Source organism: Bradyrhizobium sp. SZCCHNR1015 (assembly GCF_032489875.1).
In the GTDB taxonomy this organism is placed as follows: domain Bacteria; phylum Pseudomonadota; class Alphaproteobacteria; order Rhizobiales; family Xanthobacteraceae; genus Bradyrhizobium.
The window spans coordinates 737610-793000 of sequence record NZ_JAUEYW010000001.1 but is presented as its reverse complement, the minus strand read 5'-3'; the positions used below and the strand labels follow the sequence as shown (position 1 = coordinate 793000).

Sequence of the window (55391 nt, the reverse complement as noted above, 5' to 3'; positions counted from 1 at the left end):
GCGGCTCGCCATCGGCCACCGCGAACAGCGCCGCATCGTCCCGTTCGGCGGCGCGTGTCGTCACCGACAGCACCTCGGCCTCCGAGTGCAGCAGGCTGCCGTCTGCGCCGAGCAGGCGGAAGTACTGGAAGAAGAAGCTGAGCCCATGCTGCGACGCGCGGCCCGTCACCACCGTGCCGGTCTTGCGCCGGCGCATCAGCATGCCGCCCGCGGTGAGATCGGCCAGCGCGCGGCGGATGGTGCCGACGGCGACGCCATATTGATTGGCGAGCGCGACCTCGCCGGGCAGCACCGTGCCGGGCGGCATGTCGCCGATCAGGATCGCCTCGGCGATCTGGCGCTTGACATGCTCGTAGAGCGGCACCGGAAGGGCACCCGGACCCGCGCCGACCCCGTCTGCCGCTTTGCTGGCCACAGCTGCCTTTTTCATGGAATTGACAAATGCCGCGTCGTGAATTCTATTTCTATATAGAATATAGGATTGAGCAGACCGCAAATGATTTCTGAGGGCATTCCAGCGGACCGGGGCGCGCGCAGTCTGGCCGGCGCCTTTGCCGCGATCGACGCCATGGCCGAGACGGCGGTCGAGGACCTGCGGACGATGGTGGCGGTCGACACCAGCTTTCCGCCGGGGGCCGGCTACGATGCCTTTGCCGACGTGATGGAACAGCTTGCTTCGCCGCTGGCGCTGAATTGCGAGCGCGTGATCGTTCCGGAGGAGCTGTGGCGCGCACCGGGTTCGCACGGATCGCGCACCAATCTGGTCGCACGGCGTCGCTCCGGCAAACCGGTGCTCGGGCTCTATTTCCACGTCGATACGGTGCCGCCTGCGCCAGGCTGGGCCACCGATCCGCTGCAACTGGGCCGTGACGGTGATCGTCTGATCGGACTCGGCGCAGCCGACATGAAGGGATCGATCGCGGCGGCGCTGCTCGCGCTCCGCGGCGCGCAGCAGACCGGATTGCCGCTGGCCTATGATCCGATGTTGTTGCTGTGCACCGACGAGGAGGCAGGGCTTTATCCCGGCGTGCGTTACCTTGCCGAGCAGGGCCGTCTCGAAGGTCACATCCTCAACTTCAACGGCAGCGCCATGCCGCGGATCTGGGCCGGCTGCTTCGGCCTGTTCACGCTCACGGTGCGGGTTCACGGCAAGCCGGCGCATGCCGGCGAGCAGCGCCGCGCCGGCGCCAACGCGATCGAGGCGGCGCTGCCGATCCTCAATGCGCTCGCGGCCCTCAAACCGGTCATCGCGCAGCGGACGTCGGCATTGCCGCCACCGCCGCAGGCAGCCGGACCCCTCGCGGGGAGCCTGGACATCTCAGCCATTCATGGTGGCCAGTGCGGCGGACAGATCCCTTCGCTGGTCGAGATTCTCGTATGCCGCCGCTATGCGCCCGAGGAGGACTTCGCCACCGTACGCCGCGAGATCGAGGCGGCAATCCAGCGGGCCGCCGATGTCCTCGACGTCGAGATCATCCTCACCGGCCATCTGATGCCGACATCCGATCCCGGCGGGCCGCATTGGCCGCGCTGGCAGCACGCGCTGTCGGCCGGCTTCGGCTACGCGGCGGAAGACTTCGCGCGCTGGGGGGCGTCCGGTTGCTCCGATTTCGGCTGGGTGCAGCAGGCCACGGGCGTGCAGGAGGTGCTGCTCACGGGCCTGGGAAAGCCCGATAGCCGCATTCATGCGCCGGGCGAATCCACGACGCTCGCCGACATCGTCGCATTGGCAAAGTCGGTGCTCGCCTATCTTGCAGCCGAGTTCCGTCCCGAGCTCTCTCCCGAAGCCATCACGCCTGAAAAGGACTTCGCCTGATGCCGTCCGTGACCCGTCGCCATTTTCTTGCCGGCTCCGCGCTCGTGCTTGGTGCTCTGCCGCAAGTCTCTCTCTCCGCCGAGGCGCCGAAGCGCGGGGGCGTGTTGCGGATCTCGGTCGATCAGGGCGCGGCGGTCATTCATCCGCTGCTCGCGCGTGTCAATCCGGAATACCTCATCACCGAGCTGCTCTATTCCAACCTGACCCGGTTGAAGCCGGACATGTCGGTCGAGCCGGACCTCGCCTTGTCCTGGCAGGCCGGCGCGGGGCTCACCGAGTGGACGTTCAAGCTGCGGCCCAATCTCAGCTTCCACGACGGCTCGCCGCTGACGGCGGAGGATGTCGTTTCGACCTTCAAGGCAATCCTCGATCCGAAGACCGCGTCACCCGCGCGCACCAATGTCGGCCCGATCAAGGACGTCGTCGCCGTCGATCCGTCGACCGTTCGGTTCACACTGTCGGTTGCCTTCGCCGATTTTCCGGTCGCGCTCGCCTACAACAATGCGCGCATCGTGCCTGCGAAGGTCGTTGCCGCTGATCTCGCCAGCCTTGCCACCAAGGCGAATGGTTCGGGGCCGTTCAAGCTCGTGTCCTACGAGCCGGACCGTAAGATCGTCGTCGAGCGCAACCCGGCCTATTACGATCCCGCGCGACCCTCACTCGATCGCGTCGAGATCCTCGTCTATCCCGACCGTACGGCTGAGGCGTCGGCTCTGATTTCGGGCGACATCGATCTCATGTTGTCGACCACGCCCGGCGAATATGACCGGCTCGGCAAGGCCAGTGGCGTCAAGGCGGTGCGGATTCCCTCGGGGCAGTTTCTGAACGTCAACATGGGCTGCGACCAGAAGCCCTTCAACGACGTTCGCGTGCGCCAGGCGCTGGCGCTGACCATCGATCGCGAGGCCATGGCCGGCTTCGTGGCCGGCGGCTATGGCACGCCCGGCAACGATACGCCGCTGAGCCCCGCCTACCGCTTCTATCAGGACAGCAAACTGAAGAAGCCCGATATCGCCAAGGCCAAGCAACTGCTCGCCGATGCCGGCTATCCCTCCGGGATCGACCTGACGATGGTGGCGTCCGACAAGCCGGACACGCGCACGCAGCTCGGTGTTGCGATCCGTGAGATGGCGGCGCCCGCGGGCTTCCGTATCAACGTTCAGACGATGCCGCACGCAACTTATCTCGACCAGGTCTGGAAGAAGGGCAATTTCTACGTCGGCTTCTACAACATGCAGTCGACCGCCGACGCGATCTTCAAGCTGCTCTACACTTCGGATGCGGCCTGGAATGAGACGCGCTGGAACAATGCGCGCTTCGACGAGATCGTCAACGCGGCGCGCAGCGAGACCGACGATGCCAATCGCGCCGCGCTCTATGCGCGGGCCCAGACGATGATGAGCGAGGAGGTGCCGTCGGTGATTCCGGTCTTCTTCGACATCCTGGCGGCGCAGCGCGCCTATGTGGAAGGATACCAGCTGCATCCGCGCGGGTCGGTGTTCCGGCTCGATCTCGTCTCGCTCGGCGCAGGCGCGCCCAAGCGCAGCTGAGGCGGGATCCGAGCGGTGTCATTCGCCTGGCTGCTGCGGCGGCTGCTCCTGATGGCCTACACGGTCATCATCGTCAGCGTGCTGGTGTTCGCCATCACGCAGGCGCTGCCGGCTGATGCCGCGCAGACGCTGCTTGGCGAGAACGCCTCGCCGGAGGCGCTGGCCGCCGTTCGCGGCCGGCTCGGGCTCGACGACCCGGTCTGGCTGCAATTCGCGCATTGGGTCGCGCACGCGGCCATCGGCAATTTCGGCGTCTCCATGCGCACCGGCCTGCCGGTCGCGCCGGAGATGCTGACGGCGCTGTCTCGCTCGCTGCTGCTGGCAGCCGGCGCACTCGTCGTCACCCTTCTGATCGCGGTCCCGCTCGGAATCTTCGCGGCGCTCCGCAGGGGGCGGCCGGCGGATACGGCCACCAGCGTGGTCGCCTATCTCGGGGTCTCCCTGCCGGAGTTCGTCACCGCAACCGTGCTCGCGCTGCTGCTGACCGACATCCTGCCATGGCTGCCGGCGACCGGCTACGTGTCGCCGCTGGAGGATACCGGGCTGGCGCTCCGCCACCTGATCCTTCCGGTCCTGACGGTGTCGGTCATTCTCGTCGCGCATGTGATGCGCATGATGCGGTCGGAGACGCTGGACGTGCTGCAGTCCGACTACGTCCGCGCGGCGCGGCTGAAGGGCCTGCCCGAGCGGACGGTGCTGGTGCGGCACGTGATGCGCAACGCGCTGCTGCCGGTCATCACCATCGTCGCGCTCGACGTCGGCTATCTCTTGGGCGGCATCATCGTCATCGAGGAGATCTTCGCCATTCCCGGCATCGGCCGCGCATTGATGATCGCCATCACCACACGCGATCTGCCGTCGACCCAGGCCGGCGCGATGATCATGGCGGTCACCTATGCCATCACCAACACGCTGGCGGACGTCGTCTACGCGCTGCTCGACAGGCGGATCAGCTATGACTGAACTGCTCGGCCGCATGATCCGGAAGCCGCAGGGCGCGATCAGCGTGACGCTGCTCGTTGGGCTCGCCGTCGTCTGCATTCTCGGCCCGTGGCTCGCGCCCTATGGGGCGGAGAAGATGGATTTTCTCGGCCGCTTCCGCGCACCGGGATGGCAGAACTGGCTGGGGGCCGACCAGTTCGGCCGCGACGTGCTGAGCCGCCTGTTGTCCGGAGCGCGCGCCACCGTTCCGATGGCGCTGGCGGCGACGCTCGCCGGCAGTGCGATGGGCGCCGTGATCGGCGTCGCATCGGCCTATCTCGGCGGCAAGGCCGACGAATTCATCATGCGCACCAACGATGCGGTGATGGCCATTCCGGGTCTTCTGATGGCGCTGCTGCTGGTCAGCACGCTGGGCAATGGGGCTATCAACGCGGTGATCGCGATTGCCTTTGCGTTTGCGCCGGGCATGGCGCGGGTCACGCGCTCCGTAGCGCTTGCGGTACGCAATCAGGACTACGTCAAGGCTGCCATCGCGCGCGGCGAGGCGGCCTCGCAGATCATTTTCCGCGAGATGCTTCCGAACGTGATGGGCCCGATCATCATCGAGGCCACCATCCGCGTGTCATTCGCGGTGATGCTGTTCGCGACGCTCAGCTTCCTTGGCCTGGGTGCGCAGCCGCCGGCGTCGGAATGGGGGCTCATGGTCGCCGATGCGCGCCAATACATGCACCGGGCGCCATGGCTCCTGATCGCGCCCTCGGCCGCGATCGCGCTGTCGGCGATCGCCTTCAATCTCGTCGGCGATGCCCTGCGCGACGCGCTGAATCCGCGGGACGATCGATGAAGCCGGCGCTCGCCATCACCAATTACGGGCTGGACTATGTCACCTCGGCGGGCGCCGTCGAGGTGCTGCGCGACGTGTCACTCGAGATCGCGCCCGGCGAGGTGCTCGGCCTCGTCGGCGAATCCGGCTCCGGCAAGAGCTCGCTGGCCTGGGCGTTGATGCGGCATCTGCCGGCCAATGCCCTGGAAGTCTCGGGTTCGCTGCGTCTGGGCGACCTCGACCTGCGGTCCCTCAGCCCGAAGCGACTGACCGCGGTCCGTGGCCGCCGCATCGGCATGGTGTTCCAAGACCCGTCGACAGCGCTCAATCCGACCTTGACCATCGGCCGTCAGATCACCGAGGCGCTGATGCGTCATCGCGATTTGAATGCGCGGGCCGCCAGGGATCTCGCGATCGATCTGCTCGGCCATGTCGAGCTCCGCAATCCCGCGGCGTTGCTGCGGCGCTATCCGCACGAGATCTCGGGCGGAGAGAAGCAGCGTGTGATCATCGCGACGGCCTTCGGCTGCCGGCCCGATGTCATCCTGTTCGATGAGCCCACGACGGCGCTCGACGTCATCACCGGCGCCCGCATCATCGAGCTGTTTGCGCGGTTGCGGGCGGAGACCGGTGTCGCTGCGCTCTACATCTCGCACGATCTCGCGATGATGACCCGCGTCGCCGATCGCGTCGCAGTCATCCAACACGGCCGCATCGTCGAGCAGGCGCCCGCGTCCGATATCTTCCGCACGCCGCGGCACGACTACACCAAGGCGCTCATCGCCGCGGTGCCGCGTCCGGAACGGCGGCTCGTGAACGATCAGCCGGGCGCGGCCCTGGTGCTCGACGCACGCGGCATTGAGGTTCACTACGGCCGAGGCGGGCTGTTCCGTGCGGCGCCGCCGCCGGCGACCAAGGCCGTCGACGTCCACGTCCGCGCCGGCGAAATCGTCGGCCTCGTCGGTGAATCCGGTTCGGGAAAGTCGTCAGTCGCTCGCGCCCTCACCGGGCTCGCCCGCTTCGACGGCACGATCAGCTTCGACGGCCGGACGCTGCGCGGGGCTGGCGACATGGACCGGGCCTATCGTCGCGATGTTCAGATCGTGTTCCAGCACCCGGATTCCTCGCTCAATCCGCGCCATCGGATCGGTGAGATCCTGTCGCGTCCCCTGAAACTCTATGGCGGCGACGTCGCCGCCGTGCCGCGGCTCCTGGAGCAGGTGCGACTGCCGGCCTCCTATGCGATGCGCTGGCCGCACCAGCTCTCCGGTGGCGAGAAGCAGCGCGTCGCGATCGCGCGCGCGTTTGCGGCACGGCCGCGGCTCGTGATCTGCGACGAGATCACGGCGCCGCTCGACGTCTCCGTCCAGGCCCGGATCATCGAGCTGCTGCTGGCGTTGCGCGCCGAGACCGGCGCGGCCTATCTGTTCATTACCCACGACCTCAATCTGATCCGGCAGATCGCGCACCGCATCGTCGTGATGCGTCATGGCCAGCTCGTCGACAGCCGCGACGTTGATGCTTTCGGCGCCGAAGACGTTCACCCTTACACTCGCGAGCTGATGGCGGCCTCGCCAGCGCCGGTTGGCTGACCGCAAGGATTGACCCGATGGACCGCAACGACCTGCTCGCCCGCATCGATATTCCCGCCTCGCTCGCGCTGCTGTCGCGCATGGTACAGCACAAGAGCTATTCGAAGACCGAGGGCGAGAAGCAGCTCGCGGCCTTCATGGCCGAACAGATGAGCGCGATCGGCCTGGATGCCGGCCTCGCTCCGTTCGGGGCCGAGGGCCGGGTCAACGCGGTCGGCCGCTGGCACGGCACCGGCGGCGGCAAGAGCCTGCTCTTCAACGGCCATGTCGATACAAATCCGGTGACCGAGGGCTGGACCGTCGATCCCTGGGCGGGGAAGGTCGACGACGACTTCATCTACGGCATCGGCGTGTCAAATATGAAGGCCGGCGATGCCGCCTATTTCTGCGCAGTCAAGACGCTGATCGAGGCCGGCGTGAAGCTGCGGGGCGATGTCATCCTGACCTATGTGGTCGGCGAGCTGCAGGGTGGAGTCGGCACCTATTCGCTGCTGGAGCAGGGGCTGCGCGCCGACTATTTCATCAATTCGGAGCCGACCGACCTCAAGGCGATGACGATGCATGCCGCGGCCTTCATGTTCATCATCGAGCTCGTCGGCAACACGCGGCATCTGTCGAAGCGCGAGGAGGCGGTGGACGCGATCACCGCCGCCTGCGATCTCATTCCGCGTCTCAACGCGATGCGGTTCTCCGGCGCGCGTTCGCCGGCACATGAGGCCATCAACCGCGTCCATGTCGGCGTCGTGCACGGCGCGCTCGGTCGTGAGTTGCACGAATGGCGCACGCCGCAGGTCGCGGATTTCGTCCGCATCAAGGGCTCCGGCCGTTACGCTCCAGGGCAGACCGAGCAGGGCGCGCTCGCGGACATGCGGCGCGAGCTCGATGCGCTGGAGGGGCGTTTTCCCGGCCTGAAGGCCCATCTGATGTCGGAGGACCGCGCCGGCGTGCCGACCATGCCGCCGTTCGAGGTCGCGCCGGACAGCCCGATCGTCCGTGCCGTCAACAATGCCTATCGCGTCGTGCGTGGCGCCTCCCAGCCGACCGGCCCGGTGGCGCCGAGCTGCTTCTACGGCACCGATGCCGGCCATCTCTATACGTATGGCGGCATGGAGGGCATCGTCTGCGGGCCGGGCGGCCGCTACAACACGATGCCGGACGAGCGCGTCGACATTCCCGACTATCTCGACATGATCCGCATCTACATGCTGGCCATTCTCGATATCTGCGACTGAACCTGCGCTCAGGCGGCGGCTGCCTGTTGCTGGAATTGCTCGAACGCCGCAATCGCATCGGCGGCATACATCAACGACGGTCCGCCGCCCATGTAGATCGCCATGCCGAGCGTCTCCTCGACCTCCTGCCGGCTTGCACCGAGACGGACGAGCGCCTCCGCGTGGAAGCCGATGCAGCCGTCGCACCGGACGGCGACCCCGATCGCCAGCGCGATCAGCTCTTTGGTCTTCTTGTCGAGCGCGCCATCAGCGGCGGCGGCCCTCGCCAATGCAGAGAAGCCCTGCATCACGTCCGGAATGTCCTTGCGCAGCGTCTTCAGGTTACCCGAGATGTCCTTGCAGATCTCGCTGTACAGTTTGGTCATGATAGCTCCTACGACATCTTCGTGGTGGGTTTGCCGGGCTCGCGCAGCGCGATGTAGATCGCGGGGATCACGAGCACGGTGAGCAGGGTGGAGGAGGCCAGACCGAACAGCAGCGAGATCGCCAGACCCTGGAAGATCGGATCGAGCAGGATCGTCGCAGCACCGATCATCGCCGCCAGCGCCGTCAGCAGGATCGGCTTGAAGCGCACGGCGCCGGCCTCCAACACGACGTCGCGCAGGGTCTTGCCCTCGCCGCCGCTGTGGCGGATGAAGTCGACCAGCAGGATCGAGTTGCGGACGATGATGCCGGCCAGCGCAATGAAGCCGATCATCGACGTCGCGGTGAACGGCGCGCCCAGCAACCAGTGGCCGAGCAGGATGCCGATCAGTGTCAGCGGGATCGGCGTCAGGATCACCAGCGGGAGCCGGAAGCTCTTGAACTGCGCCACGACCAGAACGTAGATGCCGAGGATGGCCGCGCCGAATGCGGCGCCCATGTCGCGGAAGGTCACGTAGGTGATCTCCCATTCGCCATCCCACAGCAGCGTCGGACGGGACTCGTCCGCCGGCTGGCCGTGGAAGCCGATCACCGGCTTCGGCAGCTTGCCCCAGTCATGGGCGTCGATCCGGTCGGCGACCGCGAGCATTCCGTAGAGCGGCGCCTCGAAGCGGCCGGCGAGTTCTGCCATCACCATGTCGGCAAAGCGGCCGTCGCGGCGGAAGATCATCGGCGACCCCTCTTCCATGGTGGCCTTCACCACCTGGCCGAGTTCGACGACAGTCTTGCTGCCGGGCAACGTGTTGGCGGGCACCGGCGTCGATGCCAGGGCCTGACTCCAGCTCTTGTCGTGCTTCGGCAGACGCACGGCGATCTCGATCGGATTGCGGTCTTCGCCGCGATGCGAGTAGCCGACCGAGACGCCGCCGAACAGCGTCTGGATCGTGTCGTAGACGTCTCGCTGCTCGACACCGAAGAACTCGAGACTGTCCTGGTCGATCGACAGCCGCAGCCGCGGCCGGCGCTGGCCGATGGAATCGTCGATATCGACGATGAAGGGAACGTCGGCGAAGACCTTCTTGAGTTCGGTGGTGACGGCGCGCCGGGTCGCCGCGTCCGGACCGTAGATCTCGGCGAGCAGGGTCGCGAGCACCGGCGGCCCGGGCGGCACTTCGACCACCTTGATGCTGGTGCCGGCAGGCACAGGGATGCTCTTCAGCCGCTGCCGCAACTCGAGCGCGATGTCGTGGCTCGCGCGCTTGCGGTCGCCGCGCGCGGCGAGATTGACCTGTAGCTCGCCGAGTTCGGGCCGCTCCCGCAGATAGTAGTGCCTCACGAGACCGTTGAAGTTGAACGGCGCTGCCGTGCCGGCATAGCTCTGCACATTCGTTATCTCGGGCAGCCCATGCGCGATATCGGCGGCCGCGAACAGCGTGCGCTCGGTATCCTCCAGGCTCGCGCCTTCGGGCAGATCGACCATCACCGCGATCTCCGACTTGTTGTCGAACGGCAGCAGCTTGACGGTGACGGACTTGGTCGCGAACAGGGTCATCGACAGCAGGGTGGCGATGCCGACGCCGAGCAGGAAGATCCAGGCGGAGCGCTTGCTGGCGACGATCGGGCGCGCGACGCTGCGATAGATGCGTCCGAGACGGCCTTCGCCATGCGCGTCATGAGAGTCCGCAGAGGCGCTGGTCGACCTCGGCGCCAGCCGCAGCATCAGCCACGGCGCCACCACCATGGCGACGAAGAACGAGAACAGCATCGCCGCCGAGGCGTTGGCCGGGATCGGCGCCATGTAGGGACCCATCAGTCCCGACACGAACAGCATCGGCAGCAGGGCGGCGACCACGGTCAGGGTCGCGACAACGGTCGGATTGCCGACTTCGGCGACGGCCTCGATGGTGGCCTGCAGCCGCGGCCGGCCGTCATGCATGCCCCAATGGCGGGCGATGTTCTCGACCACGACGATGGCGTCGTCGACCAGGATGCCGATCGAGAAGATCAGCGCAAACAGGCTGACCCGGTTGATCGTGTAGCCCATCAGATTGGCGGCGAACATCGTCAGCAGGATCGTGGTCGGAATCACCACGAAAGTGACGAGGGCCTCGCGCCAGCCGATGGCGACCGCAATCAGCACGACGATCGAGATCGTGGCGAGGCCAAGATGGAACAGCAGCTCGTTGGCCTTCTCATTGGCGGTCTCGCCGTAGTCGCGCGTCACCGTGACGGCGACGTCGCTCGGAATGAGACTGGCCTTCAGCCCTTCGAGGCGCTGCGCGATGTCGTGCGACACCACCACGGCATTGGCGCCGGCGCGCTTGGCGAGCGCAAGACTTACCGCCGGCACCCGGTGCCAGTCGCCCTTGTCGTTGCGGGCGTCGTCCCAGACGCGGTGCTCGGCGAGATTGGGGCCGATGACCACGGTGGCGACGTCGCGCACATAGACGGGACGACCATCGCGCGTCGAGATCAGCAGCAGGCCGATATCCGGGATGCCCGTGAGCGTCTGGCCCGCGGCGACATTGCGCACGATGCCGCCGTCGCGAACGTCTCCGGCCAGGAACGAGCGGTTCGCGTCCTTCACCTTGGCGACGAGCTGCTGCAGGGTCACGCCGAACAGCGACAGCTTTTCCGGATCGGGCTCGACCCGGATCTGCTGGGCGCCGCCGCCGGAGATATAGGTCAGGCCGATATTGTCGACCTTGGTCAGCTCCGCCCGCAGCTTGTCGGCGAGCTCGTAGAGGTCCTTGTCGGACCAGCGCCCGGCGGCCTCCGGCTTCGGCGACAGCGTCAGCACGGTGACGGCGACGTCGTTGATGCCGCGGCCGACGATCAGCGGCTCGGGAATGCCGACGGGGATGCGGTCGAGGTTGGCGCGCAGCTTCTCGTGGACGCGCAGGATCGCGTCCTCGAACTTGGTCCCCACCAGGAACCGCGCGGTGACCATGACACGGTCGTCCTCGGTCTGGCTGTAGACGTGTTCGACGCCGTCGATCGCCTTGACGATGGTCTCCAGCGGCTTGGTCACGAGCTCGACGCCGTCGGGCGCACGCAGGCCGTCGGCGTTGACACGGATGTCGACCATCGGCACGCTGATCTGCGGCTCTTCCTCGCGCGGAATCACGACGACGGCGATGAGGCCGACCACGAGCGCCGCGAGCAGAAACAGCGGCGTCAGCGGCGAGGCGATGGTCGCCTGGGTAAGCTTGCCTGAGAGTCCGAGTTTCACGGCTGCACCAACTGGTCGCCGGCGCGCAGGCCGGACAGGATTTCAAGTCCATCGGGGAGATCGGCGCTCGGCAGAGCGCGTCCGCGCTGCACCGGAACGCTCACCTTCTGCGTCCCTTGCTGCAACTGGACATAGTCGATGCCGAACCGGGTCGTGACGTAGCGGGACGGAATCACGAAGGCGTCGCGCTGGCCGCCGGAGATCCAGACCCGCAGCCGGTCGCCGACGAAATACTGGCCGAGACCCGAGACGATCGCGTCCGCCACGACCCGGCCTTCCTCGATCTGCGGATAGACGAGGTCGATCACGCCCCATTTGTCGGAGCTGTCGCCGAACTCGGCGCCGTCGACCCGGACCTTGTCGCCGGCCTTGAGAAAGAGAGCGTGGCGCTCGGGCACGCGCAGTCGCAGCTTGAAGTTCTGCTGCGCCACCGTGACCACTGGATCGCCGGGCAGCACCACCGATCCGACGGCAACCAGCTTCTTCAAAACGCGGCCGTCATCGGGCGCCAGCACCTGGCCTTCGCTCATCTGCTGATTGACCACCGCGCGCTCGGCGGTCTTGGCCCGCAGCGAATTCTCGGCGACGTTCAGCGCGGTGCGCGTCTCGTCGAGCTTGACCCGGGGCAGGGTGCCGCGCTCGACGAGCCCCTCGGTGCGGGTGAAGTCGATCTGCGCCTGATTGGCCTGGGCCTGCAGCGCTTCGATCTGGGCGTCGAGCGATTTGATCTGCAGGGCCAGTTTGTCGTCGCCGATCAAGGCGATGGGCTGGCCGCGCTTGACCGGGTCGCCTTCGCGCACCGAAAGCTGCACGATGGTGCCGCCGATGCGGCCGCGGGCAGGGACCACGCTGATGCTCTCCACCGTCGCGAACACCGCCTTCTCGTCGGCGACCTGCCGCGGCGCCACCGTCAGCGTCTCCGCAAGGGCCGGCGCTGCCTGCCACGCCATCGCGGCGATCAAGCTCAGGACCGATAATCTGCGCATCAGCCTATTCCTGTCTGGTTTGATTCGAATTGTGAGATTGGGCGAGCCGTCCGCGGTCGGCTGCAGACATCTCACCTGGATGGGGGTTCCCGTTTGATATTGGTCAAGATGCCGGTCCGGCATCCTCATAGTCTCGGTCGCGGTCTCGGCCCGCAGTACACCTGATAGAGCGTCTTGAGGACCTCGCGGGCCGGATCGCTTGTGATCGAATAGTAGATCGTCTGCCCCTCGCGCCTGGCGGTGACCAGGCCGTCCTTGCGCAGGAGCGCCAGGTGCTGCGACACGGTCGAATCGCGCAGGCCGAGAAACTCGGCCAGTTCTCCAACCGACCGCTCGTCGTCGACCAGCTGGCAGATGATCAGGAGGCGATGGCGGTTCGACAGCGCCTTCAGGAGGTCGCTGGCCTGGTCCGCCGCCGCTTCCATGATGTCAGCATCAATTTTCATAGTTGCGTATATACAGATATTCGAATATATAGTCAAGGCCGGCGGCGGCGCCGCGGTGACATGAAGCAAGAATGAATCAAGTGCGGATGGAGGATCCCAATGGCGGAAATCGTGGTGATCGGGGCGGGGCTGAGCGGCTCGCTGATGGCTTATGAAATGTTGCCGCAACTGAGGAGGGAGGATCGCGTGACCGTTGTCTCGCAGGGGTCTTCCTATCATTTCGTGCCATCCAACCCATGGGTGGCCGTGGGCTGGCGCAAGCGCGACGAGATCGAGATCGATCTGGTTGACGTCATGCAGCGCAAGGGCATCCGTCTGCTGACGCAGGGCGCCAAGCGCGTGCATCCGGCCGAGAACCAGGTCGAGCTGACGGATGGCGGCATGGTGGCATACGATTATCTCGTCGTCGCCACCGGTCCCGAACTCGCCTTCGACGAAATCCCGGGGCTTGGACCCGATGGGCATACACAATCCGTGTGCCACGTCGACCACGCCGCTCATGCCAAGGCGGCCTTTGACAGGCTCGCCGAGAAACCCGGGCCGGTGATCGTCGGTGCGGTACAGGGCGCCTCCTGCTTCGGCCCCGCTTACGAATTCCTCTTCATCCTGGAAACCGAGCTGCGCCGGCGCAAGATGCGCGACCAGGTGCCGATGACCTTCGTGACCTCCGAGCCCTATATCGGCCATCTCGGCCTCGACGGCGTCGGCGACACCAAGGGCCTGCTGGAAAGCGAGATGCGCGAAAAGCACATCAAGTGGATCACCAGCGCGCGCGTCACCAAGGTCGAGGATGGCCGCATGTTCGTGGAGGAGGTCGCCGACGACGGCACCGTCCGCAAGACGCACGAGCTGCCGTTTGCCTATTCGATGATGCTGCCCGCCTTTCGCGGCGTGGGAGCCGTCCGCGGCATCGACAAGCTCACCAATCCCCGCGGCTTCGTCGTCGTCGACAAGCATCAGCGTAATCCGACCTTCCCTAACGTGTTTGCCATCGGCGTCTGCGTTGCGATCCCGCCGATCGGGCCGACGCCGGTGCCGGTCGGCGTGCCCAAGACCGGCTTCATGATCGAATCGATGGTGACGGCGACGGCCTTGAACATCGGGGCGCTGCTGCGCGGCCAGGAGCCAAAAGCCGAGCCGACCTGGAACGCGATCTGTCTTGCCGATTTCGGTGATTCCGGCGTCGCGTTTCTGGCCCAGCCGCAGATCCCGCCGCGCAACGTCAATTGGTCGTCGAAGGGAGAGTGGGTGCATTACGCCAAGGTCGCCTTCGAGAAGTACTTCCTGCGCAAGATGAGGCGCGGGACGCCCGAGCCGTTCTACGAGAAGTTCCTGCTCGACCGGCTCAACATCGCCAAGATCAAGGAGGTCAGGACCGGGACATGAGCAACGGTTTGCAGATCGTGTGCGGCCATTGCGGGCAGATCAACCGTCTGCCCGCGGACCGGGCGCCGACGCAGGGGAAATGCGGCAAGTGTCATACGCCGCTGTTCGGCGGCCATCCGATCGAGGTCGACCAGGCCGCGTTCGAACGTCATGTCGCGCATAGCAGTTTGCCGCTGCTCGTCGACGTCTGGGCGCCGTGGTGCGGTCCATGCCGTGCGATGGCGCCGATGTTCGCGCGCGCGGCCCAGGAGCTGGAGCCGCGTGTTCAACTCTTGAAGCTGAACTCGGACGAGGCGCCGGAGGTGTCGGCACGGTTCGGCATCTCCGGAATTCCGACCATGCTGCTGTTGCAGCAGGGGCGGGAGCTGGCGCGGATCTCGGGTGCGATGGACTCGCAACGAATCGTCGCCTGGGCACTGTCCGGCCTGCGGCAATAGCCGTACCGCCGGGCAATCACTTGCTTGATTACGCTCAAATGCAACCATGAAGGAATATGTCATGAACGTCGACAAAGCGGTTCTCACCTTCGCAGGGATCGTCGTCCTGCTCAGTCTGGCGCTGGGTTGGTACGTCAGTCCCTACTGGTTCTTGCTGGCGGCCTTTGCTGGCGTGAACATGATCCAGGCCTCGTTCACGGGCTTCTGCCCGGCAGCGATCGTCTTCAAGAAGCTGGGGCTCAAGAGCGGCAACGCGTTCTCCTGAATCGGTCGGAAGGACGGCAAGATGAAGCGGGGATATCATGGCTGACTCGGACGACACCTATATCGTCGGGCCGCTCTACAAGGCGCGCGACAAGGTCTATCCGGCGGCCGTGCACGGCCGCTTCCGGCGCATCAAGTGGACGATCCTGTGCATCACACTCGGCATCTACTACCTGCTGCCCTTCGTCCGCTGGGATCGCGGACCCGGCATGCCGAACCAGGCGGTGCTGGTCGATTTCCCGCACCGCCGGTTCTACTTCTTCTTCATCGAGCTGTGGCCGCAGGAGGTCTACTACTTCACCGGCCTGCTCATCATTGCGGCGGTCGCCCTGTTCCTGATGAACGCGGTCGCCGGCCGGCTGTGGTGCGGCTATCTCTGTCCGCAGACGGTGTGGACCGACCTGTTCTACGCCGTCGAGCGCTGGGCCGAGGGCGACCGCCGTGAGCGCATGCTCAGCGACAAGCGCGGCTGGACCTTCACCCATATCCGCCAGGCCGCACTCAAGCACTTCCTCTGGATCATGATCGGCTGGTGGACCGGCGGCGCCTGGGTGCTGTATTTCGACGATGCGCCGACCCTGGTGAAGGACCTTGCCACCTTCCAGGCGCCGTTCACCGCCTATCTCTGGATCGGCATCCTGACGGCGACGACCTATGTGTTCGCCGGTCACGCCCGCGAGCAGGTCTGCATCTATATGTGCCCGTGGCCGCGCATCCAGGCGGCGCTGACCGACGAATGGGCGCTCAACGTCACCTACAAGGGCGACCGCGGCGAACCGCGCATGTCGGTCAAGAAGGCGGAAGCCGCTCGGCTGCAGGGCGCACCCGCCGGGGACTGCATCGACTGCCACCAATGCGTAAACGTCTGCCCGACCGGCGTCGACATCCGCCACGGCATCCAGCTCGGCTGCATCCAGTGCAGCCTGTGCATCGACGCCTGCGACAGCGTGATGACCCAGATCGGCCGTCCGACCGGCCTGATCGGCTACGACACCGACATCAACGTCCAGCGCCGCAAGGAAGGCAAGCCCGAGATCTACCGGATCATCCGGCCGCGCACGATCATCTATGCGAGCTTCATCGCGATCGTCGGCGGGATCATGCTGTACTCGCTGGCGACGCGCGGCACGATGGGCATCAACGTGCTGCATGAACGTAACCCACTGTTCGTGCAGTTGTCGGATGGCGGCGTCCGTAACGACTACACGGTCCGCCTGCTCAACAAGCGCGGGCCGCGCGACTTCGTGCTGGACGTCGTGGGGCTTCCGAACGCCAAGGTGACGGTGGCCGGCGAGACGCGCGAGCAGGACGGTCGCATGGTGATCGATGTGGGCCAGGATCAGACTCGCGAGATCCGCATGTCGATCGAGGCCAAGGGGGCCGACCTTCCCTCCGCGCCGGTGGACATCGAGATCAAGATCACGGATCCGGCGACCGGGACGTCGGTCAGCAAACGCGATCACTTCGTTCCAGCGACACGATAGAGCAGTGTCGTTCGATCGCCGACCGCGAGGCATCGCCGACAGTCCGTCGGCTCATCGGGACTGATCGAGGGAGGAGCGGTCGCTCCTCCCTCGATTGCTGAGTCCGGTTGTTCCAAATCAATGCCGCCTGGAGGCCGCAGGCAGAGCATTCTCGCGTCAAGGGATCGAAAGCTTTCCTACTGGCGGAGAAGGACAGATGTTCAAGGTCGCAATTCTCATCTGGGTCATGCTGGGCACGGTGCTGGCAGGCAGCGCGGTGACGGCATTGTTGACGGTGCAGGGGCTGGTCGCGAGTCCGATGAAAGACCTGCCGTTGGCGGCGCTGGTCGGATTCGTCGTCGCCATGCCGCTATCGTATCTCGTCGCCGCGAAGATCAAGGGCGGGCGCGGCCGGACGGCGTGACGGTCGTCGACGACGGGCCGGATCATCGTAATGGTCCGGCCTGATCGTCGTGCAGCAGTCGCGGGAGTGCCAGTCTGGCGCCGTCCATGAAGAGGTCGATCGCATCACGGACGGTCTGCTCGAGATCGGATGGAACGGGTGTTTCGTAGATGAACTTTCGGATCGCGAGATAGAAGATGCGTCCGTGCAGTCCCCAGAACATCTCCGCCTCGCGGCTGCCGAGGGGGTGGGTCGCGGTGTCCGGGAGCTGCAGTTCATGCCGCAGCTCGATCGCGGCAGGCTCGATGATCTCGCGCCGGACGAGGTCGAGATAGCGGCCGGTGATGCCGAACGACTTCATGCCGGAGAACACGAAGATCCGCACCCAGTTGTATTCGAACACGCGCGCCACGTAGTCGAGATAGAAGCCGGTCAGTCGCGCCTTGAGCGGATGGCTGCGATCGCGGATCAGCGGGCCCCAGTCCTGCGACCAGCGGCTCAGATAGACCTCCTGATAGACGCGTTCGATGAGGGCTTCCTTGCTGGGGAAGTGCCGGTAGATCACCGAATGCGCGATGCCCATGCGCTTGGCGAGCTCCCGCGTCTGGCCTTCGAAGCCGCGCTCGGCGAAAAAGCGGATCGCTTCATCCACGATCAGGCGCTCGCGGTCGGCAGCGCGCATGTTGCGGCGCCTCGCCTGTGGGCGGCCGTCGGTTTTGCGCGGGCGTCCACCAATGCGGCCCTTCGTCTCAACGCTCGCTGTCTTCGGAGTCCTGGCCATGGTCTCAATCGATTGTGGCGACGAGCCTGTCTGATACCCGAAAGCAGATTTGTGACCAATCGTTCGTTTCTGGTTGACCGCACTGCCGCCGCGTGCAATTGTTTTGAGACCAGATGGTTACAAATCTGGAATTTCGGGCTGGCGAGCCCTGGCGGCGAGGAAACGGATGAAAGCGAGGGCTTTCAGCTATTTTCGTGCACACACGATCGGCGAGGCGCTCGAAGCTCATGCGAGCGCCGGCGACGATGCGCGATTCATTGCCGGTGGCCAGAGCCTGGTTCCGGCGCTGGCGTTGCGTCTCCAGGCCCCGCGAACTCTGATCGATATCAACCACATTGCAGAGCTGCGCGGCATCACGCGGGACGGCGAATGGTTGCGGATCGGCGCCTTGACCCGGCACTGCGAGATGCTGACCGATCCCTTGATTGCCGAGTTTGCCCCGCTGTTGCGTGCCGCGGCGCCGTTCGTCGCGCATCCTGCCATCCGCAATCGCGGGACCTTTGGCGGCAGCGTCGCGCTGGCCGACCCGGCCTCCGAATTTCCGGCGATGGTGCTGGCGCTCGACGCCGAGATCGAGATTGCCGGCGCGTCCGGCCTGCGCCGCGTCAAGGCCGACGACTTCTTCACCGACCTTTTTGAGACTGCGATCGCGCCCGGCGAGCTCCTCGTTGCGGTTCATGTTCCTCTCTTCAAAGCCGGTCAGCGCATCGCGTTCGATGAGCTGGCCCGCCGGCGCGGCGACTATGCACTGGTCGGTTGCGGTCTGCTCGCGACCTGCCAGGGCGATCTGATCGAGCGCCTCCGCATCGCGTTCTTCTCGGTCGGCAATATCCCGACCCGTGCGAGACGGGCGGAGGCAGTCCTCACGGGCAGCCGGATCGATGCGGCACGGATTGCGGCCGCGCAGGCCGCGCTCGACGACGATCTCGCGCCTGCTGACAGCGACGATGTTCCGGCGGCGATGCGCCTGCATCTGGCGCGCGTTCTGCTCGGCCGTCTGCTGGGACGGATCGGAGAAGCCGCATGAGCGCGCCGGTCGACATCGAGGCCGAGGAGCAGGTCCGTATTCGCCTCATCGTCAACGGCCGCAAGGTGGCGTGTGACGTCGCGCCCCGCGACACGCTGGTGGATTGTCTTCGCCAGCAGCTCGAATTGACCGGCACGCATGCCGGTTGCGAGATGGGCGCCTGCGGCGCCTGTCTGGTTCAGCTCGACGGCGCTGCCGTGCATGGTTGCCTGATGTTTGCGGTGCAGGCCGATGGTGCGCGCATCGAGACCATCGAGGGGCTCTCGGAGAGCGGCGTGATCGCCGACCTGCAAGCCGAGTTTCATCGGCGCAATGCGCTGCAATGCGGGTTCTGCACGCCGGGCATGCTGATCACCGCTCATGAGCTGTTGACCCATTCGGCACGGCCGAGTCGCGAGAGCATCCGCGACGCGCTCTCGGGCAATTTCTGCCGCTGCACCGGATACGAAGCGATCGTCGACGCCATTGCCGCGGTCGCCGCGGCACGGGCGGCAACGCCATCGCAGGGCGCGGAGGGCTCGTCGCCATGACCGTGCCGCTGACCTCGCTCGACCGTCCGAATTCCTATATCGGCCGCTCCGTCCCGCGTCCGAATGCGAAGCGGCTGCTCGCCGGACGCGGGCGCTACGTGACCGACATTCGCCTGCCGCGCATGCTGTACGCTGCCTTCCTGCGCAGCCCTTATGCTCATGCACGCATCACCGGCATCGAGGTCGATGCGGCGCGGGCGCTTGCGGGCGTTCATCTGGTCGCGACCGGCGCTGATCTGGCGAAGATCTGTACGCCATGGACCGGAACACTCGATCATTTCAAGGGCATGACGTCCGAGCCGCAGCTGCCGTTGCCGCTCGATCGCGTCGTCTGGGCCGGCCAGGCCGTGATTGCCGTGGTTGCCGAGAGCAGGGCGATCGCGGAGGATGCGCTGGAGCTGATCTCGGTCGGTTACGAGGAGCTGCCGGCGGTGGTCGATCTCGACGCCGCGCGCCAGCCGCGGACACCGCGGGTCAATCCGGCTTCCGCATCCAACGTCTGCTTCCGTACGCAGCTCGACAGCGGCGGCGTCGACGAGGCCTTCGCGTCGGCCGCGCACGTGATCGAGCAGGACTTCAGCTTCGGCCGCCATACGCCGGTGACGCTCGAGCCGCGCGCCATCATTGCGGACTATGATCCCGAGAGCGGCGCGCTGACGGTGCATCATGCGACGCAGACGCCGTATCAGTTCCAGGACCTGTATTCCCGTCACTACGGCATCCCGGAAGCCCGCGTGCGCGTAATCGCGCCGGACATCGGCGGCTCGTTCGGCATGAAGCTGCATGTCTATCACGAGGACATGGCGGTCGTCGGATTGTCGATCCTGCTCGGGCGCCCGGTCAAATACGTCGCCGATCGCATCGAGTCCTTCGTCTCGGATATTCATGCCCGCGATCACCATGTCCACGCGCGCATGGCCGTTGGTACCGACGGCAAGATCCTCGCCATGGATGTCCACGATGCCACGGCGATCGGCGCGTTCTCGACCTATCCGCGCACCAGCGTCGTCGAAGGCAACCAGGTCATCCGCCTGATCGGTGCGCCCTATGATTTCAAGTCCTATCGCACCGAGCTCGAGGTCGTATTCCAGAACAAGGTGCAGACCAGCCAGTATCGCGCGGTCGGACATCCCATCGCCTGCGCGGTCACCGAGCGCATGGTGGATCTCGCCGCTGCTCGCGTCGGGCTCGATCCATTCGCGATGCGCGCCAGGAACGTGATTGCCGACAATGCCTATCCGACGGCTTCGCCGACCGGCTACAGGTTCGAGGCGCTGTCGCACGAAGTCTGCCTGCGGCGGCTGCGCGAGATCATGGACTATGACGCGCTACGGGCCGAGCAGGCCGAGCTGCGCCGGCGCGGTATCCATCGCGGCATCGGCATCGCGACCTTCGTCGAGATTACGAACCCCAGTCCGGCCTTCTACGGCGTCGGCGGCGCGCGCATCTCGTCGCAGGATGGCGCGACCGTCAGCCTGACGCCGTCGGGCGAGGTGCGCTGCGCGATCTCCGTGACGGAGCAGGGGCAGGGCACCGAGGCGATCATCAGCCAGATCGTCGCCGAGCAGCTCGGCCTCGCCCAGGAGCACGTCAAGATCATCACCGGCGATACCGAGGTCACGCCGCATGGTGGTGCGACCTGGGCCTGCCGCGGCGCGGGCATCGGTGGCGAGACGGCACTGCAGGCCGCGCGGAAGCTCAAGGCAAACATTCTGGAGATTGCCGCGCTGGTGCTGCAGGAGCAGCCCGCCGCGCTCGACGTCGTCGATGGCCAGATCGTCAGTGCCGCGACGGGGCAGCCGCGTCTGCCGGTCGCCGAGATCGCGCGCATCGCCTATTTCCGCTCCGACACCTTGCCGCCGGGCACCCAGGCGCAACTGACGGTCAGCCATCATTTCGCGCCGCAGGGCTACCCCTTCGCCTTCACCAACGGCATTCAAGGCTGCTATCTCGAAGTCGATGTCGAGACCGGCTTCATCAGGCTGCTGAAGCACTATGTCGTCGAGGACTGCGGCCGCATCATCAATCCGATGCTGGTCGACGAGCAGTTGCGCGGCGGTGTCGTTCAGGGTCTGGGCGCGGCGCTGTTCGAGGAATGCCGTTACGGTGAGACCGGCCAGTTGCTCAACGGATCGCTGGCCGACTATCTGTTGCCGATGGCGATGGAGATGCCGGACATCACCATCGATCACGTCGAGACGCCGACGGCGGACACCATTCTCGGCGCAAAGGGCTGCGGCGAGGCCGGCACCGCCGCTGCCTCGGCCTGCGTGCTGAATGCGGTCAATGATGCGCTGATGCCCTTCGGCGCGACCATCAACACCATCCCGATCACGCCCGCGCGCGTGCTCAAGGCGCTCAACCGGTTCTAAGAAAAACGAATGAGGGAGGAGATCATGCCAAGCTACGAGACGAGGCTGCGACGCACAGGAATATCCCGCCGCACGGCGCTGATGGGGATGTCGGCCGGTGTCGCCACGCTCGCGATGCCGCGCCTGGGACGCGCCGCCGATGACACCATCCGCATCGGCTTTCCGACGCCGCTGACCGGCCCGTTCGCCGCCGAGGCCCGTGACCAGGTCAAGTGCGCCGAGCTCGCCGTGAAGCTGGTCAACGACAAGGGGGGCATCGCCGGCCGCAAGGTCGAGCTCCTGGTGCGCGATGACAAGCTCAACGCCGGCGAGGCCGCGACGCGGACGCTGGAGCTGATCGAGAAGGACAAGGTGCACGCCGTCGTCGGCGCGCTCTCCAGCGCCGTCCAGCTCGCCGTCAACGAGGTGACGCGCGCCCGCGGCGTGATCTACGTGTCGATCAGCCAGTCCGACACCATCAACGAGGCCAAGGATTTCAGCAAATACACCTTCCACGAGGCGCTGAACCCGCACATGACCACGGCGGCCGTGGCCCGCCAGACCATCAAGAAGGGCATGAAGGTCGCGCATCTCGTGGCCGACTATGCCTACGGCCATGAGATGCTGCGCGGCTTCAAGCGGGCGCAGGCCGCTGTTGGCGCCGAGAGCGTCGGCGAGATCCTGCATCCGTTCGGTGCGGCCGACTATTCGACCTTCATGCCGCGGCTGATGTCGCTGCGCCCGGACGTGCTGTGCATCAGCAATTTCGGCCGCGACCAAGCCAACGCGATCAAGCAGGCGGTCGACTTCGGCATCAAGCAGCAGATGAAGATCGTGGTGCCGGTGATCCTGCACAACCAGCGCCTCGCCGTCGGGCCCGACGTATTCGAGGGCGTCGTCGGCGGAGCCAACTATTATTGGGGTCTCGAGACCCAGAACAAGACCGCGGCCGAGTTCAACAAGGCGTTCCGGGCCGCCAATGGCGGCGCGATCCCGACCGATTACGGCGCCTATGGCTACTCGGGCGTCGGCTCGCTGCTGCAGGCGATGCAGGCCGCCGGCGGCACCGACACCGACAAGGTCGGCGCGGCACTGGAAGGACTGCAATACGACCTGACCAAGGGCCCGCAGCACTACCGCAAATGCGACCACCAGTCGGTGCAGTCGGTGCTGGTGCTGGAGTCCAAGAAGAAGTCGGCGATGGCCAACGAGAACGACCTGTTCGCGATCGTAGCCAGCGATCCCGGGGCGGACGAGATGCTGCGAAGCTGCAGCGAACTGGGTCATCCCACCTGATCCCGATCGCATGGACCTCTCGCTGATCATCATGCAGCTGTTTTCCGGCATCGCCCTTGGGGCGGTGCTGGTTATCACTGCGCTCGGTCTCACCATCGTGTTCGGCATGCTGGGTGTCGTCAATTTCGCCCACGGCGCGTTGTTCATGATCGGGGCCTATGCCGGCCTGTATGTGGCGTCGCTGACCGGCAGCTTCTGGTGGGGCTTGCTGCTCGCGCCAATTCTGGTCGGCGCATTCGGCATGCTGATCGAATACGTCCTGGTCCGTCGCCTGTATGGCCGCTCGATCGATGATCCCCTCCTGCTCACTTTCGGTCTCAGCTACATCCTGGTCGAGGGCGTGCGCATCGTATTCGGCAGCGATGGCATTCCGTTCCCGACCCCGTCGCAGTTGGTCGGCGTCGTCGATCTCGGTGTCGGCTTCTTTCCCAAATATCGTCTGTTCGTGATCGCGCTGGTGGCCGTCGTGCTGCTGGTGCTCTGGCTGATGCTGGAGAAGACCCGGGTCGGTCTGATCGTCCGGGCCGGCGCGCGTGATCCGCTGATCATGCGGGTGCTCGGGGTCGACATCGGCAAGGTGTGGCTCGCGATCTTCGGCCTTGGCGTCGGTCTCGCCGCGCTCGGCGGCGTGCTGGCGGGACCCATGCGCAGCGTCAATCCGGAGATGGGAACGCTGGTGCTGGCGGAAGCCTTCGTCGTCACCGTGATCGGCGGCCTTGGCTCGATCGTCGGTGCTGTCGTCGCCGGGCTGATGGTGGGGATCTGCATCAGCATGGTCGCGCTGTTCGCGCCCGAGATGGCGACGATCGTGATGTTCGCGCTGATGGCGGCCGTGCTGCTGGTGCGGCCGCAGGGTCTGTTCGGCCTCAAGGGGAGAGCGTGATGACGGTGCAGTCGACCGGCGAAGCACCGCCGCTTCCTCAGGCGCAGCGTCTCGTCGCGGTTCTCGCGGATCACCGCGTGCTGGTCTCGCTCATTGCGCTGGCGCTGCTGCCCTGGCTGCTGCCGTCGAAGGCGCTCGCCGTGAACGTCCTGATCTACGGCGTCGTGGTGATGGGCTACAATCTGCTGTTCGGCTACACCGGGCTGCTGTCGTTCGGCCACGCCGCCTTCTTCGGCACCGGCGCGTATCTGACCGGCATCGCCATCGGCCGCTGGGGCCTGCCCTGGTTCGCCGCGGTGCCGCTGGCGATCGCCGCGAGCACCTTGCTCGCCGCGTTGATCGGCACGATCTCGACGCGCACCCGCGGCATCTATTTCTCCATGGTCACGCTCGCGCTGGCGCAACTCGTCTACTACGTCGCGCTGCAGGCCTCCTCGTTCACCGGCGGCGAGAACGGACTGCGCGGCTTCACGGTCGATCACATCGGCCTGTTCGGCGCGCAGATCAACTTCCTCGATCCCGTGAACAAATATTACGTGCTGATGGTGCTCGCGGCGATCGCGATCTGGGTGCAGTCGCGGATCCTCAACTCGCCGTTCGGCGCCGTGATCGAGGCGATCAGGGAGAACGAGCAGCGTGCGCGGGCCTGCGGCTACGACGTCGAGCGCTGCAAGCTGATCGTATTCATGCTGTCGGGCGCGATCTCCGCCGTCGGCGGCTGCATGTCGGCGCTGCATCTGTCCATCGTTCCGCTCGACATCCTGCACTACCAGACCTCCGGCATGATCGTGATGATGGTGCTGCTCGGTGGCGCACGCAGCTTCTTCGGGCCGTTCGTCGGCGCCGCTACCTTCCTGATCCTGGAGGACGTCGTCTCGCTGTGGACGCCGCATTGGCAGATCGTCGTCGGCGCCATCTTCGTCGTGTTCGTGCTGTTCCTGCCCAAGGGCATCTGGGGCACGTTCCTCGATGTGCTGCCGATCGCGAGGCAACGCCGATGAGCACCGAGCTGCTGCGCGCCGACGGGATCGGCCGTCGTTTCGGCGCCTTCGTCGCGCTGGAAGGCATCTCGGTCGCGTTCGCGGCCGGCGAGCTGACCTCGATCATCGGCCCGAACGGGGCCGGCAAGAGCACCTTCTTCAACATTCTCTCCGGCACGCTGTCGCCGAGCAGCGGCACGTTGCGGTTCAAGGGCCGCGAGCTGAACGGCCTGCCGCAGCATCGCTTCGTGCATCAGGGCATCTCGCGCTCGTACCAGATCACCAACATCTTTCCCGATTTGTCGGTCCACGAGAATGTCCGGGTCGCCGCGCAGGCCAAGCGCGTGAGCTACGACATCTGGCGCAAGCGCGCCGATCTTGCCGAACTCGGCGAACGCGCCGATGCAGCCTTGATGGCGGTCGGCCTGATCGGCCGGCGCGGCGAGCTCGCCAAGTATCTCGCCCATGGCCAGCAGCGCGCGCTGGAGATCGCGATTGCGCTGGTCTCCGAGCCGGAGCTTCTGCTGCTCGACGAGCCGACCGCGGGCATGGGGCCGGAAGAGACCAAGGAGATGGTGGCGCTGCTGGAGCGGCTCGCGGAGAAGCGCACGGTGCTGCTGGTCGAGCACAAGATGAAGATGGTGCTCGGCTTGAGCCAGCGGGTGCTGGTGCTGCATCACGGCCGGCTGCTCGCCGATGGTCGTCCTGAGGACATCCGATCCAATCCGGACGTGCGCCGGGTCTATCTGGGACAGAGTGAGGGCTATGGCTGAGACCGCGTTGCTCGAGCTCGACAATGTCCAGGCCTGGTACGGCGCTAGCCACGTGCTGCACGGCATCTCGCTGCGCGTGAACGAGGGTGAGGTGGTGGCGCTGGTCGGCCGCAACGGCGCCGGCAAGACCACGACCTTGCGTACCGTCATGGGACTGATGCCGAAGGCCTCGGGCAGCGTGCGCTTCGCCGGCCAGGGCCTGCTGCCGCTGGCCGCGCACAAGCGCTTCCATCTCGGCCTCGCCTATGTGCCGGAGGAGCGTCGCATCGTGCCGGGCCTGTCCGTGCGCGAGAATCTGCGGCTTGGGCTGGTCGCCGCCAAGGCCGACATCGACGAGCGCGTGGCATTCGCCGAGATCGCCGAGACCTTTCCGCGATTGAACGAGCGGCTGGACCAGGAGGGCGTCACGCTGTCGGGCGGCGAGCAGCAGATGCTGGCGATCGCGCGCGCCTTGATCGCGCGGCCGCGCATGGTGCTGCTCGACGAGCCCTCCGAAGGCATCATGCCGGTGCTCGTCGAGGAGATGGGCGTGCTGTTTCGCCGGCTGCGCGACCAGGGCAAGACCTTGCTGCTGGTGGAGCAGAACGTCGAATGGGCGCTGCGGCTCGCCGATCGCGCCGTCATCATTGACCAGGGCGATGTCGTGCATGAGAGCAGCGCTGCGGCGCTGCTGGCCGACAAGGACATCCAGGATCGCTACTGCGCGGTGTGACGTTGCGCGGTTCGCCGGCATCATGACGGGTCATCTCGGCGGCAGTTACGGCAGGCGCGCAAGCCCGATGCCCGCGACCCGAGACCATCTCACGGGCTTTCTCAGCGTCAGTTCTGAGCGTCATCATGTACGATATACGCCCGCAATGGATGACCGTTTTGATGCGGAGATCGTCGTCGATCTGCACCGGCTTGCGCCGGCTGCGTCGTTGGCTATGGTCGTGCCAGGCCGGCAAAGCGAGACGAGGGAACACGTCATGGCGCGCATCCGCTGTATCACCGAGATGGGAATGGGCGTCGACGTCCACGGCCGCGACGCCACCAAGGCGGCCAGGCGGGCGGTGTCCGATGCGATCCGTCATTCCAGCCTGGGCTTCTTCCGCATGGTCGGCAAGACGCCGCAGGACATGTTCGTCGACGTCACCATCGGCGTGCCGAACCCCGAGGCGGTGGACACCACGGCCGTCGCCAAGGAGCTGCCCTATGGCACGGTCACCGTCACCGCCGTGAAGGGCGGGCTGGAGATTCCGGCCGAGGCCGGCAGCGACGCCATCATCATCGCCAATGCGGCGGTGCTGGTCCATCTCGACGATGGCAAGTGAGAGCTCGCGCCCATCTCGCTGAACGGATTGTTCTGCTGAACGGATTGTTCTGATGTGAATGTCAAACAGCCGGATATGCGATCGCGATCCCGCGGCGCGTTGCGCGCCCGGGTGATATCAGAACGATGTCCCTCTCGAGAGGAGAGGGCGCAGGGAAGACCGGGTATCCGCTGATACCCGCGGCCCCCGTGCGTGAAGAAGTGCACGGGGCAGGAACCACAGGCTCAGCCGGACATTCCGGCCTTCCCTGCGCAACGGTTTGACGGCTTATACGTGCTCTCCCCGGGGACCGGCTTGTTTGCCCCCGTCGCCAGCCGGTCATCATCTCGGCCGGCTTGACCTCAGCATCGGGAGGCCAGGACCACACGATTTCGCCGGCGCCTTCTGCCGTTCGTCCGCACGGAGAACCATGCTGCGGCAGCCTGCGCCCGTCGCATCACCGCCTCCACGTTCGTGACGATCGCGAAGCGCCCCTCATGGCGAGGCGGGACAGGCGGCGTATTTCATAAAATTCGGAAAAACGAAAGCGAAATTTTCGTGGACGCGGCGTGCGAACCTCGATCGCATTGGAAGGGCTGGTGTTTGGCGCCGAAGATCGGCTTCGTCTGGGCGCAGACGATCTCGCCCGGGCGAAGCCGGATCGCCGTGGAAGTTGCCGGCTGGCCTGCACCCGGAACGGGGCCAGGCCAGCCGATGCGCATGCTCAGCGTCTTTGGCCTTTGCCTCGGCCGGGTCCCGTCGTGTCGAGAGCCTGGCGGCAATCCGCTGAGACTTTCTCGCGGTTGGTCTCGAGGCAGGCGCGAACCTGGCCTGCGCCGTGCTGCTTGCCGGAGCAGAAGCTCTGGATGTCAGCGGCGCATTGCGTTGCCACCGGCCCGGTTCCCTGAGCGAAAGCGGGCATGGCCGCGATGGCGGCGATGACGATGGCGAGTTGCAAGGACGTCCTCATTCAAGCCTCCTTGGGGAGTGGTGTAGGCACGGTAGCGAGGTAGCGTGTGTCCTGCGTCCGTTCGTTGCGCAGGATCAAGCCGAAGGGGATCGCGCCGGAGGAACGGCTTCGCGTTCCGGGAATCGTGCCTGGAGGAAACGGCGTGACTGCCAGGAAGCTGCTCCACGATGATGATATCGCCGACATCGAGTGGCAGTACCAATACCTGCTGCGTCAGCAGCATGACCGCGATGGCTTCGATCTCCTCGAAGGCAGCCGGCACATCGGTGACGATGTCAGCGGCCCTGCGGAAGCTCACCCTCGTCGACCTGAGGCCACCGTCCTACGCTCACCCCGCCGCTCGATCGGCTCGCTCGTGCGCCCCCGCGGCTGCGCGCTGGGATGACGAGACGGGTCTCAGAAGCCGGTCCGCGCACTCAAGACAAGCTGATCTCGGTTTCGCCGTCCGGCCCGATCAGCGTCAACATTCCGGGCGTGCCCTCGCCACCGGAGAGGTCGTGATAACTGTCCAGGGCACGTCCGCTCGGAATGCCGAGAAGCTCGGCGAGGCCCGTCAACCTGTCTTCGGCAAACATGAACGGCTTGGCTGGGGACGGCGTGGGGACGGTTGCGGCAGGCCTTGTGGCCATGCGCCTTTCGATGTCGGCGAGATATTGCTCGAGGCTCGGCGGATTCGGCATCTTGGCGGCAATTATCGGATAGGCCTGGATCGCTTTCTTACGCACCGCGTCGAGGATCATCTCGTGCTCCGTTTGTCCCGATGATTGCGCCTGGTCGGCGGAATGTCGCTCGGGATGCAGCAGCCGCGACAGCTGGTCCGTCGCGTTGTCCGCCCTGCAATAGGTTGCCAGCGCCTCGGGCTCACCGCCCTCGGGCGGCAGGTTCTCGCCGGTGAAATAGCCGGGTGCCGAGTTGTAGCTGTCGCGCTGCTTGCCGTCATCGACGAGAAGATACAGCAGGATATCGCTGTCATGGACGATGAAGGCGATGACCGGCCGTTGCAGCGCGCTCGAAAGCGCGAGCGCCAGAGCCGACAGGCCCGCTTCATCTTGAAACGCGGCTTGAGGAAAAATGCTGGTCCAGGCATCGGCAGGCGAGCCACGCACATAGGCCGGAACGACGCCGAGAGACTTGAGCGCCTCGATGACCGCGCGAGGTGCGGCGTCGCGAACGTGGAGGTTGGTGATGAACGATCCCATGCTCACTGCTTCCTTCAGCTCGGCGGCGTCGATATGTCCGATTCCAAAGCGGCCGAATTTTGCGCGCGTTCGGAGCGTAAGGGCCGTGGCTCACGTGGGACAGGTTTGTCCATCGCAGGAAAATCTGGCACACCCGGTCGCTGCCCGCAACGAAATGGGGTCGTGATGCCAATTGAAGATGTCGAGTCTCTGAAGGCTGCAATTGCTGGCGGTCGCGCGCCGGAGCTTCTGCTGTTCTGGGGACACACTGCCAAGACGAGCGAGATCGGCAAGCACGTGCTCAGCCAGTGGTGGCCGGCAGCGTTCGCGCTCGACGGGCGGACCTATGCGACCGCCGAGCACTACATGATGGCGCAGAAGGCCGAGCTGTTTGGCGACCGCGAGACGCTGGACGCCATTCTCGCCGCGCCGGGTCCGTCGGAGGCGAAGAAGCTCGGACGGGAGGTGCGCGGCTTCGACGACGCGCGCTGGACCGCGCACCGGCTCGACGTCGCCGTGCGCGGCAACGCCGCGAAGTTCGGCCAGAACCCGGCGCTTGCGGAGTGGCTCCGTGCCACCGGCAACGCCGTGCTGGTCGAGGCGAGTCCAGTCGACCGCATCTGGGGTATCGGCCTCGCCGCCGATGATCCGCGGGCGCGCGATCCCGCGCGCTGGCGTGGTCTCAACCTGCTTGGCTTCGCGTTGATGACAGTTCGCGCCGCGCTCGGCTGAGCGCGACGCAACGCCTGAATCACAGCCGCGGATCGATCGGCTCGCTCTCCAAGGCCAGCACCGCGAACACGCATTCGTGCACGCGGCGCAGCGGCTCGCGGGCGACGAAGCGGGTCAGCGCCTCGTGGCCGAGCGCGAACTCGCGCAGGGCCAGGTTGCGCTTGCCCTCGAGCTTGCGCTGGCGCAGCCGGACGATGTGCTCCGGCGCATCATATTCCGGGCCGTAGATGATGCGCAGATATTCCGGCCCGCGCACCTTGAGCGCCGGCTGAATGAGGCCCTTCGGTCCGCGCGCGACGAAGTTTTTCGGCTTCACCACCATGCCTTCGCCGCCGCTTCCCGTGAGCTGCTCCCACCACGCGATGGCGTCGGCGACGGCCGTGTCGTCGGCCAGCACAACAGTGCGCCATTGCGTGCGGGTGACGACGGATGCTGATGCGGCGGCCAGCCGATCGGCGAGCGTCATGTGCCAGACGTGGTCCTGATCGAACCAGACCCGGCCCTCGCTGGCGAGCAGATGAAACGGCGCGACCTTGAGATCGTCGATGCCGCCGACCGGCCAGACATAAGGCGCCCAGGCAGCGCCATAGCGCTTGGCGCGCGCGACACGATCGCGGAAATGGTCGCCGAGCGCGGCGACATCGAGGCCACGCGCGGCGGCGCGCGCCACTGCGTCGGCTGCTGCTTCGAGGCCGGCGACCGATGACGCCGCGACCGGCGCGTACTGGCTCTCGATCAGGCTGCCGGCCTTGGCCGACCAGGGCATGATCTCGGCGTCGAGCAGCAGCCAGTCGGATTGCAGCTCCTGCCACAGGCCGGCGCTGTCGACAGCGTCACGCAGCCGTGCCAGCAGCGCCTCGGTCATCGCGGCATCGTTGAAGAAGGCGCGGCCGGTGCGGGTCCAGATCGCGCCGCTCTCGTCGCCTGCGATGCCGAAGCGGGCCCTGGCAACATCGGCGCTGTTGCATAGCGCAATGACGGCGCGCGAGCCCATGTGCTTCTCCTCGCACACGACCTCGGCAACGTTGCGGGCGCGGAAATGCGCGAACGCCTCCTCGGGCCGTTCCAGCCAACCCTCGCGCGCGCTCGTCTCCGATGGCGACATGGTCGGCGGCAGATAGACCAGCCATTGCGGCGGCAGCGCGAAGCGGCTCATCACCTCCAGCGCGGCGGCCGCGTTCTCCTCGGCCACGACCATGCGGCCGCGCAGCGTGGTGTCGATCCAGCGGCGGCCGCTCACGTCATCGATATCGAGCAGCTGATCGGCCTCGGCCTGCGCGGAGGCGCTGCCGGCGCGAGGCGCGAGCGGACGGACCGGCTCGCACCAGACGCGCTCGGCCTCGACCTCGACGAGCTCACGCTCCGGCCAGCGCAGCGCTGTCAGCCGGCCGCCGAACACGCAGCCGGTGTCGATGCACATGGTGTTGTTGACCCATTCGGCTGATCGCACCGGCGTGTGACCGTAGACCACGGTGGTCGGTCCGCGGTAGTTCGCGGCCCAGTCGGCGCGCAAGGGCAGGCCGAATTCGTCGATCTCGCCGGTGGTTTCGCCATACAGCGCGAATTCGCGCACTGCGCCGGAGCCGCGGCCGATCATCTCCTCCTTCAGCCCGGCATGCGCCACCGCGAGCCGGCCGCCGTCGAGCCAGACATGGCTGCGCAGCCCGTCGAGAAAGCCCGGCAGAGTGTCGCGGAAGCTTCGCTCCTCGCTGGCGAGCTGATCGATCGTGGCCTGCAGGCCGTGCGCGATCGTGACCTTGCGGCCCGCCAGCCAGCGCTGGAATTTGCGGTCGTGATTGCCCTGCACGGCATAGGCGGTGCCGGCCGCCACCATGCTCATGACGATGCGCAGCACATCGGGTGACTGCGGGCCGCGGTCGACGAGGTCGCCGACGAAGACGAGCTTGCGGCCCGCGGGCGACGTCACTGTGACGGCGCGTCGACCCTCTGTGTCGCTCCATGTGACCTGATAGCCGAGCTTCGCCAGCAGCGCCTGCAATTCGGCCGCGCAGCCGTGTACGTCACCGATGATGTCGAACGGTCCGGCATCGTGGCGCTTGTCCGTCCACAGCGGCTGCCGCGCAATGGTGGCGGCCTCGATGCGCGCGACGCTGTCGAGCTTCCACACCTGGCGAAAGCCCTCGCGCTGCAGCCCACCGAGACCACGGCGGATCTCCGAGACCATGCGCTGCACGACGGGGCCGCCGAAGGCGCGCTCGGGACGCGTCCTGTTTCTGTCGATGCAGACGTCGATGCCGGGATCGAACACGATCGCGACCGGCAGCGCATGCCATTTGCGCGCGAGCTCGACCCAGCCCTTCCGGTCGGCAGGGCGCACATTTGTGGCGTCGATGACGGCGAGCCTGCGGTGCTTCAGCCGCTTGCCGGCAATTTCGCGGACGATGTCGAACGCGTCGGCGGAGACGCCCTGGTCGGTCTCGTCGTCGGCGACCAGCGCGCGGCAATGGTCCGAGGAGATCACCTCGGTCGGAAGGAAATGCCTGGCGGCGAAGGTCGACTTGCCGGAGCCGGTCGAGCCGATCAGCACGACCAGCGCGAAATCGGGGATTTCGATGTTCATGGAATTGCTCAGCGAGTGAAGACGGCCATCTGCGTCGGCGCGCCATGGCTCTCGTCGTGATGGCCGATGCCGGAGAAGGCGGCCTGATAGTTGAAGGTTGCGCAGATCCGCTGCGCCCAGTCGGCAAACTCGGCGCGCGACCATTCGAAGCGATGGTCGCGGTGGCGAAACTGTCCGGCGGGCAGGCTTGGAAACAGTGCGTTGTAGTCGGCGTTCGGTGTGGTCACGATCACCGCGCGCGGCCGCGCGGCGCCGAACACCACGCGCTCGAGCATCGGCAGCCGGTCGGGATCGAGGTGCTCGATCACCTCGACCAGAACAGCGGCGTCGGCCTCCGCCCAGCGCGCGTCGCGATAGGTCAGCGAGCCGTGCAGCAAGGTGACGCGGCCCTCGGGCGGGCCACCGGGGAAGCCCAGCTTGAGCCGTTTGGCCGCGCGCTCCAGCTCGCCGGCCGCGGGATCGAGCCCGATCAGTCGTTCGACCCAGCGTTCGCGTACCAGAAGCTGCAGCAGCCGGCCTTCGCCGCAGCCGAGATCGGCGATGGTCTTGGCACCGATGGTCCGCAGCGCCTCGATGACCGCCGTCATGCGCAGGTCGTTGAGCCGGATCGGCGCCTCCAATTTGTCTTCTGTCAGGCTGCGCGCCTCGGGCTCGGCCGTCTCGTCCTGCGTCTCCGGCGCGAGCCGTGCCAGCGCCGCACGCGCGAGCACGCCGCGGTGGCGCAGATAGCGGCGCACGATCAGCTCCTTGGCAGGATGGGCGTCGAGCCAGCCTTCGCCGCGCTTGAGCAGCTTGTCGATCTCCTCGTCGCCGACCCAGTAATGCTTGGCATCGTCCATCACGGGGATCAGCACGTAGAGATGGTTGAGCAGTGCGCTGAGCCGCGCAATGCCGCGCAATGTCAGTCGCACGTAGCGGCTCATCGCATCGCCCTGTGGTCCCGCAATGGGTGCGAGTTCGACCTGCCAGCCCAACGGCTCGAACAATTGCCGCAGCACGGCTTCGCCGCCGCGCAGGGGCAGGGGTGTCACGACCGCCTCCAACGGAATGGCGCTCTCGGCGAGCGCCTGGCGCGCGCTGCTGACGCCGTTCATCGCGGTCCGGAACGCCTTGTTCAGCGCGACCGACAGGAACGACGACGCGGCATAGGGGCGGTCGTTGACATATTGATCGAGCAGCCCTTCGCCCTGACCGTTGCCACGGACGAGGCCGATCGGATCGACGTCGAGCACCAGCGCCGCCTCGCAGCGATCATTGCTGGCCTCGGGATAGAAGATCAGCGCCTTGCCATAGGTGAGCGCGAGCTCGTGCAGCCGCTCCGGATGCTTGTTGAGCAGGTAGCCGAGATCGGTGGCAGGCTGATGGGTGGTGGCGATGGACAGGTACATGAGGTCAGATACCGGATGAGGAAACAACGATCCAGTGCTTCGAAGCCAAAGTTTGGCGGTGGCCGTTCTCGCATTCGCTTTCGCATCGGCTCTGGGAGCGCTGGACAAAAGGTGCGCCATCTCCGCAGGACGACTCTTGCGGAGAACGAGGGCAGGGACGCAATTCGGCTCGAATCATCATGGAATTGACATCGCATGAGCAGAGTCATGAAAATCGCCGGGCTGCTGGTGCTGATCTGCGCCGGCTTCATGTTCTTCAACAACGCCAATCTGCAGGTGACAAAGGAGACTGGGCGGCTGCATCTCCTGGCTCATCGAGGGATGTCACAGCAGTTCGATCGCACCGGCCTGACGAGCGAAACCTGCACCGCGGCGCGGATGCTGCCGCCGACGCATGAGTATCTCGAGAACACCATCGCCTCGATGCGCGCCAGCTTTCTGGCCGGCGCCGATATCGTGGAATTCGACGTGCACCGAACCACCGATGGCCAGTTCGCGGTGTTCCATGACTGGACGCTCGACTGTCGCACCGATGGCAAGGGCGTCACGCGCGAGCATGCGATGACGGCGTTGCGGCAGCTCGACATCGGTTATGGCTACACCGCCGATGGTGGGCGCACGTTTCCATTCCGCGGAAAGGGCGTCGGCCTGATGCCGTCGCTGGACGAGGTGCTCGCAGCCTTTCCGGACAAGCCTTTCCTGATCAACGTCAAGAGCAATGATCCGGCGGAAGGCCGACTGCTGGCGGATGCTCTGGCGCGCTTGCCAGGCGCGCGACGGGCGCGACTGATGGTCTATGGCGGCGACGCACCGATCGCGACGCTCAGGGAGTCTCTGCCGGATCTCAAGGTCATGTCGCGCGGCATGCTGAAGAGCTGCCTGGTCCGTTATCTCGGCTATGGCTGGACCGGCCTGGTGCCGCCCGCGTGCCACAACATGATGGTGCTGGTCCCGATCAATGTCGCGCCGTGGCTGTGGGGCTGGCCGGATCGATTCCTCGCGCGCATGACACGCGCCGAAAGCAGCGTCTTCGTCCTCGGCTCCTATAGTGGTGAGGCGTTCTCGGCCGGGCTGGACACACCGGACGACATCGCCAGGTTGCCCAAGAACTTTACCGGCGGCGTCATGACCGACGAGATCGAAACCGTGGCGCCGCTGCTCAAGCAGACGCCTTGAAGCCAAGCAGCTCAAGTCGCCGCCGAATGTGCCTGGTTAACGGAAGACCCGGGCGCGTCTGTGACGCGTCCGGGTCGGTTGTCGTCAGTGCAGGGTCGCGCCGCGCAGAGTCTCCTCATGCGCCGCGATCCAGGCGATCACGGCCTCGGAGAAGCCGTCGACCCGCGTCCAGGGTCCGTAGCCGACCCCGTGCTGGTACGACGCCACATTGACCATGGTCCCGCGCGCCCGCGGCGACGGCACCGCATCGTGGCTCTGCTCGTCGGTGAAGACGATCAGGCGGTCTCCCTTGTGGTCGACCTCCTTGACCGCACGGCCGAGATAGGTCCCGGAATGCGGCTGCGATCCCAGGATCGCGTCGCGCAGCGCAAAGCCACGCCGCGGCGGCACCTTCACGACCTTGTCGCTGAACGTGAAGATCTCCACCTCGTCGCAGACCTCGCGGGCCAGGATCGCCAGCCCGCACGCCGCGTCCGCGCGCGTCATCTCCGACTTCGCCGACAGCGATGCGAACATCGAGCCGGAGACGTCGATCAGAAGCCGCGTGCGGCCCGGAAGCCGCGCGTAGCCCTTGATCGACCGGAGCATCGCGGCCTCGAGCTCGGGCTCGAAGTCCGGCGCATGCCGGGCCGCCGTGATGAACCGATACGGCAGGATCCTGTCCGTCCGCATCGTCTCGATCGCGGCCGCGATGATCGCCCGCGACACCCCGGCCTGCTGCATGAGCCGCAGGTTGCGCAGCAGCGCCAGCGCTCCGAGCCGCTTCTCTGAGAGCAGCCGCTCGAAGCTCGCACGCTTGTCCGCACCGGCCGACAGCGCGACCTCCCAGGTGTCGGGCGACGGCAGCCCGCCATCGACGAGCTGCTTCCACACCGCCTCCTGCGCGGCATCCCTGGGCCTGGCGTGAACCAGGAACAGGACGTCGCGGAGCCGAACCGGCCCCTCGCGGTCATACTTCGCGAGCTGATAGGCGTCGAACTTTGAAAACGCCTTCGCCAGCCCCTTCTTGACCTGCGCCGAGACCGGCTGCCGCTTGCGCTGCTGCTGCGGACCGAGAGCGTCCGCCCAGTAGATCGCGAGCAGCTCGGTCGTCTCGTCCGGCCGCTGGATGATGCGCGCCAGCGTCTCGGCGACCAGCGCACGGTGCGTGGGCAGCCGCGCCATCTCGCGGGCGACGAGCAGCGGCGCATGCCTCAGCTTCATCTCCTCGCGTGCACGGACCGCGATCTGAGCCACCTCGCGCGGCGCGACCAGCGGCACCAGCGCCTTGATGCGCTCGGCGATCGCGATCCCGTCCTCGTAGAACTGGTCCTCCCACAGCAGGCAGCTCATCAGCGTGCGCTGTAGCGCCTGCGCAGGGGCGAGCTGCCGGGACGGCGCACCCTCATGGGTGAAGGCGCGCAGGAACTTGTTGAGCCTGACCATGGTGGCCTCCTCTTGGGTTGATCTTGGTTGATGACGGGTGGAAGGGACGTCGCGCGTGATCTCGTGCGGAGACCATGCGTCACAGATGACCACGCGCCGGGAACGGGCGAATGCTGAGTTCCGCTCCACTCGCATGGAGCGGATAGTGCTCTGCCGCTGAGCTACCGGCGCATGGAACGCCGGATGGGAGTCGAACCCACGACCTCTCGATCCGCAATCGAAGTATCAGCACTCTTCACCACGGCGCGTGGAAGAAGGCGGCGCAGCAGGTCGCCGCGCCGTAACGACGTGACCGCCTGTTCGATGACGGTCACCGGTTGAGATGGATCGCGAGCCGGGAACAGGCGACGACTGAGACCCGGTCGCTGATGGACCGGACAGCGCTCTGACCTCTGAGCTACCGGCAGGACACCGGGCGGGAGTCGAACCCGCGACCTCTGGCGTGCAAGGCGAAGTAACAGTCGTCTTCACCACGGCTCGTGGATGACGTCGGCGGGGAATCGGCGATGCTGTTGCTGCCCCCCCCTTTGGGGCGCTCGGTTTCAACGAAGTAACAGACATCTTCACCACCGCCTTGGCCGCCCGGCCGTGCGTGCGGTCGAGCAGCGTTGATGGTTTGCTGGGGAACAGGCAATCACGGCGATACGACGATCGAAACGCAGGCTTGGCATCAGCCTCACCGCAACCCGCGACACACCCATCTCGCTTGACGGATTCCACGGTACGATCAATCGAAGGCGGCGCGCGGCCGCATTGGCGCGAAGGATCCGCGATCTTCACCACCAGCAGCTCCCGGCCGCGAACGGCCGGGATTCAAATAGCTTGTCTGCGGCGCTCTTCGGCGCCGCATGTTGCGAGCTCCTTGAAGCTCGCTCTGTCATCGGTGTCCGGCGTTGCCGCCTCGTTCCCTCCGACAGGCCCCGCGCGCTCGGGCACGCGCATCACCTGCGCGAGCCCCGGGATCCGGGTCTCCCGTTCCGGCTGACAGCCGGGACTTCCGTTGGTTTCGCCGTGCAGACCGCTCGCGTGAGGGCAACAAAAAACCCTCCGGAGCGGCTGGCTCGGGAGGGTCCGTGTGATGCGGACTGTTGATCTTGCCTCAAGCAAGATCGCTCCCCCGAGCATGGCGTGCGCCATCCACCGGCATGACGCCGTTGGACGTGCGGATGAAGTGTTCGTAGCCGAAGGACATCGTCTCGCTCATGTTTATCGCGGGCGCAGTCGCTCGCGAGGCCGCGGGACATACGCCGCTTTGTTGGTGCTGTCAACAGCATGGAGTCGATGTTCGTGCCGGCTGCCGCGGCCTTGATCTGCAACAACGCGCCGATGCGGAGCATGCTTATCGTCAATGCATCGAGATCGCGGCGAACAATGTGAGCGCATGGCCATGAACCGACGGCAGGTCCTGATAGGCAGCGGTGGCGCGCTTGCGGCGGCCGCACTCGGCGCCGGCACCTGGCGCGCCGCGACCGGCACGATGCGCGACTATGACGACTACAGCGTCCGGCTGCGCGCGCCGCTATCGCCCGAGATCACCGATGTCATCCGTTACGCGACACTCGCCGCCAACGGCCACAACACCCAGCCGTGGCGCTTTCGCCTCACCGGCGATGCGATAGAGATCCTGCCCGATCTGTCGCGGCGCACGGCGGTGGTCGATCCGGATGACCATCATCTGTTCGTCAGCCTCGGCTGCGCCGCCACCAATCTCGCGATCGCGGCGGCTGCAAGCGGCCGAAGGGGCGAGGTTGCCATCGATGGGCAGACGGTGCGCTACAGCTTTATGAACGCCGAGCCGCATGACGATCCGCTATTGCCTGCGATCGTCCGCAGACAGTCGACACGTGCCGACTACGACGGACGTGCCGTGCCGTCAGGCGATCTGGCGGCGTTGCAGGTGGCAGCAGCCACGCGAGGTGTCGATCTCATACTCATTGCGGACCGTACTGTGATTGCGGCCATCCGCGATCTCGTCGTCGCCGGCAATGACGCCCAGATGCGCGACGTTGCGTTCATGCGCGAGCTGAAGTCCTGGCTGCGGTTCAATCCGCGCAGCGCGATGGCAACGGGTGACGGCCTGTTTGCACCCGCGAGCGGCAATCCGTCGTTGCCGACCGCGCTCGGCGGCATCGCGTTCGACCACCTCTTCGATGCGGCGGCAGAGAACGACAAATATGCGCGCCAGATCGGCTCATCTGCCGGTCTTGCCGTGTTCGCAGCCGAGAAGGCCGATCCCTCGCACTGGATCAGGGTCGGGCAGGCGTGCCAGCGCTTCGCGCTCGAAGCGACGCGGCTGGGGCTGAAGCTCGCCTTCGTCAACCAGCCGGTCGAAGTCGCCGCGTTGCGGCCAGAGCTGGCGCGCGTGGTCGGAACGACGAGGCGGCCGGATCTCGTGCTGCGCTTCGGCTACGGGCCGGCGCTGCCGTTTGCACCGCGGCGGCGCGTTGCCGACGTGCTGGGTTCATGAGTCGTTCCTGTCAATCTTGACGGATTTGCGACTCGGTGCATTGCTTCGCTGCATGTTCGAGAACACCCGATTGGCACGCATGAGCGACGGGCATTATTGCCTGGTGCGCGACCTTGGCCTGGTCAAGGGCGGCAAGGGCATGCGCCATCACGAGGTGGTGGTGGATTTCAGCTATCGCGGCATGAAGGTGTTTGCCAGGCAGGGCGCGTCGTCGCTGATGCGCCGCGTCGCTGCCAAGCTCGCGCAGCACGACGCCACCTCGAAGCTGCCGGCGCTGCTGCGCGTGCGCCTGCGCGAGCCGCAGTAGCGTCAGCGCTTGCGCCGGAGCTTGCCGCGCTGCGCTGTCGCGATCGGTCGTTTCGGCTCGTAGGGGCTGTCCGGATTGACGTCGAGCTCGACCTCGGCGACGCAATATTGCGGCCGGCGGTGGCTGCGCCCGGAATGCCAGCGCCCCTGGCGCAGCTCGACCTCGCTCATGTCGGCGACATCGAAGCACTTGCATTGGCCGCCCGGCGGCAGGCCGCTGCTCGCGCCGCCCGCGAACTGGAACGCGAGCACGCGCTCGCGGCCGGCGGTGTGGCCGAGGATGATCGGGCAGATCGCGCGGGCGAAGCCGCCATAGATGCACAGAATCTGCTGGCGCGTGAGTATCGCCTGCATGATCAGTCGGTAGGTCGGGCTCGGCATGCTGGCCTTCTGCACGATGCAGCAACATAAGATCGCCGGCCGCGGCCAGTTCCGCATCGAACCTTGCAGCGGCGGTTCACGGGCTTAGATTGAGCTCTCAACGAGACAGCGCGAGCAAAAAGCCATCATGTCCGATCTCTCCAGCTTCCCGATCACCACGCGCTGGCCGGCGCGGCATCCCGACCGCATCCAGCTCTATTCACTGCCGACGCCGAACGGCGTGAAGGTCTCGATCATGCTGGAGGAGACGGGCCTGGCCTACGAGCCGCATGCGATCGATTTCGGCAAGGATGATCAGAAGACGCCGGAATTCCTGTCGCTCACTCCGAACGGCAAGATTCCCGCGATCATCGATCCCGACGGTCCCGGCGGCAAGCCGCTCGGCCTGTTCGAATCCGGGGCGATCCTGCAGTACCTTGCCGAGAAGACCGGGAAATTTCTCCCCGACGATCCGGCGCGGCGCTGGCAGACGATCCAGTGGGTGCATTTCCAGATGGGCGGCATCGGCCCGATGTTCGGGCAGCTCGGCTTCTTCCACAAATTCGCCGGCCGTGACTACGAGGACAAGCGGCCGTTGCAGCGCTACGTCGCGGAGAGCAGGCGGCTGCTCGGCGTACTCGACAACAGGCTCGACGGCCGGCAGTGGATTATGGACGCCGACTACACCATCGCCGACATCGCGACGCTCGGCTGGGTGCGCAACCTGATCGGGTTCTACGGCGCGCGCGACATCGTCGCCTTCGATGAGCTCAAGCACGTGCCGGCCTGGCTGGAGCGCGGCCTGGCGCGGCCGGCGGTGCAGCGCGGGCTGGAGATCCCGCAGCGGCCGTGATCGTCAGCGAGGCCGATTTCGAACGTTGCATCGCCGAACTGCTGGCCGCGCCGGCGATGCCGGGCGACACCGTGCTGCCGTCCGACAGCGTGATGTGGCGCGTGCATCGCGAGGCCGCGCTGTTTCTCGGCGCCGGCCGCGCGCTGCTGTTGCAGCTCGCCCATCCCTGGGTGGCGGCCGGCATTGCCGAGCAGTCCAGAGTGTTCGCCGATCCGCTCGGCCGTTTCCACCGCACCTTCAGCATCGTCTACACCATGGTGTTCGGCACGCGCGCGCAGGCGGTCGCGGTGGCGCGGCGGCTGTATAGGCGGCACGCCGCGGTCGATGGCGTGATGCCGGAGACGGTCGGACCGTTCGCCGCCGGCTCGCGCTATCGCGCCAACGACGTCGACGCGCTGCGCTGGGTCCATGCCACCCTGGTCGAGACCGCGATGATGTCCTACGGCCTGCTGTGTCCGCCGCTCGGCGATGCCGAGCGCGAGCAATATTGGCGCGAGGCCATGCGGTTCGCGGGCCTGTTCGGAATTCCACACGAGGCCATGCCGCCGGACTGGACGTCGTTCAAGGTCTATGCGGCCGAGATGATGGCGTCGGAGACGCTCACGGTTGGCACGGCCGCGCGCGACATCGCGCACCGCATCTTCTCGGGCGAGGCGACGTGGATCGCACCGCCGCGCTGGTTCACGGCGCTGACGGCCGAGATGCTGCCGGAGCGGCTGCGCCTTGCGTTCGCGCTGCCCTATGGCGAGCGCGAACGCCGCAGCGCGGCGCGGGCCAAGCGGTTTCTGCCACGCGCCTACGCGTTGCTGCCGGAGAGATTGCGTACCGTTGGCCCCTATCAGGAGGCGATGGCGCGCATCGAGGGGACGACGTGTCCGCCGTTCACACGGCTGCTCAACCGCGCCTGGATCGGACAGCCCAGCATGGCGAGCCCGTTCGAGCCGCGTGCGGACCGTGCGCGGAGCGGGACGCTCTGAGACCGGCGCGCTTGCGGCGCCGATGACGGATCACGGCCGTGGAGCGAGCTTGAGCGTGATGCCGCGAACCTCCTGCGGCGTCGGCGCGCGGCTGCCGCCGGGTTGGCTGATGCTGAGGCGGATCGACAGCCGTCCACCCTCGATGGCCTCCTTCGGTACCGGGAGCGCATAGGTCCCGGCCTCCGCACCAGTGCGAAGGCCGAATGGCGAGATGGTCCCGAGCGGCATCCCGGATGCGGTCGTCACCGTCACCTCCTGGCCTCGCCCCAGTGCGCCCAGGCTGATCTCGACGACCGCAGCGTCGCTCGCATCCAATGGCCGCGGCACGACCAGATCGACGGCCCTGAAGGGCTCCGCCGCCAAGGACGAGGCCGGTCGCAGCAAGGTATAGAGCAGCACGGTACAGAGCAGCACGGCGCAGGCCCGCAGCGCGGCGCGCCTGCCGTTCATCGGCGCAGCGGTCCGACCGAGAGCGCTTTCAGGGGCGGCGCGGTGCCGACGCCGCCCGAAGGCACGACGCGGATGCTCAGCGGCTGGTTGGGCGCGGCCCGCAGGGCGGAGAACGCCTCCTGCTTCGTCGGCAGCGGCACCGCGAAGGTCGCATCCATGGTCATGGCCATGCCCGGCATCATCGATCCGAAGAAGGCGATGGTGCCTGCATAATACGGGCTGTCAGCCGTGACCTTGGTGACATTGGCGGGCGCGTTCACCAGGACGTCGAACTCGCGCACGGTCGAATAGCCGCTCGGGCGGGGCAGCGTGATCTGCGCCATCAGCGGCTGCGGCCGCGTTGCCGCCAGGTGCGCTTCGAGCGCGTCGCCAGGAATCTTCACCGTGCCCGCATTGGCCTTGACCGAGCCCTGCTGCGGCTTGATCTGCGGCGCCGAGGCGACCGCGGGCGGACCCACGATGTCCTCGCCGAAACCCGGCGCATAATCGTAGTCGAAGCGATCGGTCGAGATGTAGTCGCCGGCCTTGCTGGGGCCGACATAGCCGCCCTTGCCATCGGCGTAGAACAGGAACGGCTCGTCCGAGAATGTCTTCAGGTCGGCCCCCTGCGGCAGGTAGGGTAGCTTGAGCCGCTGCTGCTTGCGTGTCCAGACATCCCAGAGCCGGTCCATGTTCGAATGATGCAGGAAGAAGATCGGATCGACCGGCGACAGGAAATTGGTCATGTTGCCATAGGGGCCGGGATCGAGCGGGCCGACACCGCCGATGTAGTTGTGGACCTTGTTGTGCGGCAGACCTTCCAAGGTCGAGAACTTGGTCGCGCCATTCGGCTGGGTGTTGTGTGAAGCGGTTTTCGAGCTGGTGAAGCTCAGATAGTTGTCGGGGTTGTAGAAGTCGGTCGGCAGAAGGCCCGCCATGATCACGAACGGCGAGACGTCGTAGGTGGTCTTAGCATCGAGCTTCGGATTGTCGCGCGACAGATAGCGTGAGGCGCAGGTGGTCGCGAATGCCTCATTGCCGGAGATGCCGGCATTGGCGGACGGCGAGAAGCCGGTGACGTCGTTCCAGAGATCGTCGATCGACTTGTAGCCGCGGATCTCGAGCTGGCCGCGCTGGTCCTTCGACAGGCCGTTCCAGTAATCCGTCAGCGCCGGCTTGATGAACGAGGTGAAGACCGCGAGATTCCCGGTGAACGGCTGATACGCCTTGTCGGTCGGCGTCAGCACGCCGTCGAACATGCCGGCAGGAATTTCCGGCAGCTCGGTCCAGTCCCAATAGGGCAGGGCGAAACTGTCGTCGCCGCTGAGCGCGCGGATCGATTGCTCGAAATAGCCGAGATAGCCGCGATGCCAGACATAGAACCACCAATTGCCGTGCGGGCAGTCCATCAGATGAATGAACGCGTTGCGGAACCAGTTCTGCGGATGGTTTGCGGGAAGCTGCAGCATGGCGGCGACGCCCTTGGCGTAGCTCGCGAGCATCTTCTGGCCTTCCGCGCTGGTGACGTTGGCGCGGCGATATTTCGCGGCGGCGTGGCCTGGTCTCGGCGAGATGACGGTGCCGGCTGCCGCCATCGCGGCCGTCGCCAGGAACGTTCGGCGGGTCTGTCGCAATCCCATGCTCATCTGAAATGAATCCTGGTTGGAAAAACGCCATGTTGCGTTCTCACGATTGCAATCTCAAGTAGCAATTCCGTGTGATGGCCGTATGATGCCGCCCGAGAGGGTTGCCGATGAACGCGCTGACGCTGCTGATCATCCGTCATGCCGAGAAGCCTGACGGCGACACGACAGGCCCGGGCCTGACCCACACGGGCAAGCCGGATTCGAAGTCGCTGGTGATCTTCGGCTGGGAGCGGGCAGGGGCCTGGACCGCGCTGTTCGGCAGCGGGCTGGGCGGCACGGACTATCCGACACCGCAGGCGGTCTATGCCGCCGATCCCGACAGCACCAAGGACGGCTCCGACCCGAGCCGCCGGCCGTACGAGACGGTGCTCGAGCTCGCGGCGCGCATCGGGCTCGACAAGCCGAACACGTCCTTTGCGAAGGGGCAGGAGGCGGCGCTGGTCGAAGCCCTGCTACCGCTGTCCGGCACCGTGCTGGTGGCGTGGGAGCACAAGGCGATCATCTCCGACATCCTGCCGCGGCTGCCGGTGAGCAATGAAGGCCAGTTGCCGACCCACTGGTCCGGCAAACGCTTCGATGTCGTGCTGCGCTTCGACCGCGCCGCGGGCGAGGCCGATTTCAAGTTTACAGAGCTGTGTCCTTGCCTGATGCCGGGCGATTCCAACACGCCGTTGAAAGGCGATCCGAAAGACGATTGAGCACCCGATCGCGTTTCGCCTGCTCCAGGGAGATCTCCAGCGGACGGGTGCGTTGGAGCGACGTCCGCAGCAGTGGCGTGGGTAGGGTCGATCGCGCGGGCCGTTTCCTTTCGCGGGTCAGGTCAGGCCAGCGCAACCCGCTCGCGGTCGCTGATCTCCTCGACCCAGGCATGGGCGGCGAACCATTCATGGTAGATGCGGCAGTGCGGGCAGTAGGCGCGCGAGAAGAACACGGGCATGCGCTGAAAGCGCGCAGCGTCCATTTCCATCCCCGTCTCGATGCTGCGGCCGGTCTGCGGACAACGTACCATGATCTTGCCCATCGCGGTCTCCTGTTCGTGGGCCAGATACGCCGGGGATGCGAAGAAAATGTAATGCTCAGCCGACAGTTTCGTGGCAAAGGTCGGAGTGAATTCCGACCGCGGAACGCGTGGCCTCCGCCGCATCAAAAGCGGGTGAATCGCACTGCAAAATGCAGGGCCGATTGTCGCAACGTGGGACATCCATCACCGTCGGACACGATTGTTTGAGGACGCGTGGCATGAGCATCACGATCTACGGAATCAAGAACTGCGACACGATGAAGAAGGCGCGCGCCTGGCTCGACGATCACGGCGTCGCTTACGAATTCCACGACTACAAGACCGCCGGAATCGACAAGGCTAAACTCAAGGCGTGGAGCGACGAACTCGGCTGGGAGGTGCTGCTCAACCGCGCCGGCACGACGTTCAAGAAGTTGCCCGACGCGGACAAGGACGGACTCACCGAGAGCAGGGCGATCGCGCTGATGCTGGCGCAGCCGTCGATGATCAAGCGCCCGGTGCTCGATCTCGGCGGCCGGCGCGTGGTGGGCTTCAAGCCGGATCTCTACGCCAGGGACGTGAAGGCCGCGAAGTAGTTGGAGCCGGCGATCGCTGCGCGCGTGCGGGAAAATGCCGGTGGCATGATATTCTATGTCAACGGGAAATACCGGCAGATTTCAACGCAAGGTCCGCCGGCCGCCTTGCGACGTCGTTGCCCAGCTTTCCGCCTTGCCTAACTCACTCGATTGACGGCATATTCCGCCGCGAAGCGGTCGCGGGTGGCGGCGAGGAATCGTCCAGCCGTCCAGCAGAGCCGTCGTACAGGAAGAAGCGAGGGCCAGGCGCTGAAGGCGCCGGCTTGGGGGGAATCTTTGGCTGACGAGTTCATTCTCGAGACCCACGGATTGACGAAGGAATTCGCGGGATTTTTTGCCGTTCGCGATGTTTCGCTCAAGATCCGCCGGGGCACCATTCACGCGCTGATCGGCCCGAACGGGGCCGGCAAGACCACGTGCTTCAATCTGCTGACGAAGTTCCTGACGCCGTCTGCCGGCAAGATTCTCTATAAGGGTCAGGACATTACAGCGACGGCGCCGGCCGACGTGGCAAGGCTTGGCCTGGTCCGCTCGTTCCAGATTTCGGCCGTGTTTCCGCATCTGACCGCGTTGGAGAACGTCCGCGTCGCTCTGCAGCGGCAGCATGGCTCGTCGTTCGACTTCTGGCGCTCCAAGAGCGTTCTGAACCGCTTCAACGGCCGGGCGCTCGAGCTGCTCAACGACGTGGGCCTGAGCGAGTTCGCCAATATTCCGGCGGTCGAAATGCCCTATGGACGCAAGCGCGCGCTGGAGATCGCGACCACGCTGGCGCTCGATCCGGAGATGATGCTGCTGGACGAGCCGATGGCCGGCATGGGCCACGAGGACATCGACAAGATCGCCGCGCTGATCAAGCGCATCTCCGCCAAATACACGATCCTGATGGTCGAGCATAATCTCAGCGTCGTCGCCAACCTCTCCGACACCATCACCGTGCTGACGCGCGGGCAGGTGCTGACGGAAGGGCCGTATTCGGAGCTCTCCAAGGACGAGCGCGTCAAGGAAGCCTATCTGGGAGCCGGACATGCCTGAGGTGATGACGGCCACGAAGCCAGGCGCGGCGGCTGCGACCAGCACCATTCTCGACGTCAACAACCTCGAGAGCTGGTACGGCGAATCCCACATTCTCCATGGCATGAACTTCAATGTGAATGCTGGCGAGGTGGTCACCCTGCTCGGGCGCAACGGCGCCGGCAAGACCACGACGCTGAAGTCGATCATGGGGATCATCGGCAAGCGCACCGGCTCGGTTCAGTTCAACGGCCAGCAGCTGATCCGCATGACCTCGGACAGGATCGCGCGGCTCGGCATTGCGCTGTGCCCGGAGGAGCGCGGCATCTTCGCGAGTCTCGACGTGCGCGAGAACCTGCTGCTGCCGCCGGTGGTGCGGCCGGGCGGGCTGACGCTCGATCAGATCTTCGAGCTGTTCCCGAATTTGAAGGAGCGGCTGAAGAGCCAGGGCACCAAGCTGTCCGGCGGCGAGCAGCAGATGCTGGCGATCGCGCGCATCCTGCGCACCGGCGCCAGCTTCCTGATGCTGGACGAGCCGACCGAGGGTCTCGCGCCCGTGATCATCCAGCAGATCGGCCACACCATCGCGCGGCTGAAGAAGGAGGGCTTCACGATTCTCCTCGTCGAGCAGAACTTCCGTTTCGCCTCGACGGTCGCTGACCGCTACTACGTGGTCGAGCACGGCAAGGTCATCGACGGCTTCGCCAATGCCGATCTGTCGGCCAACATGGACAAGCTGCATACTTATCTCGGCGTCTGACCGGCGCCGGCGAAGCCGACCTGGGAGTTTCCTTCCGCGGTTTTCTTACGGTTTTCTTGGCAGTCTTCTCGGCAGTTTCTTGGAAAGTTCTGGAAGTTGGAAATGAAGAGCAAATTCATCGCGTCGCTGCTGCTGGGAACGGCACTCACGCTCGCCGCTGGCAGCGTCGCTTCGGCCGGCGACAAGACCGTCAAGATCGGCGCGCTGTCCGATCAGTCGGGTCTTTATGCCGATCTGGGCGGTCCCGGCTCGACGCTCGCGGCGCAGATGGCGATCGAGGATTCCGGTCTCACCGCGAAGGGCTGGAAGATCGACGTCATCTCCGGCGACCACCAGAACAAGCCGGACATCGGCACCTCGATCGCGCGGCAGTGGTTCGACGTCGACAAGGTCGACGTCATCGTCGACGTGCCGAACTCGGGCGTGGCGCTGGCGGTGAACAACGTCGTCAAGGAAAAGAACGGCGTCTACATCAATTCGGGCGCTGCGACCTCGGATCTCACCAACGCGCAGTGCTCGCCCAATACGGTGCACTGGACCTACGACACCTACATGCTCGCGCACACCACCGGCCAGGCGCTGGTCAAGGCGGGCGGCTCGACCTGGTATTTCCTGACCGCCGACTACGCCTTCGGCGCGGCGCTGGAGCGCGACACCACGGCGGTCGTGACCGCCAATGGCGGCAAGGTGATCGGCAGCGTCAAGCACCCGCTCAACACCTCCGACTTCTCTTCCTTCCTGCTGCAGGCGCAGTCGTCGAACGCCAAGGTCATCGGCCTCGCCAATGCCGGCGGCGACACCACCAATTCGATCAAGCAGGCGGCCGAGTTCGGCATCACGAAGGGCGGCCAGAAGCTCGCGGCGCTGCTGTTGTTCCTGACCGACGTCAAGTCGATCGGGCTCGACATCGCGCAGGGCCTCAACTTCACCGAGACCTTCTACTGGGACATGAACGACCAGACCCGCGCGTTCTCGGACCGCTTTGCCAAACGGATGAAGAACGGCGCGCCGCCGACCATGGTGCAGGCGGGCGTCTATGCCGGCTTGATGCATTACTTCAAGGCGTTGGAGGCGCTCGGCGAGAACCCGCATGACGGCGTCAAGATCGTCGACAAGATGAAATCGATCCCGACCGACGATGCGCTGTTCGGCAAGGGCGAGATCCAGCCGAACGGCCGCACCATCCACACTGCGTATCTGTTCGAGGTCAAGAAGCCCTCGGAGTCCAAGGGCCCGTGGGATCTCTACAAGCTGGTCGGCTCGGTACCGGGCGACCAGGCCTTCACACCGCTCGACAAGAGCGCGTGCGCCTTGTTGAAGAAGTGAACCGCTGCCGTCCCGGCGGCTGATCCCGCCGGAACCGCTGTCTTTAGGAAACGCCGAGAGAAAACAGAAACAAGACGATGCAGGCCCTCTACGCACAGCTCCTGGTCGGACTGATCAACGGCTCGTTCTACGCGCTGCTCAGTCTCGGGCTTGCCGTCATCTTCGGCATGCTCAACATCATCAACTTCGCCCATGGCGCGCTCTACATGATGGGCGCGTTCTGCGCCTATTTTCTGCTCAACCTCGGCGGCATCAATTATTGGTGGGCGCTGCTGCTGGCGCCGATCATCGTCGGCGCCTTCGGCATGATCCTCGAGCGCACCATGCTGCAGTGGATTGCCGGGCTCGACCATCTCTACGGACTGCTGCTGACGTTCGGACTGGCGCTGATCATCCAGGGCGTGTTCCAGAACTTCTTCGGCTCGTCCGGCCTGCCTTACGCGATCCCGGATCAGCTCCGTGGCGGCATGAACCTCGGCTTCATGTATCTGCCGGTCTATCGCGGCTGGGTCGTCGTCTTCTCCCTGGTCGTCTGCCTGGCGACCTGGTTCCTGATCGAGCGCACCCGGCTCGGCGCCTACCTGCGCGCAGCCACCGAGAACCCGACCTTGGTGCGGGCCTTCGGCATCAACGTCCCGCGCATGATCACGCTGACCTACGGCCTCGGCGTCGGGCTTGCGGCGCTGGCCGGCGTGCTGTCGGCGCCGATCAACCAGGTGCGGCCGCTGATGGGCGAGCACATCATCATCGTGGTGTTCGCGGTGGTTGTGATCGGCGGCATGGGTTCGATCATGGGCTCGATCATCACCGGCTTCCTGCTCGGCGTGATCGAGGGACTGACAAAGTATTTCTACCCCGAGGCTTCCAACACCGTGGTCTTCGTTCTGATGGTCCTGGTGCTGCTGGTGAAGCCGACGGGTCTGACCGGACGGGCGGCCTGACATGACATCCATCACCGACGCGACCCTGCCGATCACCCCGCGCGCGATGCGCGACGAGATGATCGTGTTCGTCATCATGGCAGCGCTGCTGGCGATCGTGCCGTGGACCGGGCTGTACCCGTTCTTCGTCATGCAGGCGCTGTGCTTCGCGCTGCTCGCCTGCGCCTTCAACCTCCTGATCGGCTATGGCGGCCTGTTGTCGTTCGGCCACGCGATGTTCCTGGGAACGGCCGGCTATTGCAGCGCCCACGCGTTGAAAGTGTGGGGGCTGCCGCCCGAGCTCGGCATCCTCACGGGCGTTGCCGGATCGTTCGTCCTGTCGGTGATCACCGGCTACATCTCGATCCGCCGGCAGGGCATCTATTTCGCGATGATCACCCTGGCGCTGTCGCAGCTCTTGTACTTCATCTATCTGCAGGCGCCGTTCACCCATGGCGAGGACGGTATCCAGGGCATTCCGCAGGGGCGGATGTTCGGCATCCTCGACCTGTCCAAGCCGACGGTGCTGTATTACGTCGTGCTGGCCGGCTTCCTCGCCGGCTTCCTGCTGATCTTCCGCACCATCAACTCGCCGTTCGGCGAGGTGCTGAAGTCGATCCGCGAGAACGAGCAGCGGGCGATCTCGCTGGGCTATAAGACCGACCAGTACAAGCTGCTCGCCTTCATCCTGTCGGGGACGCTGGCTGGCCTCGCCGGTGCGCTGAAGGTGTTCGTCGCCCAGAATGCCTCGCTGACCGACGTCGAGGTCGGGATGTCCGGCCAGATCGTGCTCATGACCCTGGTCGGCGGGCTCGGCACCGTGTTCGGCCCCGTCGTCGGCGCCTTCGTGATCGTCGGCATGCAGCAATATCTGTCCGGCTTCGGCCAGTGGGTGACGGTGATCCAGGGCGGCATCTTCGTCGCCTGCGTGCTCACCTTCCGCCGCGGCGTGGTCGGAGAAATCGCCCATCTGTTCAAGCGATCCCTCTAAGCTATTGATCTGTAAAGAGATCGTCGAAAGGGCAGAAAGCGGTGGATGAACCGGCCACCGCTTCTGCTGGTGCGCGATCCGGAGTATGACAGTTCTGTGACGGGCCGGCCCTGGCCCGTTTCGGAATGGATGGATCTCGTCCCATGCTGCACTGGTTTCGCGCCGTTCTCCCGCGGGAGGAGCGGTTTTTCGATTTGTTCGCCCGCCACAACAAGGTGGTGATCCAAGGCGCGCATGCGCTGCAGGACATGCTTAAGGGCGGCGACGACATCCTCAGGCACTGCCAGCGCGTCAGCCAGCTCGAGAACGAGGCCGACAACATCACGCGGGAGGTGCTGACCGCGGTCCGCCGCACCTTCATCACCCCGTTCGACCGCGGCGACATCAAGAACCTGATCACCTCGATGGACGACGCCATCGACCAGATGCAGCAGACCGCCAAGGCCGTGGTGCTGTTCGAGGTCAAGGAGTTCGAGCCGACCATGCGCGAGATGGGCACCTTGCTGGTCGATTGCGCCAATCTGATCGGGAAGGCGCTGCCGCTGCTGCAGGCGATCGGCCAGAACGTGCCGATGATCACCGCGATCACCGAGGAGATGACCAAGCTCGAGGGCCGGGTCGACGACCTCCACGACATCGGGCTGAAGGAGCTATTCCTCAAGCACCGTAACGCCAACACGATGGACTTCATCGTCGGCGCCGAGATCTACGACCATCTGGAGAAGGTCGCCGACCGCTTCGACGACGTCGCCAACGAGATCAATTCGATCATGATCGAACAGGTCTAGGGTAGGGCCGCGCCGTGGACGCTCAACTCGGCCTTCCGATCCTGGTTGGCCTCATCGCCGTCGCACTCGCCTTCGATTTCCTGAACGGCCTGCACGACGCCGCCAACTCGATCGCGACCATCGTCTCGACCCGCGTGCTCCGGCCGCAATATGCGGTGTTCTGGGCCGCGTTCTTCAATTTCGTGGCGTTCAGCGTGTTCGGACTGCATGTCGCGCAGACCATCGGCACCGGGATCATCGATCCCGCGATCGTCGACGCCCACGTGATCTTCGCGGCCCTGGTCGGCGCGATCGTCTGGAACCTGGTCACCTGGGCGGCCGGCATTCCGTCGTCGAGCTCGCACGCGCTGATCGGCGGCCTGGTCGGGGCAGGGGTCGCCAAGGCCGGCATCTCGGCCACCGTGTGGAGCGGCCTGTCCAAGACCGTGCTCGCGATCGTGCTGTCGCCGCTGGTCGGGCTGGTGCTGGCGATGATCCTGGTTGCGATCGTGTCCTGGGCCTCGGTGCGCTCGACGCCGTTTGCCGTGGACCGGGCCTTCCGCATCCTGCAATTCGCTTCGGCCTCGCTGTATTCGCTCGGCCACGGCGGCAACGACGCGCAGAAGACGATGGGCATCATCGCGGTGCTGTTGTACTCGCAGGGCCATCTCGGCGAGCAGTTCACGGTGCCGTTCTGGGTGGTGCTGTCGTGCCAGGCCGCGATGGCGCTGGGCACGCTGATGGGCGGCTGGCGCATCGTCCGGACCATGGGCCTGCGCATCACCAAGCTGAATCCGATGCAGGGCTTCTGCGCCGAGACCGGCGGCGCCATCACGCTGTTCCTGGCGACGTTCCTCGGCGTGCCCGTCTCGACCACCCACACCATCACCGGTGCCATCGTCGGCGTCGGCGCCGCCCGCCGCGCCTCGGCGGTGCGCTGGAACGTCGCCGGATCGATCGTCTATGCCTGGATCTTCACGATTCCGGCCTCGGCCATCGTAGCGGCACTGAGCTTCTGGCTGGTGTCGGTGCTCAGGCACTAAAGACGGCGGGACCGTCCTGAAACGTTGGGGCCTCATGGTTCGAGACGCCCCGCAAGGGCGGCGCTCCTCACCATGAGGGGCGGGATTCGACCGCGGCGGCAGATTTCGCTGCACAATCAGACCTCGTCCTGAGGAGCGCGCCGCCTGGCGCGCGTCTCGAAGGACGGCGGCGGGCCGGGGAGCCAGCCCCGGCGTGCCCATCAGCCGCCGGGTAACTCCCCGGTTGGAGTTGCGGTGCAAAACGCCTATATGGAGGGCGCGCGGCGGCCGTGAGCCCGCGCCTTTCCCGTACATCGCCGCTCTCCGGCCTCAAAACGACGTCCGCCGCCTCATGTCCGATACTGCCGTCACGACCGAACAGCCGTCCCGCTCGCCTCTGTCCGACGAGGTCGCGCGCCGGCGCACCTTCGCCATCATCTCGCATCCGGACGCCGGCAAGACCACGCTGACCGAGAAGCTCTTGCTGTTCGGCGGCGCCATCAACCTCGCCGGCCAGGTCAAGGCCAAGGGCGAGCGCCGCAACACCCGCTCGGACTGGATGAAGATCGAGCGCGAGCGTGGCATCTCGGTCGTCACGTCGGTGATGACCTTCGAGTTCGAGGGCCTCGTCTTCAACCTGCTGGACACGCCGGGCCATGAGGACTTCAGCGAGGACACGTATCGCACGCTGACCGCAGTCGACTCCGCCGTCATGGTGATCGACGCCGCCAAGGGCATCGAGGCGCGCACGCGCAAGCTGTTCGAGGTCTGCCGCCTGCGCGACATCCCGATCATCACCTTCATCAACAAGATGGACCGCGAGAGCCGCGACACGTTCGATCTCCTGGACGAGATCGAGAAGACGCTGGCGCTCGACACTACGCCGATGACCTGGCCCGTGGGCCGCGGCCGCGACTTCATCGGCACCTATGACGTCAGAGACGGCGGCGTGCGCCTGCTCGAAGGCGGTGGCGCCAAGACCGGCGCGGCACAGCAGATCGCGATCTCCGAGCTCGGCAAGCTCAACGCCAATCTCGACATGGGCCAGATCACCGACGAGCTTGAGCTGGTCAAGGAAGCCTGCAAGCCGTTCGACCTGGAGGCGTTCCGCGAGGGCCATCTGACGCCGGTCTATTTCGGCAGCGCGCTGCGCAATTTCGGCGTCGGCGATCTCCTGGAAGGTCTCGGCCGCTACGCGCCGTCGCCGCGCGCGCAGGAGTCCAACCTGCGCAAGGTCGACGCCGCCGAGCCGCGCATGAGCGCCTTCGTCTTCAAGATCCAGGCGAACATGGACCCGAACCATCGCGACCGCATTGCGTTCGCGCGGCTGTGCTCGGGCAAGCTCAACCGCGGCATGAAGGCCAAGCTGGTGCGCACCGGCAAGACCATGCCGCTGTCGAGCCCGCAATTCTTTTTCGCGCAGGACCGCTCGGTCGCGGACGAGGCCTTCGCCGGCGACGTCGTCGGCATTCCCAACCACGGTAGCCTGCGCATCGGCGACACCCTGACCGAGGGCGAGGACCTGACCTTCGTCGGCGTGCCGAGCTTCGCCCCGGAAATCGTTCGCCGCGTCCGTCTCACCGATGCGATGAAAGCCAAGAAGCTGAAGGAAGCCTTGCAGCAGATGTCGGAGGAGGGCGTCGTGCAGGTGTTCCGTCCGCGCGATGGCGCGCCGGCGCTGGTCGGCGTGGTCGGACCGCTGCAGCTCGACGTGCTCAAGGCGCGGCTCGATGCGGAATATTCACTGCCGGTCGAGTTCGAGATCTCCGAGTTCTCGCTGGCGCGCTGGATCTCCTGCGACGACAAGAAGAAGCTCGAGGCGTTCATCGCCGCCAACAATTCCGGCGTCGCCGACGACGTCGATGGCGACCCCGTGTTCCTGGCCAAGAACGAGTTCTATCTCGGCTATACCAAGGAGCGCGCGGAGGGCATCGTGTTCTCCAACGTCAAGGACGTGAAGAAGAAGGCGTGAGGCTGGCTCCGTTGTCAGCCGTCATTCCGGGGCATCGCGCAGCGATGAGCCCGGAATCCATCTTGCCTCTGGTTCTGTCGCCCGATGGATTCCGGGCTCGCCCTGCGGGCGCCCCGGAATGACGTGGGGAGAGAGTTCCCTCCAAAACTCGGGGCTGCTCACAGCTCGATGATGCCGCGCCTTGCCGCGTGCGCCACCGCATCCGTTCGCCCGGTGGCGTCGAGCTTGTCGAGCAGCGAGCCGACGTGGAATTTCGCGGTATGCACGGAGATGCCGAGGCTGCGGGCGATCTCCTTGTTGGAGCGGCCCTCGGCCATCAGCGCCAGCACGTCGCGCTCGCGCGCGGTGAGCTGAAAATCATCGATCGCCTGGCCGTCGATCCTGTCGTCGCCGCTGTGCGTCTCATCACTGCCATGCAATGGCGCGATCGCGACGTCGGCGCTCTCGCCGGGGGCGACCAGCGTCAGGCCCGTGACATTGCCGAGCAGCGCCGCCAGCCGGTCGGCGAGCTCGGCATCGTCGATCGCGATTGCGATCCTGATCGGCCCGCGCGCCTCCTCGCTCACGCCGGCCTCTCGCCGATGGTCAGGGCGAACTGCACCGGCTCGCCGGCACGCAGCGCTGCGACCTCGACGACGGCGCCGACGCTGTCCGGACCGAGTTCGCGCATCATCGCACGCATGCCCCTGAACGGCTCCTTGTTGAGAGCGGTGATGACGTCACCCTGGCGCAGGCCGGCGGCAGCGGCCGGGCCGCTCTTGTCGAGGCTCATGATCATCGCACCGAATCCGTCGTCGAGCCGGACCGGCTGCAGGCCGGCGCCGAGATAGCCGCGCGCGATGCGACCATGCGTCTCGAGCTTGCCCGCGACCCGTTCGATCGTGGTCGCGGGAATGACGAGCGTGCGGCGCGGGCCCCGCACGGCCATGCCGATCGCGTGGCCTGCAGCGTCGAGCACGAGGCCGCCTTCGGAGCTGTGGCGCAGCCGGGTGTCGAGCTCGATCCGCGCATCGATGTCGCCGCCGCGCAGGCTGCGCCACGGGCCGGCGGATTTCGAGACCATGGCGAGCGCTGCGACCGGCGCGCCCTGGTCGGCGGCGGCGATGACCGCGAGCGAGCCGAGCGCGGGCACCTCGCCGGAGAGTTTGACTGGCGCCGCCGCGCCGCCATCGAAGCGGAGCAGGGCGATGTCGGTGGTGTGATCGCGGCCTGCCATCCCGGCGGGACGTGTGGTGCCGTCGGCGAAGACGATAGTGACGTCGCCTTCATCGGCCAGCGCCTCATCGGCGGTGACGATAAGGCCTGATTTCCAGACGAAGCCGGAGGCGCGCAAGCGGTGCGAGTGGACCGAGACCAGAGACGGTGCGACCGCGGCGACGGTCGTCGAAAGCGCTGATGAGAGCGAGGAGAGGGTGGACAGATCGGACATCGAGGGCTCCATGGGTTGATCCCAATGTGGAGCGTCGGTCGGCGTTTCGGAACTCCCCGGATGGGCAGGCTACGAGTTGAACTCAGAGCGTCTTCCGCGACTTCGGCAGCGGAAACGCGAGATCGCCGTGTTTCGACGTCTTCAGCCCCAGCCCGACCAGCGCCTCGGCGAAGCGCACGGCGGCGGCGACGCCGTCGATCACGGGAATGCCGAGCTCGGTCGAGAGATCGCGCGCCAGATCGGCCATGCCGGCGCAGCCGA

At 65.9% G+C, this 55391-nt stretch carries 55 protein-coding genes and 1 tRNA gene (2 of these 56 cut by a window edge); 37 read left to right on the top strand and 19 right to left on the bottom strand.

All coding sequences use genetic code 11. From position 1 onward, the window contains the following. Window positions 1-430 carry the 5' portion of a GntR family transcriptional regulator gene (locus tag QX128_RS03680; RefSeq protein WP_316236684.1) on the bottom strand. 347 nt of this gene lie to the left of the window's left edge, so 430 of the gene's 777 nt are visible here — the first part of the coding sequence; the start codon lies at window positions 428-430; its stop codon lies off the left edge, out of view. 66 nt (window positions 431-496) lie between these two features. On the opposite strand from QX128_RS03680, the gene QX128_RS03675 reads away from it, so the two are divergent. Genes QX128_RS03675 through QX128_RS03650 form a run of 6 tightly spaced genes read left to right on the top strand, consistent with a single transcriptional unit; the run spans window position 497 to window position 7955 of the window. Continuing rightward, window positions 497-1816, top strand: a complete 1320-nt coding sequence (locus tag QX128_RS03675) for a M20 family metallopeptidase (RefSeq protein ID WP_316236683.1) — start codon at window positions 497-499, stop codon at window positions 1814-1816. Next, entirely contained in the window at window positions 1816-3366 is a 1551-nt protein-coding gene (locus tag QX128_RS03670) for an ABC transporter substrate-binding protein (RefSeq protein ID WP_315800388.1), read from the top strand. Before QX128_RS03675 ends, QX128_RS03670 begins: the two co-directional genes overlap by 1 nt. Window positions 3367-3381: 15 nt before the next feature. After that, window positions 3382-4329: an ABC transporter permease gene (locus tag QX128_RS03665; RefSeq protein WP_316236682.1), complete on the top strand. Its 948-nt coding sequence runs from the start codon at window positions 3382-3384 to the stop codon at window positions 4327-4329. Then, window positions 4322-5152, top strand: a complete 831-nt coding sequence (locus QX128_RS03660; RefSeq protein WP_316236681.1) for an ABC transporter permease — start codon at window positions 4322-4324, stop codon at window positions 5150-5152. Before QX128_RS03665 ends, QX128_RS03660 begins: the two co-directional genes overlap by 8 nt. After that, window positions 5149-6723 carry an ABC transporter ATP-binding protein gene (nikE, locus tag QX128_RS03655; RefSeq protein ID WP_316236680.1) on the top strand — a complete coding sequence of 525 codons (1575 nt, stop codon included), beginning with the start codon at window positions 5149-5151 and terminating at the stop codon, window positions 6721-6723. Before QX128_RS03660 ends, nikE begins: the two co-directional genes overlap by 4 nt. Window positions 6724-6740: 17 nt before the next feature. Continuing rightward, window positions 6741-7955: a M20 family metallopeptidase gene (locus QX128_RS03650; RefSeq protein ID WP_316183484.1), complete on the top strand. Its 1215-nt coding sequence runs from the start codon at window positions 6741-6743 to the stop codon at window positions 7953-7955. Window positions 7956-7963: 8 nt separating this feature from the next. On the opposite strand, the gene QX128_RS03645 is transcribed toward QX128_RS03650, so the two are convergent. From QX128_RS03645 to QX128_RS03630, 4 genes are all read right to left on the bottom strand, one after another. Further along, window positions 7964-8320 carry a carboxymuconolactone decarboxylase family protein gene (locus tag QX128_RS03645; RefSeq protein WP_315712545.1) on the bottom strand — a complete coding sequence of 119 codons (357 nt, stop codon included), beginning with the start codon at window positions 8318-8320 and terminating at the stop codon, window positions 7964-7966. Between the two features lie 8 nt (window positions 8321-8328). After that, window positions 8329-11550, bottom strand: coding sequence for an efflux RND transporter permease subunit (locus QX128_RS03640; protein WP_315800382.1), 3222 nt, complete (start codon window positions 11548-11550; stop codon window positions 8329-8331). Continuing rightward, entirely contained in the window at window positions 11547-12536 is a 990-nt protein-coding gene (locus tag QX128_RS03635) for an efflux RND transporter periplasmic adaptor subunit (RefSeq protein ID WP_316183486.1), read from the bottom strand. Before QX128_RS03635 ends, QX128_RS03640 begins: the two co-directional genes overlap by 4 nt. Before the next feature lie 125 nt (window positions 12537-12661). After that, the gene (locus tag QX128_RS03630; protein WP_315800450.1) at window positions 12662-12961 is read right to left on the bottom strand and encodes a metalloregulator ArsR/SmtB family transcription factor; all 300 of its coding nucleotides are present in this window, start codon (window positions 12959-12961) and stop codon (window positions 12662-12664) included. A gap of 120 nt (window positions 12962-13081) precedes the next feature. Here QX128_RS03630 and QX128_RS03625 point away from each other — a divergent pair, with 120 nt between their 5' ends. The 5 genes from QX128_RS03625 to QX128_RS03605 all read left to right on the top strand — a co-directional run bounded on the left by QX128_RS03625 (window position 13082) and on the right by QX128_RS03605 (window position 16956). Further along, on the top strand, window positions 13082-14368 hold the full coding sequence (locus tag QX128_RS03625; protein ID WP_315800380.1) for an FAD/NAD(P)-binding oxidoreductase: 1287 nt from the start codon (window positions 13082-13084) through the stop codon (window positions 14366-14368). Then, the gene (trxC, locus tag QX128_RS03620; RefSeq protein WP_316236679.1) at window positions 14365-14805 is read left to right on the top strand and encodes a thioredoxin TrxC; all 441 of its coding nucleotides are present in this window, start codon (window positions 14365-14367) and stop codon (window positions 14803-14805) included. Before QX128_RS03625 ends, trxC begins: the two co-directional genes overlap by 4 nt. A gap of 61 nt (window positions 14806-14866) precedes the next feature. Continuing rightward, a complete protein-coding gene (locus QX128_RS03615) occupies window positions 14867-15070 on the top strand; it encodes a DUF2892 domain-containing protein (protein ID WP_315739305.1) in 204 nt (67 codons plus the stop codon). 37 nt (window positions 15071-15107) lie between these two features. Next, window positions 15108-16553 (top strand): cytochrome c oxidase accessory protein CcoG, encoded by a 1446-nt coding sequence (gene ccoG / locus QX128_RS03610; RefSeq protein ID WP_316215595.1) that lies wholly within the window; start codon window positions 15108-15110, stop codon window positions 16551-16553. Between the two features lie 196 nt (window positions 16554-16749). Beyond that, window positions 16750-16956 carry a hypothetical protein gene (locus tag QX128_RS03605; protein ID WP_315712536.1) on the top strand — a complete coding sequence of 69 codons (207 nt, stop codon included), beginning with the start codon at window positions 16750-16752 and terminating at the stop codon, window positions 16954-16956. Window positions 16957-16978: 22 nt separating this feature from the next. Here the strand turns inward: QX128_RS03605 and QX128_RS03600 are convergent, their stop codons facing one another. Next, entirely contained in the window at window positions 16979-17617 is a 639-nt protein-coding gene (locus tag QX128_RS03600) for a TetR/AcrR family transcriptional regulator (protein ID WP_315800376.1), read from the bottom strand. Window positions 17618-17882: 265 nt separating this feature from the next. On the opposite strand from QX128_RS03600, the gene QX128_RS03595 reads away from it, so the two are divergent. The 9 genes from QX128_RS03595 (at window position 17883) to QX128_RS03555 (ending at window position 26869) form a co-directional block, all read left to right on the top strand. Continuing rightward, window positions 17883-18743, top strand: a complete 861-nt coding sequence (locus QX128_RS03595) for a xanthine dehydrogenase family protein subunit M (RefSeq protein ID WP_316236721.1) — start codon at window positions 17883-17885, stop codon at window positions 18741-18743. Then, entirely contained in the window at window positions 18740-19273 is a 534-nt protein-coding gene (locus QX128_RS03590) for a (2Fe-2S)-binding protein (protein WP_316236678.1), read from the top strand. Before QX128_RS03595 ends, QX128_RS03590 begins: the two co-directional genes overlap by 4 nt. After that, window positions 19270-21645, top strand: coding sequence for a xanthine dehydrogenase family protein molybdopterin-binding subunit (locus tag QX128_RS03585; protein WP_316236677.1), 2376 nt, complete (start codon window positions 19270-19272; stop codon window positions 21643-21645). The genes QX128_RS03590 and QX128_RS03585 overlap by 4 nt, the downstream gene beginning before the upstream one ends. Window positions 21646-21669: 24 nt before the next feature. Further along, window positions 21670-22920, top strand: coding sequence for an ABC transporter substrate-binding protein (locus tag QX128_RS03580; protein WP_316236676.1), 1251 nt, complete (start codon window positions 21670-21672; stop codon window positions 22918-22920). Between the two features lie 10 nt (window positions 22921-22930). Continuing rightward, window positions 22931-23803, top strand: a complete 873-nt coding sequence (locus tag QX128_RS03575) for a branched-chain amino acid ABC transporter permease (protein ID WP_315800372.1) — start codon at window positions 22931-22933, stop codon at window positions 23801-23803. Continuing rightward, a complete protein-coding gene (locus QX128_RS03570) occupies window positions 23803-24804 on the top strand; it encodes a branched-chain amino acid ABC transporter permease (RefSeq protein WP_316236675.1) in 1002 nt (333 codons plus the stop codon). The genes QX128_RS03575 and QX128_RS03570 overlap by 1 nt, the downstream gene beginning before the upstream one ends. Further along, entirely contained in the window at window positions 24801-25556 is a 756-nt protein-coding gene (locus QX128_RS03565; protein ID WP_315800370.1) for an ABC transporter ATP-binding protein, read from the top strand. Before QX128_RS03570 ends, QX128_RS03565 begins: the two co-directional genes overlap by 4 nt. Continuing rightward, window positions 25549-26268, top strand: a complete 720-nt coding sequence (locus tag QX128_RS03560) for an ABC transporter ATP-binding protein (protein ID WP_316236674.1) — start codon at window positions 25549-25551, stop codon at window positions 26266-26268. The genes QX128_RS03565 and QX128_RS03560 overlap by 8 nt, the downstream gene beginning before the upstream one ends. A 256-nt stretch (window positions 26269-26524) precedes the next feature. Continuing rightward, the gene (locus QX128_RS03555) at window positions 26525-26869 is read left to right on the top strand and encodes a Lin0512 family protein (protein ID WP_316236720.1); all 345 of its coding nucleotides are present in this window, start codon (window positions 26525-26527) and stop codon (window positions 26867-26869) included. Window positions 26870-27572: 703 nt separating this feature from the next. Here the strand turns inward: QX128_RS03555 and QX128_RS03550 are convergent. Next, the gene (locus QX128_RS03550) at window positions 27573-27806 is read right to left on the bottom strand and encodes a cysteine rich repeat-containing protein (RefSeq protein WP_316181013.1); all 234 of its coding nucleotides are present in this window, start codon (window positions 27804-27806) and stop codon (window positions 27573-27575) included. A 154-nt stretch (window positions 27807-27960) separates the two neighbouring features. Here QX128_RS03550 and QX128_RS03545 point away from each other — a divergent pair, with 154 nt between their 5' ends. Beyond that, the gene (locus QX128_RS03545; protein ID WP_316181011.1) at window positions 27961-28203 is read left to right on the top strand and encodes a hypothetical protein; all 243 of its coding nucleotides are present in this window, start codon (window positions 27961-27963) and stop codon (window positions 28201-28203) included. Between the two features lie 31 nt (window positions 28204-28234). Here QX128_RS03545 and QX128_RS03540 read toward each other — a convergent pair whose 3' ends face one another. Beyond that, window positions 28235-29017, bottom strand: a complete 783-nt coding sequence (locus QX128_RS03540) for a hypothetical protein (protein WP_316236673.1) — start codon at window positions 29015-29017, stop codon at window positions 28235-28237. A gap of 165 nt (window positions 29018-29182) precedes the next feature. Between QX128_RS03540 and QX128_RS03535 the strand changes: the two genes are divergently transcribed. Then, the gene (locus tag QX128_RS03535) at window positions 29183-29728 is read left to right on the top strand and encodes an NADAR family protein (protein ID WP_316236672.1); all 546 of its coding nucleotides are present in this window, start codon (window positions 29183-29185) and stop codon (window positions 29726-29728) included. Window positions 29729-29747: 19 nt separating this feature from the next. Here the strand turns inward: QX128_RS03535 and QX128_RS03530 are convergent, their stop codons facing one another. Together QX128_RS03530 and QX128_RS03525 are read right to left on the bottom strand one after the other, a co-directional pair. Further along, complete coding sequence (locus tag QX128_RS03530) at window positions 29748-32309, bottom strand: polynucleotide kinase-phosphatase (RefSeq protein WP_316236671.1); 2562 nt, start codon at window positions 32307-32309, stop codon at window positions 29748-29750. A gap of 8 nt (window positions 32310-32317) precedes the next feature. Further along, complete coding sequence (locus QX128_RS03525) at window positions 32318-33697, bottom strand: 3' terminal RNA ribose 2'-O-methyltransferase Hen1 (RefSeq protein WP_316236670.1); 1380 nt, start codon at window positions 33695-33697, stop codon at window positions 32318-32320. A gap of 195 nt (window positions 33698-33892) precedes the next feature. Between QX128_RS03525 and QX128_RS03520 the strand changes: the two genes are divergently transcribed. Then, window positions 33893-34873, top strand: coding sequence for a glycerophosphodiester phosphodiesterase family protein (locus QX128_RS03520; protein ID WP_410053126.1), 981 nt, complete (start codon window positions 33893-33895; stop codon window positions 34871-34873). An 84-nt stretch (window positions 34874-34957) separates the two neighbouring features. On the opposite strand, the gene QX128_RS03515 is transcribed toward QX128_RS03520, so the two are convergent. Further along, window positions 34958-36298, bottom strand: a complete 1341-nt coding sequence (locus tag QX128_RS03515; protein WP_316236669.1) for a vWA domain-containing protein — start codon at window positions 36296-36298, stop codon at window positions 34958-34960. A 172-nt stretch (window positions 36299-36470) separates the two neighbouring features. Beyond that, window positions 36471-36545: transfer RNA gene (locus tag QX128_RS03510), tRNA-OTHER, on the bottom strand. A 1140-nt stretch (window positions 36546-37685) separates the two neighbouring features. Here QX128_RS03510 and QX128_RS03505 point away from each other — a divergent pair. Both QX128_RS03505 and QX128_RS03500 read left to right on the top strand, forming a co-directional pair. Next, window positions 37686-38765: an Acg family FMN-binding oxidoreductase gene (locus QX128_RS03505; protein ID WP_316236668.1), complete on the top strand. Its 1080-nt coding sequence runs from the start codon at window positions 37686-37688 to the stop codon at window positions 38763-38765. Between the two features lie 79 nt (window positions 38766-38844). Next, window positions 38845-39072 (top strand): hypothetical protein, encoded by a 228-nt coding sequence (locus QX128_RS03500; protein ID WP_316236667.1) that lies wholly within the window; start codon window positions 38845-38847, stop codon window positions 39070-39072. Window positions 39073-39074: 2 nt separating this feature from the next. Here QX128_RS03500 and QX128_RS03495 read toward each other — a convergent pair whose 3' ends face one another. Further along, window positions 39075-39452, bottom strand: a complete 378-nt coding sequence (locus QX128_RS03495) for a hypothetical protein (protein ID WP_316236666.1) — start codon at window positions 39450-39452, stop codon at window positions 39075-39077. Between the two features lie 127 nt (window positions 39453-39579). Between QX128_RS03495 and QX128_RS03490 the strand changes: the two genes are divergently transcribed. Both QX128_RS03490 and QX128_RS03485 read left to right on the top strand, forming a co-directional pair. Next, a complete protein-coding gene (locus QX128_RS03490) occupies window positions 39580-40284 on the top strand; it encodes a glutathione S-transferase N-terminal domain-containing protein (protein ID WP_316236665.1) in 705 nt (234 codons plus the stop codon). Next, a complete protein-coding gene (locus tag QX128_RS03485; RefSeq protein ID WP_316236664.1) occupies window positions 40281-41261 on the top strand; it encodes an oxygenase MpaB family protein in 981 nt (326 codons plus the stop codon). The genes QX128_RS03490 and QX128_RS03485 overlap by 4 nt, the downstream gene beginning before the upstream one ends. A gap of 30 nt (window positions 41262-41291) precedes the next feature. Here QX128_RS03485 and QX128_RS03480 read toward each other — a convergent pair whose 3' ends face one another. Both QX128_RS03480 and QX128_RS03475 read right to left on the bottom strand, forming a co-directional pair. Then, window positions 41292-41711, bottom strand: a complete 420-nt coding sequence (locus QX128_RS03480; protein WP_316236663.1) for a hypothetical protein — start codon at window positions 41709-41711, stop codon at window positions 41292-41294. Beyond that, window positions 41708-43336 (bottom strand): tyrosinase family protein, encoded by a 1629-nt coding sequence (locus QX128_RS03475; protein WP_316215608.1) that lies wholly within the window; start codon window positions 43334-43336, stop codon window positions 41708-41710. The genes QX128_RS03480 and QX128_RS03475 overlap by 4 nt, the downstream gene beginning before the upstream one ends. Before the next feature lie 107 nt (window positions 43337-43443). Here QX128_RS03475 and QX128_RS03470 point away from each other — a divergent pair, with 107 nt between their 5' ends. Then, window positions 43444-44034 (top strand): histidine phosphatase family protein, encoded by a 591-nt coding sequence (locus QX128_RS03470; protein WP_316236662.1) that lies wholly within the window; start codon window positions 43444-43446, stop codon window positions 44032-44034. Between the two features lie 122 nt (window positions 44035-44156). On the opposite strand, the gene QX128_RS03465 is transcribed toward QX128_RS03470, so the two are convergent. Continuing rightward, the gene (locus QX128_RS03465) at window positions 44157-44357 is read right to left on the bottom strand and encodes a hypothetical protein (RefSeq protein WP_315800353.1); all 201 of its coding nucleotides are present in this window, start codon (window positions 44355-44357) and stop codon (window positions 44157-44159) included. Between the two features lie 218 nt (window positions 44358-44575). On the opposite strand from QX128_RS03465, the gene QX128_RS03460 reads away from it, so the two are divergent. The 9 genes from QX128_RS03460 (at window position 44576) to QX128_RS03420 (ending at window position 53701) form a co-directional block, all read left to right on the top strand. After that, window positions 44576-44932: an ArsC family reductase gene (locus tag QX128_RS03460; RefSeq protein ID WP_316236661.1), complete on the top strand. Its 357-nt coding sequence runs from the start codon at window positions 44576-44578 to the stop codon at window positions 44930-44932. A gap of 276 nt (window positions 44933-45208) precedes the next feature. Beyond that, window positions 45209-45964 (top strand): ABC transporter ATP-binding protein, encoded by a 756-nt coding sequence (locus QX128_RS03455; protein ID WP_315800351.1) that lies wholly within the window; start codon window positions 45209-45211, stop codon window positions 45962-45964. Next, the gene (locus QX128_RS03450; protein WP_315800350.1) at window positions 45957-46703 is read left to right on the top strand and encodes an ABC transporter ATP-binding protein; all 747 of its coding nucleotides are present in this window, start codon (window positions 45957-45959) and stop codon (window positions 46701-46703) included. The genes QX128_RS03455 and QX128_RS03450 overlap by 8 nt, the downstream gene beginning before the upstream one ends. Window positions 46704-46805: 102 nt before the next feature. Beyond that, on the top strand, window positions 46806-48029 hold the full coding sequence (locus tag QX128_RS03445; RefSeq protein ID WP_316236660.1) for an ABC transporter substrate-binding protein: 1224 nt from the start codon (window positions 46806-46808) through the stop codon (window positions 48027-48029). A gap of 77 nt (window positions 48030-48106) precedes the next feature. Beyond that, window positions 48107-48970: a branched-chain amino acid ABC transporter permease gene (locus tag QX128_RS03440; protein WP_316236659.1), complete on the top strand. Its 864-nt coding sequence runs from the start codon at window positions 48107-48109 to the stop codon at window positions 48968-48970. A 1-nt stretch (window position 48971) separates the two neighbouring features. Continuing rightward, window positions 48972-49940 (top strand): branched-chain amino acid ABC transporter permease, encoded by a 969-nt coding sequence (locus QX128_RS03435; RefSeq protein WP_315800347.1) that lies wholly within the window; start codon window positions 48972-48974, stop codon window positions 49938-49940. 143 nt (window positions 49941-50083) lie between these two features. Further along, window positions 50084-50728, top strand: a complete 645-nt coding sequence (locus tag QX128_RS03430) for a DUF47 domain-containing protein (RefSeq protein ID WP_315800346.1) — start codon at window positions 50084-50086, stop codon at window positions 50726-50728. A 14-nt stretch (window positions 50729-50742) separates the two neighbouring features. Then, window positions 50743-51750, top strand: a complete 1008-nt coding sequence (locus QX128_RS03425) for an anion permease (RefSeq protein WP_315800345.1) — start codon at window positions 50743-50745, stop codon at window positions 51748-51750. 331 nt (window positions 51751-52081) lie between these two features. Continuing rightward, window positions 52082-53701 (top strand): peptide chain release factor 3, encoded by a 1620-nt coding sequence (locus QX128_RS03420; RefSeq protein WP_316236658.1) that lies wholly within the window; start codon window positions 52082-52084, stop codon window positions 53699-53701. A 158-nt stretch (window positions 53702-53859) separates the two neighbouring features. Here the strand turns inward: QX128_RS03420 and QX128_RS03415 are convergent, their stop codons facing one another. The 3 genes from QX128_RS03415 to QX128_RS03405 form a co-directional block, all read right to left on the bottom strand. After that, window positions 53860-54267, bottom strand: coding sequence for a response regulator transcription factor (locus QX128_RS03415; protein WP_316180981.1), 408 nt, complete (start codon window positions 54265-54267; stop codon window positions 53860-53862). After that, window positions 54264-55130: a S1C family serine protease gene (locus QX128_RS03410; protein ID WP_316236657.1), complete on the bottom strand. Its 867-nt coding sequence runs from the start codon at window positions 55128-55130 to the stop codon at window positions 54264-54266. Before QX128_RS03410 ends, QX128_RS03415 begins: the two co-directional genes overlap by 4 nt. Before the next feature lie 82 nt (window positions 55131-55212). Beyond that, on the bottom strand, window positions 55213-55391 hold the final stretch of the coding sequence (locus QX128_RS03405; protein WP_316236656.1) for an aspartate/glutamate racemase family protein. It continues 550 nt past the right edge of the window; the window shows 179 of its 729 coding nt (coding positions 551-729); its start codon lies beyond the right edge, outside the window; it ends in the stop codon at window positions 55213-55215.

What these genes read in the sequence shown, in the direction of transcription:
- QX128_RS03470 (WP_316236662.1), top strand. Translation starts at nt 43,444, where the DNA reads ATGAACGCGCTGACGCTGCTGATCATCCGTCATGCCGAGAAGCCTGAC.
- QX128_RS03460 (WP_316236661.1), top strand. Translation starts at nt 44,576, where the DNA reads ATGAGCATCACGATCTACGGAATCAAGAACTGCGACACGATGAAGAAG.
- QX128_RS03420 (WP_316236658.1), top strand. Translation starts at nt 52,082, where the DNA reads ATGTCCGATACTGCCGTCACGACCGAACAGCCGTCCCGCTCGCCTCTG.
- QX128_RS03490 (WP_316236665.1), top strand. Translation starts at nt 39,580, where the DNA reads ATGTCCGATCTCTCCAGCTTCCCGATCACCACGCGCTGGCCGGCGCGG.
- nikE (WP_316236680.1), top strand. Translation starts at nt 5,149, where the DNA reads ATGAAGCCGGCGCTCGCCATCACCAATTACGGGCTGGACTATGTCACC.
- QX128_RS03585 (WP_316236677.1), top strand. Translation starts at nt 19,270, where the DNA reads ATGACCGTGCCGCTGACCTCGCTCGACCGTCCGAATTCCTATATCGGC.
- QX128_RS03530 (WP_316236671.1), bottom strand. Translation starts at nt 32,309, where the DNA reads ATGAACATCGAAATCCCCGATTTCGCGCTGGTCGTGCTGATCGGCTCG.
- QX128_RS03600 (WP_315800376.1), bottom strand. Translation starts at nt 17,617, where the DNA reads ATGCGCGCTGCCGACCGCGAGCGCCTGATCGTGGATGAAGCGATCCGC.
- QX128_RS03590 (WP_316236678.1), top strand. Translation starts at nt 18,740, where the DNA reads ATGAGCGCGCCGGTCGACATCGAGGCCGAGGAGCAGGTCCGTATTCGC.
- QX128_RS03675 (WP_316236683.1), top strand. Translation starts at nt 497, where the DNA reads ATGATTTCTGAGGGCATTCCAGCGGACCGGGGCGCGCGCAGTCTGGCC.
- QX128_RS03670 (WP_315800388.1), top strand. Translation starts at nt 1,816, where the DNA reads ATGCCGTCCGTGACCCGTCGCCATTTTCTTGCCGGCTCCGCGCTCGTG.
- QX128_RS03635 (WP_316183486.1), bottom strand. Translation starts at nt 12,536, where the DNA reads ATGCGCAGATTATCGGTCCTGAGCTTGATCGCCGCGATGGCGTGGCAG.
- QX128_RS03535 (WP_316236672.1), top strand. Translation starts at nt 29,183, where the DNA reads ATGCCAATTGAAGATGTCGAGTCTCTGAAGGCTGCAATTGCTGGCGGT.
- QX128_RS03520 (WP_410053126.1), top strand. Translation starts at nt 33,893, where the DNA reads ATGAGCAGAGTCATGAAAATCGCCGGGCTGCTGGTGCTGATCTGCGCC.
- ccoG (WP_316215595.1), top strand. Translation starts at nt 15,108, where the DNA reads ATGGCTGACTCGGACGACACCTATATCGTCGGGCCGCTCTACAAGGCG.
- QX128_RS03570 (WP_316236675.1), top strand. Translation starts at nt 23,803, where the DNA reads ATGACGGTGCAGTCGACCGGCGAAGCACCGCCGCTTCCTCAGGCGCAG.
- QX128_RS03605 (WP_315712536.1), top strand. Translation starts at nt 16,750, where the DNA reads ATGTTCAAGGTCGCAATTCTCATCTGGGTCATGCTGGGCACGGTGCTG.
- QX128_RS03440 (WP_316236659.1), top strand. Translation starts at nt 48,107, where the DNA reads ATGCAGGCCCTCTACGCACAGCTCCTGGTCGGACTGATCAACGGCTCG.
- QX128_RS03660 (WP_316236681.1), top strand. Translation starts at nt 4,322, where the DNA reads ATGACTGAACTGCTCGGCCGCATGATCCGGAAGCCGCAGGGCGCGATC.
- QX128_RS03580 (WP_316236676.1), top strand. Translation starts at nt 21,670, where the DNA reads ATGCCAAGCTACGAGACGAGGCTGCGACGCACAGGAATATCCCGCCGC.
- QX128_RS03575 (WP_315800372.1), top strand. Translation starts at nt 22,931, where the DNA reads ATGGACCTCTCGCTGATCATCATGCAGCTGTTTTCCGGCATCGCCCTT.
- QX128_RS03555 (WP_316236720.1), top strand. Translation starts at nt 26,525, where the DNA reads ATGGCGCGCATCCGCTGTATCACCGAGATGGGAATGGGCGTCGACGTC.
- QX128_RS03500 (WP_316236667.1), top strand. Translation starts at nt 38,845, where the DNA reads ATGAGCGACGGGCATTATTGCCTGGTGCGCGACCTTGGCCTGGTCAAG.
- QX128_RS03480 (WP_316236663.1), bottom strand. Translation starts at nt 41,711, where the DNA reads ATGAACGGCAGGCGCGCCGCGCTGCGGGCCTGCGCCGTGCTGCTCTGT.
- QX128_RS03475 (WP_316215608.1), bottom strand. Translation starts at nt 43,336, where the DNA reads ATGAGCATGGGATTGCGACAGACCCGCCGAACGTTCCTGGCGACGGCC.
- trxC (WP_316236679.1), top strand. Translation starts at nt 14,365, where the DNA reads ATGAGCAACGGTTTGCAGATCGTGTGCGGCCATTGCGGGCAGATCAAC.
- QX128_RS03525 (WP_316236670.1), bottom strand. Translation starts at nt 33,697, where the DNA reads ATGTACCTGTCCATCGCCACCACCCATCAGCCTGCCACCGATCTCGGC.
- QX128_RS03450 (WP_315800350.1), top strand. Translation starts at nt 45,957, where the DNA reads ATGCCTGAGGTGATGACGGCCACGAAGCCAGGCGCGGCGGCTGCGACC.
- QX128_RS03465 (WP_315800353.1), bottom strand. Translation starts at nt 44,357, where the DNA reads ATGGGCAAGATCATGGTACGTTGTCCGCAGACCGGCCGCAGCATCGAG.
- QX128_RS03540 (WP_316236673.1), bottom strand. Translation starts at nt 29,017, where the DNA reads ATGGGATCGTTCATCACCAACCTCCACGTTCGCGACGCCGCACCTCGC.
- QX128_RS03435 (WP_315800347.1), top strand. Translation starts at nt 48,972, where the DNA reads ATGACATCCATCACCGACGCGACCCTGCCGATCACCCCGCGCGCGATG.
- QX128_RS03445 (WP_316236660.1), top strand. Translation starts at nt 46,806, where the DNA reads ATGAAGAGCAAATTCATCGCGTCGCTGCTGCTGGGAACGGCACTCACG.
- QX128_RS03410 (WP_316236657.1), bottom strand. Translation starts at nt 55,130, where the DNA reads ATGTCCGATCTGTCCACCCTCTCCTCGCTCTCATCAGCGCTTTCGACG.
- QX128_RS03625 (WP_315800380.1), top strand. Translation starts at nt 13,082, where the DNA reads ATGGCGGAAATCGTGGTGATCGGGGCGGGGCTGAGCGGCTCGCTGATG.
- QX128_RS03645 (WP_315712545.1), bottom strand. Translation starts at nt 8,320, where the DNA reads ATGACCAAACTGTACAGCGAGATCTGCAAGGACATCTCGGGTAACCTG.
- QX128_RS03595 (WP_316236721.1), top strand. Translation starts at nt 17,883, where the DNA reads ATGAAAGCGAGGGCTTTCAGCTATTTTCGTGCACACACGATCGGCGAG.
- QX128_RS03515 (WP_316236669.1), bottom strand. Translation starts at nt 36,298, where the DNA reads ATGGTCAGGCTCAACAAGTTCCTGCGCGCCTTCACCCATGAGGGTGCG.
- QX128_RS03615 (WP_315739305.1), top strand. Translation starts at nt 14,867, where the DNA reads ATGAACGTCGACAAAGCGGTTCTCACCTTCGCAGGGATCGTCGTCCTG.
- QX128_RS03505 (WP_316236668.1), top strand. Translation starts at nt 37,686, where the DNA reads ATGAACCGACGGCAGGTCCTGATAGGCAGCGGTGGCGCGCTTGCGGCG.
- QX128_RS03650 (WP_316183484.1), top strand. Translation starts at nt 6,741, where the DNA reads ATGGACCGCAACGACCTGCTCGCCCGCATCGATATTCCCGCCTCGCTC.
- QX128_RS03630 (WP_315800450.1), bottom strand. Translation starts at nt 12,961, where the DNA reads ATGGAAGCGGCGGCGGACCAGGCCAGCGACCTCCTGAAGGCGCTGTCG.
- QX128_RS03565 (WP_315800370.1), top strand. Translation starts at nt 24,801, where the DNA reads ATGAGCACCGAGCTGCTGCGCGCCGACGGGATCGGCCGTCGTTTCGGC.
- QX128_RS03430 (WP_315800346.1), top strand. Translation starts at nt 50,084, where the DNA reads ATGCTGCACTGGTTTCGCGCCGTTCTCCCGCGGGAGGAGCGGTTTTTC.
- QX128_RS03560 (WP_316236674.1), top strand. Translation starts at nt 25,549, where the DNA reads ATGGCTGAGACCGCGTTGCTCGAGCTCGACAATGTCCAGGCCTGGTAC.
- QX128_RS03495 (WP_316236666.1), bottom strand. Translation starts at nt 39,452, where the DNA reads ATGCCGAGCCCGACCTACCGACTGATCATGCAGGCGATACTCACGCGC.